Origin of the sequence: Achromobacter xylosoxidans A8 (assembly GCF_000165835.1) — a bacterium.
Classification (GTDB): Bacteria; Pseudomonadota; Gammaproteobacteria; order Burkholderiales; family Burkholderiaceae_B; genus Achromobacter; species Achromobacter xylosoxidans_B.
In genome coordinates, this window is the sequence record NC_014640.1 from 1,012,224 (window position 1) to 1,068,969 (window position 56,746).

General features: G+C 67.2%; 48 protein-coding genes (2 of these 48 only partly in view). 22 read left to right on the forward strand and 26 right to left on the reverse strand.

Features of this window, described 5'->3' with window-relative positions:
* Both AXYL_RS04695 and uvrA read right to left on the reverse strand, forming a co-directional pair.
* On the reverse strand, window positions 1-141 hold the 5' end (the start) of the coding sequence (locus AXYL_RS04695) for an aminodeoxychorismate synthase component I (protein WP_013391678.1). Its footprint begins 996 nt before the window's first position; the window shows 141 of its 1,137 coding nt (coding positions 1-141); its start codon is at window positions 139-141; its stop codon lies beyond the left edge, outside the window.
* A gap of 5 nt (window positions 142-146) precedes the next feature.
* The gene (uvrA, locus tag AXYL_RS04700) at window positions 147-5,909 is read right to left on the reverse strand and encodes an excinuclease ABC subunit UvrA (RefSeq protein ID WP_013391679.1); all 5,763 of its coding nucleotides are present in this window, start codon (window positions 5,907-5,909) and stop codon (window positions 147-149) included.
* Between the two features lie 242 nt (window positions 5,910-6,151).
* Here uvrA and AXYL_RS04705 point away from each other — a divergent pair, with 242 nt between their 5' ends.
* The 4 genes from AXYL_RS04705 (at window position 6,152) to AXYL_RS35405 (ending at window position 8,889) form a co-directional block, all read left to right on the forward strand.
* The gene (locus tag AXYL_RS04705; protein ID WP_013391680.1) at window positions 6,152-6,937 is read left to right on the forward strand and encodes an IclR family transcriptional regulator; all 786 of its coding nucleotides are present in this window, start codon (window positions 6,152-6,154) and stop codon (window positions 6,935-6,937) included.
* A 22-nt stretch (window positions 6,938-6,959) separates the two neighbouring features.
* A complete protein-coding gene (locus AXYL_RS04710; RefSeq protein ID WP_013391681.1) occupies window positions 6,960-7,610 on the forward strand; it encodes a bifunctional 4-hydroxy-2-oxoglutarate aldolase/2-dehydro-3-deoxy-phosphogluconate aldolase in 651 nt (216 codons plus the stop codon).
* On the forward strand, window positions 7,603-8,535 hold the full coding sequence (locus AXYL_RS04715) for a sugar kinase (RefSeq protein WP_013391682.1): 933 nt from the start codon (window positions 7,603-7,605) through the stop codon (window positions 8,533-8,535). The genes AXYL_RS04710 and AXYL_RS04715 overlap by 8 nt, the downstream gene beginning before the upstream one ends.
* Window positions 8,536-8,760: 225 nt before the next feature.
* The gene (locus tag AXYL_RS35405; RefSeq protein ID WP_006226408.1) at window positions 8,761-8,889 is read left to right on the forward strand and encodes a hypothetical protein; all 129 of its coding nucleotides are present in this window, start codon (window positions 8,761-8,763) and stop codon (window positions 8,887-8,889) included.
* 122 nt (window positions 8,890-9,011) lie between these two features.
* On the opposite strand, the gene AXYL_RS04720 is transcribed toward AXYL_RS35405, so the two are convergent.
* Window positions 9,012-9,980, reverse strand: coding sequence for a LysR family transcriptional regulator (locus AXYL_RS04720; protein ID WP_013391683.1), 969 nt, complete (start codon window positions 9,978-9,980; stop codon window positions 9,012-9,014).
* A 223-nt stretch (window positions 9,981-10,203) separates the two neighbouring features.
* Here AXYL_RS04720 and AXYL_RS04725 point away from each other — a divergent pair, with 223 nt between their 5' ends.
* Window positions 10,204-11,139 (forward strand): glycosyltransferase family 2 protein, encoded by a 936-nt coding sequence (locus tag AXYL_RS04725; protein WP_013391684.1) that lies wholly within the window; start codon window positions 10,204-10,206, stop codon window positions 11,137-11,139.
* Window positions 11,140-11,175: 36 nt separating this feature from the next.
* On the opposite strand, the gene AXYL_RS04730 is transcribed toward AXYL_RS04725, so the two are convergent.
* From AXYL_RS04730 to AXYL_RS04795, 14 genes are all read right to left on the reverse strand, one after another.
* Window positions 11,176-11,925 (reverse strand): ABC transporter ATP-binding protein, encoded by a 750-nt coding sequence (locus AXYL_RS04730; protein WP_013391685.1) that lies wholly within the window; start codon window positions 11,923-11,925, stop codon window positions 11,176-11,178.
* Window positions 11,925-13,718, reverse strand: coding sequence for an ABC transporter permease subunit (locus AXYL_RS04735; RefSeq protein ID WP_013391686.1), 1,794 nt, complete (start codon window positions 13,716-13,718; stop codon window positions 11,925-11,927). Before AXYL_RS04735 ends, AXYL_RS04730 begins: the two co-directional genes overlap by 1 nt.
* Entirely contained in the window at window positions 13,715-14,755 is a 1,041-nt protein-coding gene (locus tag AXYL_RS04740; RefSeq protein WP_013391687.1) for a branched-chain amino acid ABC transporter permease, read from the reverse strand. Before AXYL_RS04740 ends, AXYL_RS04735 begins: the two co-directional genes overlap by 4 nt.
* 253 nt (window positions 14,756-15,008) lie before the next feature.
* Entirely contained in the window at window positions 15,009-16,160 is a 1,152-nt protein-coding gene (locus tag AXYL_RS04745; RefSeq protein ID WP_013391688.1) for an ABC transporter substrate-binding protein, read from the reverse strand.
* 176 nt (window positions 16,161-16,336) lie between these two features.
* Entirely contained in the window at window positions 16,337-17,065 is a 729-nt protein-coding gene (locus tag AXYL_RS04750; protein ID WP_013391689.1) for an SDR family NAD(P)-dependent oxidoreductase, read from the reverse strand.
* A gap of 50 nt (window positions 17,066-17,115) precedes the next feature.
* A complete protein-coding gene (locus AXYL_RS04755; protein ID WP_013391690.1) occupies window positions 17,116-17,901 on the reverse strand; it encodes a cyclase family protein in 786 nt (261 codons plus the stop codon).
* 45 nt (window positions 17,902-17,946) lie between these two features.
* A complete protein-coding gene (locus AXYL_RS04760) occupies window positions 17,947-19,188 on the reverse strand; it encodes an SDR family NAD(P)-dependent oxidoreductase (protein ID WP_013391691.1) in 1,242 nt (413 codons plus the stop codon).
* Window positions 19,185-20,354 (reverse strand): thiolase family protein, encoded by a 1,170-nt coding sequence (locus AXYL_RS04765; RefSeq protein ID WP_013391692.1) that lies wholly within the window; start codon window positions 20,352-20,354, stop codon window positions 19,185-19,187. The genes AXYL_RS04760 and AXYL_RS04765 overlap by 4 nt, the downstream gene beginning before the upstream one ends.
* Window positions 20,351-21,985, reverse strand: a complete 1,635-nt coding sequence (locus AXYL_RS04770) for an AMP-binding protein (protein ID WP_013391693.1) — start codon at window positions 21,983-21,985, stop codon at window positions 20,351-20,353. The genes AXYL_RS04765 and AXYL_RS04770 overlap by 4 nt, the downstream gene beginning before the upstream one ends.
* A gap of 9 nt (window positions 21,986-21,994) precedes the next feature.
* Window positions 21,995-22,486, reverse strand: a complete 492-nt coding sequence (locus AXYL_RS04775; protein WP_013391694.1) for an aromatic-ring-hydroxylating dioxygenase subunit beta — start codon at window positions 22,484-22,486, stop codon at window positions 21,995-21,997.
* Window positions 22,483-23,802, reverse strand: coding sequence for an aromatic ring-hydroxylating dioxygenase subunit alpha (locus AXYL_RS04780; protein WP_013391695.1), 1,320 nt, complete (start codon window positions 23,800-23,802; stop codon window positions 22,483-22,485). The genes AXYL_RS04775 and AXYL_RS04780 overlap by 4 nt, the downstream gene beginning before the upstream one ends.
* A 22-nt stretch (window positions 23,803-23,824) precedes the next feature.
* Window positions 23,825-24,802, reverse strand: a complete 978-nt coding sequence (locus tag AXYL_RS04785; RefSeq protein ID WP_013391696.1) for a PDR/VanB family oxidoreductase — start codon at window positions 24,800-24,802, stop codon at window positions 23,825-23,827.
* Between the two features lie 26 nt (window positions 24,803-24,828).
* Complete coding sequence (locus tag AXYL_RS04790) at window positions 24,829-26,373, reverse strand: indolepyruvate oxidoreductase subunit beta family protein (protein ID WP_013391697.1); 1,545 nt, start codon at window positions 26,371-26,373, stop codon at window positions 24,829-24,831.
* Window positions 26,374-26,386: 13 nt separating this feature from the next.
* Window positions 26,387-28,609 (reverse strand): indolepyruvate ferredoxin oxidoreductase subunit alpha, encoded by a 2,223-nt coding sequence (locus tag AXYL_RS04795; protein ID WP_013391698.1) that lies wholly within the window; start codon window positions 28,607-28,609, stop codon window positions 26,387-26,389.
* 370 nt (window positions 28,610-28,979) lie between these two features.
* Between AXYL_RS04795 and AXYL_RS04800 the strand changes: the two genes are divergently transcribed.
* From AXYL_RS04800 to AXYL_RS04825, 6 genes are all read left to right on the forward strand, one after another.
* Complete coding sequence (locus AXYL_RS04800; RefSeq protein ID WP_041652321.1) at window positions 28,980-29,477, forward strand: MarR family winged helix-turn-helix transcriptional regulator; 498 nt, start codon at window positions 28,980-28,982, stop codon at window positions 29,475-29,477.
* Between the two features lie 188 nt (window positions 29,478-29,665).
* Window positions 29,666-31,237 carry an ABC transporter substrate-binding protein gene (locus tag AXYL_RS04805; protein WP_013391700.1) on the forward strand — a complete coding sequence of 524 codons (1,572 nt, stop codon included), beginning with the start codon at window positions 29,666-29,668 and terminating at the stop codon, window positions 31,235-31,237.
* Window positions 31,238-31,321: 84 nt separating this feature from the next.
* Entirely contained in the window at window positions 31,322-32,311 is a 990-nt protein-coding gene (locus AXYL_RS04810; protein WP_013391701.1) for an ABC transporter permease, read from the forward strand.
* Complete coding sequence (locus tag AXYL_RS04815) at window positions 32,311-33,225, forward strand: ABC transporter permease (RefSeq protein WP_013391702.1); 915 nt, start codon at window positions 32,311-32,313, stop codon at window positions 33,223-33,225. The genes AXYL_RS04810 and AXYL_RS04815 overlap by 1 nt, the downstream gene beginning before the upstream one ends.
* Window positions 33,226-33,232: 7 nt before the next feature.
* Entirely contained in the window at window positions 33,233-34,213 is a 981-nt protein-coding gene (locus AXYL_RS04820; RefSeq protein WP_013391703.1) for an ABC transporter ATP-binding protein, read from the forward strand.
* A complete protein-coding gene (locus AXYL_RS04825) occupies window positions 34,210-35,205 on the forward strand; it encodes an ABC transporter ATP-binding protein (RefSeq protein ID WP_013391704.1) in 996 nt (331 codons plus the stop codon). The genes AXYL_RS04820 and AXYL_RS04825 overlap by 4 nt, the downstream gene beginning before the upstream one ends.
* Before the next feature lie 60 nt (window positions 35,206-35,265).
* On the opposite strand, the gene AXYL_RS04830 is transcribed toward AXYL_RS04825, so the two are convergent.
* Both AXYL_RS04830 and AXYL_RS04835 read right to left on the reverse strand, forming a co-directional pair.
* Window positions 35,266-35,799 carry a hypothetical protein gene (locus AXYL_RS04830; RefSeq protein WP_013391705.1) on the reverse strand — a complete coding sequence of 178 codons (534 nt, stop codon included), beginning with the start codon at window positions 35,797-35,799 and terminating at the stop codon, window positions 35,266-35,268.
* A 137-nt stretch (window positions 35,800-35,936) separates the two neighbouring features.
* Window positions 35,937-36,734, reverse strand: a complete 798-nt coding sequence (locus AXYL_RS04835; RefSeq protein WP_013391706.1) for an AraC family transcriptional regulator — start codon at window positions 36,732-36,734, stop codon at window positions 35,937-35,939.
* A 99-nt stretch (window positions 36,735-36,833) separates the two neighbouring features.
* On the opposite strand from AXYL_RS04835, the gene AXYL_RS04840 reads away from it, so the two are divergent.
* The 4 genes from AXYL_RS04840 to AXYL_RS04855 all read left to right on the forward strand — a co-directional run bounded on the left by AXYL_RS04840 (window position 36,834) and on the right by AXYL_RS04855 (window position 40,570).
* A complete protein-coding gene (locus tag AXYL_RS04840) occupies window positions 36,834-37,754 on the forward strand; it encodes a DMT family transporter (RefSeq protein WP_013391707.1) in 921 nt (306 codons plus the stop codon).
* Window positions 37,755-37,860: 106 nt separating this feature from the next.
* Complete coding sequence (ettA, locus tag AXYL_RS04845) at window positions 37,861-39,534, forward strand: energy-dependent translational throttle protein EttA (protein ID WP_013391708.1); 1,674 nt, start codon at window positions 37,861-37,863, stop codon at window positions 39,532-39,534.
* 86 nt (window positions 39,535-39,620) lie between these two features.
* Window positions 39,621-40,154, forward strand: a complete 534-nt coding sequence (locus AXYL_RS04850) for an isochorismatase family protein (RefSeq protein WP_013391709.1) — start codon at window positions 39,621-39,623, stop codon at window positions 40,152-40,154.
* A 191-nt stretch (window positions 40,155-40,345) separates the two neighbouring features.
* Window positions 40,346-40,570: a glycine zipper 2TM domain-containing protein gene (locus AXYL_RS04855; protein ID WP_013391710.1), complete on the forward strand. Its 225-nt coding sequence runs from the start codon at window positions 40,346-40,348 to the stop codon at window positions 40,568-40,570.
* 87 nt (window positions 40,571-40,657) lie between these two features.
* On the opposite strand, the gene minE is transcribed toward AXYL_RS04855, so the two are convergent.
* The 4 genes from minE to AXYL_RS04875 all read right to left on the reverse strand — a co-directional run bounded on the left by minE (window position 40,658) and on the right by AXYL_RS04875 (window position 44,669).
* The gene (gene minE / locus AXYL_RS04860; RefSeq protein ID WP_006217654.1) at window positions 40,658-40,915 is read right to left on the reverse strand and encodes a cell division topological specificity factor MinE; all 258 of its coding nucleotides are present in this window, start codon (window positions 40,913-40,915) and stop codon (window positions 40,658-40,660) included.
* A gap of 3 nt (window positions 40,916-40,918) precedes the next feature.
* Entirely contained in the window at window positions 40,919-41,734 is an 816-nt protein-coding gene (gene minD / locus AXYL_RS04865) for a septum site-determining protein MinD (protein ID WP_041652327.1), read from the reverse strand.
* A 141-nt stretch (window positions 41,735-41,875) separates the two neighbouring features.
* Entirely contained in the window at window positions 41,876-42,742 is an 867-nt protein-coding gene (gene minC, locus AXYL_RS04870; protein WP_013391712.1) for a septum site-determining protein MinC, read from the reverse strand.
* Window positions 42,743-42,902: 160 nt separating this feature from the next.
* Complete coding sequence (locus AXYL_RS04875) at window positions 42,903-44,669, reverse strand: glutamine--tRNA ligase/YqeY domain fusion protein (RefSeq protein ID WP_013391713.1); 1,767 nt, start codon at window positions 44,667-44,669, stop codon at window positions 42,903-42,905.
* Window positions 44,670-44,805: 136 nt separating this feature from the next.
* Here AXYL_RS04875 and AXYL_RS04880 point away from each other — a divergent pair, with 136 nt between their 5' ends.
* Window positions 44,806-46,149, forward strand: a complete 1,344-nt coding sequence (locus AXYL_RS04880; protein ID WP_013391714.1) for a cytochrome ubiquinol oxidase subunit I — start codon at window positions 44,806-44,808, stop codon at window positions 46,147-46,149.
* The gene (locus tag AXYL_RS04885) at window positions 46,146-47,198 is read left to right on the forward strand and encodes a cytochrome d ubiquinol oxidase subunit II (protein ID WP_013391715.1); all 1,053 of its coding nucleotides are present in this window, start codon (window positions 46,146-46,148) and stop codon (window positions 47,196-47,198) included. The genes AXYL_RS04880 and AXYL_RS04885 overlap by 4 nt, the downstream gene beginning before the upstream one ends.
* Window positions 47,199-47,242: 44 nt before the next feature.
* Here AXYL_RS04885 and recQ read toward each other — a convergent pair whose 3' ends face one another.
* On the reverse strand, window positions 47,243-49,072 hold the full coding sequence (gene recQ, locus AXYL_RS04890) for a DNA helicase RecQ (RefSeq protein WP_013391716.1): 1,830 nt from the start codon (window positions 49,070-49,072) through the stop codon (window positions 47,243-47,245).
* A gap of 93 nt (window positions 49,073-49,165) precedes the next feature.
* Complete coding sequence (locus tag AXYL_RS04895; RefSeq protein ID WP_013391717.1) at window positions 49,166-50,470, reverse strand: hypothetical protein; 1,305 nt, start codon at window positions 50,468-50,470, stop codon at window positions 49,166-49,168.
* A gap of 216 nt (window positions 50,471-50,686) precedes the next feature.
* On the opposite strand from AXYL_RS04895, the gene AXYL_RS04900 reads away from it, so the two are divergent.
* The 5 genes from AXYL_RS04900 to AXYL_RS04920 all read left to right on the forward strand — a co-directional run bounded on the left by AXYL_RS04900 (window position 50,687) and on the right by AXYL_RS04920 (window position 56,208).
* Window positions 50,687-51,388: a response regulator gene (locus AXYL_RS04900; RefSeq protein ID WP_041652336.1), complete on the forward strand. Its 702-nt coding sequence runs from the start codon at window positions 50,687-50,689 to the stop codon at window positions 51,386-51,388.
* A complete protein-coding gene (locus AXYL_RS04905; protein WP_013391719.1) occupies window positions 51,388-52,947 on the forward strand; it encodes an ATP-binding protein in 1,560 nt (519 codons plus the stop codon). Before AXYL_RS04900 ends, AXYL_RS04905 begins: the two co-directional genes overlap by 1 nt.
* 87 nt (window positions 52,948-53,034) lie before the next feature.
* Complete coding sequence (gene ruvB / locus AXYL_RS04910; protein ID WP_013391720.1) at window positions 53,035-54,108, forward strand: Holliday junction branch migration DNA helicase RuvB; 1,074 nt, start codon at window positions 53,035-53,037, stop codon at window positions 54,106-54,108.
* A 123-nt stretch (window positions 54,109-54,231) separates the two neighbouring features.
* A complete protein-coding gene (locus AXYL_RS04915) occupies window positions 54,232-55,197 on the forward strand; it encodes a threo-3-hydroxy-L-aspartate ammonia-lyase (RefSeq protein ID WP_013391721.1) in 966 nt (321 codons plus the stop codon).
* A 102-nt stretch (window positions 55,198-55,299) separates the two neighbouring features.
* Window positions 55,300-56,208, forward strand: a complete 909-nt coding sequence (locus AXYL_RS04920; RefSeq protein WP_013391722.1) for a complex I NDUFA9 subunit family protein — start codon at window positions 55,300-55,302, stop codon at window positions 56,206-56,208.
* Between the two features lie 7 nt (window positions 56,209-56,215).
* On the opposite strand, the gene ruvA is transcribed toward AXYL_RS04920, so the two are convergent.
* Window positions 56,216-56,746, reverse strand: the 3' portion of a protein-coding gene (ruvA, locus tag AXYL_RS04925) for a Holliday junction branch migration protein RuvA (protein ID WP_013391723.1). Its footprint extends 42 nt past the window's final position; the window shows 531 of its 573 coding nt (coding positions 43-573); its start codon lies beyond the right edge, outside the window — the gene reads right to left on this strand; it ends in the stop codon at window positions 56,216-56,218.

Sequence of the window (56,746 nt, forward strand, 5' to 3'; positions counted from 1 at the left end):
CCAGCGGCCCTGCCGCCGCTGCGCCTCGATGGCGGCCAGGGCGGGGGCGACCTCGGCGGCGCAGCGCGCCTCGATCCGCGAGCACAAGCCCTCGAACCGCAGCGCGCGGCCGGCCAGCCGGTCTTCAAAACGACATTGCATGCTTCTTACTGCTGTTGATGTGCCAGGAATTCCTTCAGGACCCGTCCGGTATGGGAGTGGTCGCTCAGGGTCATGACGTGTTCGGGCGAGCCTTCGCCCACCAGCTTGCCGCCGCCCGTGCCGCCTTCGGGGCCCAGGTCCAGCAGCCAGTCGGCCTCGGCGATCACGTCCAGGTTGTGCTCGATCACCACCACGGTATTGCCGGCTTCCACCAGGCGGTGCAGCACGTGGATCAGCTTCTCCACGTCGGCCATCGACAGGCCCACGGTGGGCTCGTCCAGCACGTAGAGCGTGTGCGGGATGCGCGAGGCGCGGCCGGTCTTGATCAGGCCGTCGGTCAGGCGGGCCTTGGACAGCTCGGTCACCAGCTTGATGCGCTGCGCTTCGCCGCCCGACAGCGTGGGCGAGGGCTGTCCCAGCGTCAGGTAGCCCAGGCCCACGTCCTGCATCAGCTGCAGCGGGCGGTGGATCTTGGGATGCGCCGCGAAGTAGCCGATGGCGTCGTCCACTTCCATGGACAGCAGCTCGCCGGCATTCTTGCCGCGCATCTGTGTGCTGAGCGTGTCGTGGTTGAAGCGCGCGCCGTTGCAGGCGTCGCAAGGCACCTTCACGTCCGGCAGGAAGTTCATCTCGATGGTGCGCATGCCCTGGCCTTCGCAGATCGGGCAGCGGCCGTCGCCGGTGTTGAACGAGAAGCGCGCCGCCGTCCAGCCGCGCATGCGCGCTTCACGGGTGTCGGCGAACTGCTTGCGCACGTCGTCCCAGAAGCCCACGTAGGTGGCCGGGCAGGAGCGTGGCGTCTTGCCGATGGGCGTCTGGTCCACTTCCAGCACACGGTCGATGGCTTCCCAGCCCTTGATGCTGTCGCAGCCCGCCCAGCCCGGCGACTTGCCTTGCGAGACGGCCTGCATCAAGTTGTCCAGCAGCACTTCGCGCGCCAGCGTGGACTTGCCCGAGCCCGACACGCCGGTCACCACGCTCAGGCGGCCCACTGGAATCTTCGCGTCCACGCTGCGCAGATTGTGCAGGCGGGCGCCCTTGATCTCGATCATGGGCGTGTCGGCCTCGACCGGCCGGCGGCCTTGCAGCGGATGCTGCAAGGGTTTGGCCAGATAGCGGCCGGTGACCGATTCGGGCGCGTCGATCAGATCCTGCGCGCTGCCCTGGGCCACTACGCGGCCGCCGCGGATGCCCGCACCCGGGCCGATGTCGATGATGTGCGAGGCGCGGCGGATGGTGTCGTCGTCGTGTTCCACCACCACCAGCGTATTGCCGTTGCCTTCCAGGCGCGCCAGCGCGTCCAGCAGGATGCGGTTGTCGCGCGGGTGCAGGCCGATGGTGGGCTCGTCCAGCACGTAGCAGACGCCCTGCAGATTGGAGCCCAGCTGCGCGGCCAGGCGGATGCGCTGAGCCTCGCCGCCGGACAGCGTGGGCGCGGCCCGGTCCAGCGCCAGGTAGTTCAGCCCCACTTCTTGCATGAAGTTCAGGCGTCCGCGGATTTCCGTGAGGATGTCGCGGGCGATCTCGCCTTCGCGGCCGCGCGCGACCAACCCCGTGAAGAAGGTATGCGCGTCCGACACCGGCAGCGAGGCCAGTTCGGCGATGGACTTGTCGCGCCAGCGCACGGCGCGGGCCACCCGGTTCAGGCGCTCTCCGTCGCATTGCGTGCAGGCTTTGGCCTCGCCTTCGTACCAGGCGTTCCAGGCGGTTTCCTCGCCGGTCTGCTCTTCGTCGAAGCCTTGCAGTTGCAGGCCCGTGCCGAAGCAGCCGGTGCACCAGCCATGCTTGGAGTTGTACGAGAACAGGCGCGGATCCGGCTCGGGGAAGCTGGTGCCGCAGGACGGGCAGGCGCGCTTGACCGAGAAGTGTTGCTGCTGCAGGTCGCTGTCCAGCGCCTCGTGCAGCTTGTTCACCGGCCAGACCACCGACATGACGCCTTGGCCGTTCTCAAGTGCGCTCTTGACCGCGGCGCGCAGCTCGGCCTCATTGGCGGGGTCCACCACCACGTCTGCTACCGGCAGTTCGATGGTGTGTTCCTTGTAGCGGTCCAGGCGCGGCCAGGGGGTAACGGGAATGAACTCGCCGTCCACGCGCAAGTGCGAGTGGCCCTTGGATCCGGCCCATTTGGCCAGGTCCGTGTAGTAGCCCTTGCGGGCCGTGACCAGCGGCGCCAGCAGGCCGATGTGCACGCCCCTGTGCTCGCGCAGCAGGCGCGCCACGATCTGGTCCGTGTTCTGCGGTTCCACCGCCACGTTGCAGTCGGGGCAGTACTGCGTGCCCAGCTTGACGTACAGCAGGCGCAGGAAGTGATGGATTTCGGTCATCGTGGCCACGGTGGACTTGCGTCCGCCGCGGCTGGTGCGCTGTTCGATGGCGACCGTGGGCGGGATGCCGAAGATGGCGTCCACGTCCGGCTTGCCGGCCGGCTGCACGATGGCGCGGGCATAGGCGTTGAGCGATTCCAGATAGCGGCGCTGCCCTTCGTTGAACAGGATGTCGAAGGCCAGCGTGGACTTGCCGGAACCGGACACGCCGGTGATGACGGTGAACTTGTCGCGCGGAATCTCCACGCTGACGTTCTTCAGGTTGTGCTCGCGGGCGTTGCGGATCTCGATCGCCATATTGGCTTGGCGGCGTTCGCGCATGAGGGACTGCAGCGGGCGGCCCACGTCCGCGGCGTAGGCTTCGCCCGGCTCGGCGATGCGGGCCGTCAGCCCGGCCTGTTCGACCTCCTGCGCATCGGCGTCGCTGCTCACGACCACGTCGGCCGGCAGGATGCTGACCTCGTAGTCGCGCAGGGCGGCGCCGGTGTGCGACTTGGGGTTGTCCATCAGGTCCTGCGGCGTGCCGGTGCCGATGACCAGGCCGCCGGCGTCGCCGCCTTCGGGGCCCAGGTCGATCAGCCAGTCGGCCGCGCGGATCACGTCCAGGTTGTGCTCGATTACCAGCAAGGTGTGGCCGGCGGCCAGCAGCTTGCGGAAGGCGCGCATCAGCCGCGCCACGTCGTCGAAGTGCAGGCCGGTGGTGGGTTCGTCGAACAGGAACAGGCTGCCCTTCTTGGCGACCTTGGCGGTCGAGATGCCGCTGCGCGCCGCTTCGGCCAGGTGGCCGGCCAGCTTCAGGCGCTGCGCCTCGCCGCCAGACAGGGTGGGCACGGGCTGGCCCAGCCGCACGTATTCCAGGCCCACGTCGGCCAGCGGCGCAAGACCGGTCTGCACGTCGCGCAGGCCCTTGAAGAAGTCCAGCGCCTCGCTGACGGTCATCTCCAGCACTTCGTCGATCGACGCGCTCTTGCCCAGGTGTTCGACGCGCACCTCCAGCACTTCGGGGCGGAAGCGCTTGCCGTCGCAGTCCGGGCAGCGCAGGTACACGTCGGACAGGAACTGCATCTCCACGTGCTCGAAGCCGGTGCCGCCGCAAGTGGGGCAGCGGCCGTCGCCGCCGTTGAAGCTGAAGGTGCCTGCGGTGTAGGCGCGCTCGCGTGCCAGCGGGGCTTGGGCGAACAGCTTGCGGATCGCGTCGAACGCGCCCACGTAGCTGGCGGGGTTGGAGCGGGCCGTCTTGCCGATGGGGGTCTGGTCCACCATGACCACGTCGGCGATCTGCTCCGCGCCCAGCAGGCGGTCGAAGGCGCCGGGCGCTTCCGAGGGCTTGCCTTTCTGCTTCAGCAGGGCGGGGTAGAGCACGTCCTGCACCAGCGTGGACTTGCCCGAACCGGACACGCCGGTCACGCACACCAGGCGGCCCAGCGGCAGTTCGACCGAGACGTTCTTCAGGTTGTGCGCGCTGACGCCTTCCAGCAGCAGGCGCGGCGTGTTCGCCGCCACCGGCATGGGCCGCGGCGCTTCCACGCGCTGGCGGCCGCCCAGGTAGTCGCCTGTCAGCGTGCGCGCCGCGCGCAGCTGGGCCGGCGTGCCGTCGAAGACGATCTGGCCGCCGCGTTCGCCGGGGCCGGGTCCGATGTCGATGATGCGGTCCGCGGCCACCATGACCTGCGGATCGTGCTCGACCACCACCAGCGTGTTGCCGGCGTTGCGCAGGCGGTGCATGACTTCGACGACGCGGTGCATGTCGCGCGGGTGCAGGCCGATGGACGGCTCGTCCAGCACGAACAGCGTGTTCACCAGCGAGGTGCCCAGCGCCGTGGTCAGGTTGATGCGCTGCACTTCGCCGCCCGACAGCGTGCGGCTCTGGCGGTCCAGCGTCAGATAGCCCAGGCCCACGTCGCACAGGAACTTGAGCCGCGCGCGCACTTCGGTCATGAGCAGGTCGGTGGCGGCGTCCAGCGCGCCCGAGAACGACAGCGTGTCGAAGAAGATCCGCACGCGTTCGATGGGCAGCAGCATCACGTCATGGATGGACAGGCCGCCCAGGCCTTCGAGCTGCTCGCGGCTCCAGTTGGCGCCCACGGGCATGAAACGCTTGTAGCGGCCGTCTGCCGGCGGCAGCACGGTGTCGGCTTCTTCCTTGGTGCCCAGGCGCCAGAGCAGCGCATCGGGCTTGAGCCGCGCGCCGTTGCAGGTGGGGCAGGGCGTGTAGCTGCGGTACTTCGACAGCAGCACGCGCACGTGCATCTTGTAGGCCTTGGTTTCCAGCCAGTCGAAAAAGCGCTGCACGCCGTACCACTGGTGCTTCCAGGCGTCGTTGCCGCCCTTCCAGTCGGGCGTGCCGTAGAGCACCCAGCGCTTGTGCTCCTCGCTCATGCTCTTCCATGGCACGCCTAGCGGGATGCCGGCCTTGGGCGCGTACTTTTGCAGTTCGTCCTGGCATTCCTTGTACGACGGCGTGGTCCAGGGCTTGATGGCGCCTTCCAGCAGGGTCTTGTTTTCATCCGGGATGACCAGGCCGAAGTCGATGCCGATCACGCGGCCGAAGCCGCGGCAGGCTTCGCACGCGCCCAGGGGCGAGTTGAACGAGAAGCTGCTGGGCAGGGGATCGGTGTATTCGATGTCGCAATCGGCGCAATGCAGGCGGTCGCTGTACTTCCAGATGTGGGCGTTGCCGCCTTCGGCGTCCATCACATAGACCGCGAGGTGGCCGGCGCCCATGCGCAGCGCGGTGTCCAGCGCTTCCATCACGCGTTCGCGCTCGGTGCCGGCGAAGCGGAAGCGGTCCTGGATCACGTGCAGGATGCGGCGCGATTCGGTGCTGCCCTTCGCGGCCTTGGACTTCTTGGCGCCCTTGGCCGGGGCGGCCGCGCGCGGCGCCGCGGTTTCCTCGGCGTGCACGCGGGTGTAGCCCTGTTGCTCCAGGAAGCCGCGCACCTCTTCTTCGGTGAAGTTGGAGGGGACGGCGATGGGGAATGTCACCACCAGCCGCGGGTCGCCCGCGGCGGCGGCGCGCTCGGCCAGCGAGTGGTAGACGGAATCCGGCGTGTCGCGCCGCACCACCTTGCCGCAGCCGCGGCAATACAGCTTGGCGCCGCGCGCGAACAGCAGCTTCAGATGGTCGTTCAGTTCCGTCATCGTGCCGACCGTGCTGCGCGAACTGCGCACCGGGTTGGTCTGGTCGATGGCGATGGCGGGCAGGATGCCCTCGATGCGGTCCACCTGCGGCTTGTCCATGCGGTCCAGGAACTGGCGCGCATAGGGCGAAAAGGTTTCCACATAACGCCGCTGGCCCTCGGCGTACAGAGTGTCAAAGGCCAGCGAACTTTTGCCGGACCCCGACACGCCGGTCACGACGACCAGTTCGCCGGTGGCGATGGTCAGGTCCAGGTTCTTGAGATTGTTCTGGCGGGCGCCAACGATGCGAATTTGGGAGCTCATGGACGGTATCGTAGCCTGAGGGGAGAGGCCTGCCCGAGCGACAACCCATCGCTGGTTCCGAGCGCGGCGATATGGAATAATTGACTATATTGTGAGTCATGTGTCCAACATATGGACAGCCTTGGTGCTCACTAGCTGTACAAATAAACAGTATCGCAGATTCGTCTGACATTCGCGCTGTTCGGCTTGCACATTCTGCTGATTCATTGCTAAAGGCTTGCCGCCCTTAGTTGGAGACATACTTGCTGGAAACCAAGGTCCCGGGCGCCGCGGCGTTCGCCAAGTTCATGACGGTGCTGCAGGCGGTGGCGGATGCGCCCCAACCGCCCACGGCCGCGTCGCTGGCGCGCAGCTGCGGCTATCCCCGGCCCACGGTTTACCGCATCGTCGCCGCCCTGGCCGAGCAGGGCATGGTGGCCGAAACTGGCGGCGCCTACCGCCTGGGGCCGCGCCTGATGTCGCTGGCCAGCCGGGCCTGGTCGCAGTTCGACCTGCGCGCGGCGCTGGCGCCCGACCTGCAGGCGCTGCGCGACGAAACCGGCGAAACCGTGCACCTGGCCGTGCCTGCCGGGCTGGAAATGACCTATATCGACAAGCTGGAAAGCCCCGGCCCGGTGCGTATGGCCTCGCGCGTCGGGGCCTCCGTGGCGCTGCACTCCAGCGCCGTCGGCAAGGCCTACCTGGCGGCGCTGGACGCCGCCGCGCGCGAGCGCCTGCTGCACGATCTGCCCCTGACCGCCCGCATGCCCGGCACCGTGACCAGCCTGCCCGAACTCCGCGCCCTGCTGGACCTGGCCGCCACGCGCGGCTACGCCACCGACGACGAGGAAAACGAGCCCGGCATCGTCTGCTATGGCGTGGCCTTGTGCGACGCGGCCGGGCGGCCCGTCGCCGGCGTCAGCGTCAGCACCTTGTTGTTCCGGCGGCGCGACGACCCGCAAGCCGCCTATATCGAACCCTTGCTGCGGCTGCGCGATGCCGCCGCGGCCAAACTCGCCGTCCTGCCGGTATCGCCCGGCGGCGCCTGACCGTCTGCCTCCAAGGAATGCCATGACCGCAACCGCAGCCCCTCTCGCCTCCAAGCTCTCCACCCTGTTGGCCGCCCGGGTCGTCCCCGTGCTGCGCTACACGGACGCCGCCACCGCCGCCTATGCGGCCGAAGTCGCCGTGGCCGCCGGCTGCACCACGCTGGAGCTGACCTGGACCATCCCCGGCGTCACCGATCTGCTGCGGGCGCTGCGCGACAAGCACGGCAGCGCGCTGCTGTTGGGCGTGGGCACGGTGCTGGACGAGCAGCAGGCGCGCGAGGCCCTGGTCGCGGGCGCGGACTTCCTGGTGTCGCCGGCGCTGGCCACCGACATCGTCGACCTGGCGCACGCGGCCGACGCGCTCTGCCTGCTGGGCGCCTTCACGCCCACCGAAGTGCTGGCGGCGCGCCGCGCCGGCGTGGACGTGGTGAAGATCTTCCCCGCGGATACGGGCGGCCCCAAGCACCTGGCGGCGCTGAAGTCCGTCTACCCGGACACCATCTTCTGCCCCACGGGCGGCGTCACCCAGGACAACATGGGCGCGTACTTCGCCGCCGGCGCCGCCATCGTCGGCATCGGCAGCAACCTCTATGACAAGGCGGCCTTCGCCGCCCGCGACACCGCCGCGCTGGTGGCGCAGATCGGCCGTACCCGGGAGGCCGCCCATGGCTGATTTCGATATCGTCGCGCTGGGCGAGCCGCTGGTCGAACTGAACCAGACACACCAGGACCAGCGGCAATACCTGCAGGGCTTCGGCGGCGACACCTCCAACGCCGTGATCGCCGCGGCGCGGCAGGGCGCAAGCTGCGCCTATCTGACGCGTGTCGGCAACGACGCCTTCGGCCAGCAGTTCCTGGACTTGTGGCGGGCCGAGGGCGTGGACACCTCGGGCGTGCAGGTGGACGAGCAGGCGCATACCGGCCTGTATTTCGTGCAGCACGGCCCGGACGGCCATGCCTTCAGTTATTTGCGCCGCGGTTCGGCTGCGAGCCTGATGACGCCGGCCAGCCTGGACTCGGGCCTGATCGAACGCGCCCGCTACCTGCACGTGTCGGGCATCAGCCTGGCGATCAGCACCAGCGCCTGCGACACTGTCTTCGCCGCCATCGAGCGCGCGCATGCGGCCGGGGTCCAGGTCAGCCTGGATTCGAACCTGCGGCTGCGCTTGTGGCCGGTGGACCGCGCCCGCGCCGTGCTGCGCGAGACCATGCGCACGGCCGACCTGTTCCTGCCCAGCATGGACGACATGCAGCACCTGACCGGCAACGACGACCCGGAACGCACGCTGGACTGGATCCGTGACGCCGGCGCCACTGGCGTGGTGGTGCTGAAGCTGGGCAAGGACGGGTCCATCATCGACGACGGCCGCCAGCGTATCCCGGTGGCGGCCTTGCGCGTGGAAGCGGTGGACGCGACCGGTGCGGGCGACTGCTTTGCGGGCAGCCTGCTGGCGCGCCGCTGCCAGGGCGATTCCTGGGAGGATGCGGTGCGTTATGCCAACGCGGCTGCGGCCCTGTCCACCCTGGGATACGGCGCGGTGGATCCGCTGCCGCGCAAGGAGCAGGTCCTGGAACGGCTGAAGAGCATTTCGGGCTGACCAGGATGCGGTCTGGGCAGGGCTGCTGCTTGCCCAGGGCGGTAGGGGGGAGATGCGCCCCTTATTTCATCGCGCGGGGCGGAAGCGTGGCGGAAACGCTGCATTTTCGCGCCATTGGCGCGGCCCGCGCATTTCAGGCTAAAATGCCAAGTTACCCGAATTTTCCGCCAGCCCAGTATCCGGTTGTGCGGGCTTCACTACCGCAAATTCAACAGGAGAATCAACATGGCTGAACGCAAACGCGTGCGTCGCAACACCCTGGAACGTCGTTGCCTGGGCAAGGCTTTCAAGCGCTTGTTCGTCAAGTCGCCCAAGGGTGTGTTCAAGATGCTGGAAAAGATCAAGCGCGTCTAATCGACGTGTCCGGCCGGGGCCAGCCCCGGCCCGATCGAAAAAACCCGCCGGTGCGCCGCGCGGGTTTTTTTTCGTCTTGCTCCCGGTTCTGGCCCGGGGCTTGCCGCAAGCGCCGATCCTGCTTATTTCTTGTCCTGCGGCGGACCGAGCTTGGGCCGGATGAAATCCATGAAGGCCCGGGTCTTGGCAGGCTGGATGCTGGAAGGGTAGACCACGAAGATCGAGATTGGATCCACCGACCAGCCCGGCAGCACCCGCTTGAGCGAATTGCGCTCGATGATGGGTTCCAGCGCCAGGCAGTGCGGCATGCGCGTAATGGCCAGGTCCAGGCCGGCCAGCGTGCCCGCGATGCTCATATTGTTGGCCGCCAGATGGCCGCTGACCGGCACGCGTTCGCTGACCGCGCCGCGCCGCAGAGTCCAGTGCGAATGCGCCTCGTCGATGGTGGTGCGCAGGCATTGGTGCTGGGTCAGATCGGCCGGGGTCTTGGGTTCGCCATGGCGTTCCAGGTAGCGGTCAGAGGCATACAGGAAGTTGTCCAGGGAGACCAGTTCCTGCACCACCGCCCCGCCATGCAGGCCGCGGTTGCCGTTGAGGTCGGCCGCGCCAGCCGTCGCCAGCGGATAGTCGGCGTTGCTGCCGAAGCGCAGCACGATGTCGAACGGCGTGCCCTGCGCGTCGGAGGCCGTCATCATGCTCAGATCGAACTCGCACTCCACTTCGGGATAGCGATCCGTGAAGTCATTGATGGTTTCCGGCAACAGCCAGATCGCCAGGCTGTAAGGCATGGATACCCGCAGGTTGCCGGACGGACCGCCGGACAGCGATTGCAGTTGCTCATGCGCCAGGCGGGCCTCGTCGATCAGGCCCTGGCAGCGCCGCATATAGGCGGCGCCGGCTTCCGTGAGATCCAGGCGGCGCGTGTTGCGGTTGATCAGACGCAAGCCGATGGCGCGTTCCAACTCATTGATCCGACGCGACAAAGTCGAGGTCGGCATATTCAGCGCGCGCGCAGCCAGACTGAAGCTTTTACGCTTGGCAACCTCGACGAACAAGGCGATGTCATTGAGCTGGACGGTCGACGCTTCCATGGGCATTCCGGTTTTGGCCGCCCGAGTGTACGCCACTACGGAACGCGTTCCCAAGATTGGCGCGGCTCCCGATGTTGTACGAATCTCGGTTTTGTCAGATTTGATTGCAAATTTGAGCGTCTCGGGGCCGGTTCGCGCGGGCATATCCCCTAAACTTCAGGCGAAAACACCAAAACCAAGACCGCAGCGCTTGCATGACGCATCGCAAAGGGGCTCAGTGGGCATGACCGACACACCAACTTTTTTCACTGTTTTAACGCCCACCTACAACCGGGCGGGCACGCTCCATCGGGTATATGAATCCCTTTCCCGGCAGACGTTCCGGGATTTCGAATGGGTGGTGGTGGACGACGGTTCCACCGACAATACCCACGAGTCCATCCTGGAGTGGCAGGCGCGCGCCGATTTTCCGATCCGTTATTTCTGGCAGAACAACCGCCACAAGAAAACCGCCTTCAACCGCGGCGTGCGCGAGGCGCACGGCGAACTCATCGTCGGCCTGGACAGCGACGACGAAATGCCGCCCGACGCCCTGGCCACGTTCAAGGCGGCCTGGGACAGCATTCCGCCGGCACGGCGCGAATCCTACGTGGCCGTGACCGGCCTGTGCGCGCGTCCTGACGGCAGCATCGTCGGCGACCGCTACCCGCAGGACGTGTTCGACAGCACGGCCGTGGACGTCTATTTCCGCTATCGCATCAAGGGCGAGAAGTTCGGCTGTATGCGCACCGACATTCTCAGGAAATATCCCTTCCCCGAGGATGTCGCCGGCTTCGTGCCCGAAAGCCTGGTGTGGTGGGCAATCGCGCGAGCGGGTTATCTCAGCCGCTTCATCAACCGCGTGGTGCGTACCTACCACGACACGCCTGGCGGCCTGAGCCAGGGCGCGGTCTCGGTGGGCAACAATGCCCAGGGCCTGTACCTGCTGGCCTGGGACATGCTGCAGCACCATCTGGAATTCTTCCGCTACCGGCCGCGCGAGTTCATCATGGCCGCAGCGCGCTATACCCGCTTCCGGCTGCATCTGAAGCACTCCGGGGTGGCGACGGCGGTGCAGGCCTACAAGCTGACCAACCCTGCGGCGAAGTTCATGGTGGCGGCCATGTGGCCGCTGGGTTACGCCCTGTACCGTCGCGACCGGCGCCGCGGCGTCGCCTAGGGGCCGCCGCGCAGGCAAGCCCCCGCAGGCGTTGCATTACGCAGGCGCCGCGGCGGACGCCCCATGCCCCAGTCCCAGATACACCTCGACCACGCGCGGATCCTCCGCCACCTGGGCGGCCGGGCCTTCCAGCGTGACGGCGCCGGTTTCCAGTACATAGGCGTAATCGGCCACCTGTAGCGCGGCGCGGGCGTTCTGTTCGATCAGCAAGATCGACACGCCCATTTCGCGCAGGCGCGCGACGATGCGGAACACTTCGCGCACGATGCGCGGCGCCAGGCCCAGGCTGGGCTCGTCCAGCATCAGCAGCTTGGGCTTGGCCATCAGCGCGCGGCCCACCGCCAGCATCTGGCGTTCGCCGCCGGACAGCGTGCCTGACAGCTGGGCGCGGCGTTCCTTCAAGCGCGGAAACAGCTCATAGACTTCGGCCAGCGTCTGGTCCTGGTCGCGCAAGCCGCAGCGGAAACGATGGAACGCGCCCAGCATCAGGTTGTCTTCCACCGTCATCTCGGCAAACAGTTCGCGCTTTTCGGGCACCAGGTTCATGCCGGCCGCCACCATTTCCTCGATCTCGGCGTGCTCCTGCGGCTTGCCGCCGAAGACGATCTGGCCGCTGGACGGCAGCACGCCCATGATGGCCGACAGCAGGGTGGTCTTGCCGGCGCCGTTGGGGCCGATCACGGTCACGATCTGGCCCTCGCCCACTGCCAGGCTGACGCCCGATATGGCTTCGATCTTGTCGTAGGCCACGCGCAGGTCGCGCACTTCCAGCAAATTCGCGCTCATCATTCCACTCCGCCCAGATAGGCTTCAAGCACCGCGGGGTTGTTCTGGATCTCGCCGGGCAGGCCCTCGGCGATTTTTTCGCCGAAGTCCATGACCACCACGCGGTCCACCAGCCCCATCACGAAGTCCATGTCGTGCTCAACCAGCAGGATGGCCATGCCCTCGGCGCGCAGCTTCTTCAGCAATTCGGCCAGCTCGCATTTTTCCTGGTAGCGCAGGCCGGCGGCCGGCTCGTCCAGCAACAGGATGCAGGGATCGGACGCCAGCGCGCGGGCGATTTCCAGGATGCGCTGCTGCCCCAGGGCCAGCGAACCGGCCTCATCGTGCAGATGCTTGCCCAGGCCCACGCGCTCGACCTGGCGCGCGGCTTCGGCCAGCAGGCGCGCCTCTTCGGCGCGGTCCAGCCGCCACGCGGCCGGCAGCACGCCGCGGTGGCCGCGCAGGTGCGCGCCGATGGCCACGTTTTCCAGCACGCTCATGCGGCCCAGCAGGCGCACGTGCTGGAAGGTGCGCGACAGGCCCAGCCGCGCGATGCGGCGCGCGCCGGCGCCGGCCACGGAATGGCCCAGCAGCGTCACCGTGCCCGAGGTCGGCGTGTCCACGCCGGAGATCTGGTTGAACATGGTGCTCTTGCCGGCGCCGTTGGGGCCGATCAACGCCAGGATTTCGCCGGCGCGGATTTCCAGGTTCATGGCGTTGTTGGCGACCAGGCCGCCGAACTTGCGGGTCACGTCCACGGCCTTGAGCACCACTTCGCCGCGTGGCGGCATGGGCTTGCGCGGCAGCGGCTCTGCGTTCAGGTCCAGCTTGCGCTGCTGCTTCTTCACTGGCACGCAGCGGGTCAGCACCGGCCACAGCCCGCTGCGGGCGCGATGCAACAGCAGCACCATGCCGAAGCCGAACACGATGACCTCGAAGTTGCCGGTCTGGCCCAGCAGCTTGGGCATCCAGTCCTGCAGCCATTGCTTGAGCACGGTGAACACGCCCGCGCCGACCAGCGCGCCCCAGACCTGTCCCGCGCCGCCGATGACGGTCATGAACAGGTACTCGATGCCCATCTGCAAGCCGAAGGGGTTGGGGTTCACGAAGCGCTGCATGTGCGCATACAGCCAGCCCGAGGCGCAGGCTTGCAGCGCCGCGATGATGAAGATCACCATGCGCGAGCGGGCGGTGTCCACGCCCATGGACTCGGCCATCACGCGGCCGCCCTTGAGCGCGCGGATGGCGCGGCCCTCGCGCGAATCCAGCAGGTTCTGCGTCGACCACACGGCCACCAGCAGGAAGGCCCAGATCAGGTAGTAGATGTTGTCGCCCTGGTTCAGCGTCCAGCCGAACAGGCTGATGGCGGGAATGTCCGGAATGCCGGTATGGCCGCCCAGGCCCTCGACCGAGCCGAAGACGAAGTACAGCGACAGGCCCCAGGCGATCGTGCCCAGCGGCAGGAAATGGCCCGACAGCTTCAGCGTGATCGCGCCCAGCAAGTAGGCAATGACCACGGTCAGCGCCAGTCCGGCCAGCAAGGTCAGCCACGGCGATGCGCCCAGCCAGGCCAGCCAGGACGGCAGCGTGTCCGCGCGGGTGGTCAGCAGTGCGGTGGTGTAGGCGCCCACGCCCACGAAGGCGGCCTGCCCGAAGCTGGTCAGGCCGCCGACGCCGGTCAGCAGCACCAGGCCCAGCGCCACCATGGCGTACAGGCCGATGTAGTTCAGCAGCGTGACGTAGAACGGCGGCAGCGCCAGCGGCGCCAAGGCCAGCAGCGCCAGGAAGGCGAGGAGGATGTGGCGCGGGTTCATTCGTCTTCTTCCTCGACGTGATGGCTTTTCAGTGAACGCCAGAGCAGCACGGGGATGATCAGCGTGAACACGATGATTTCTTTGTAGGCGCTGGCCCAGAACGAGGAGAAGGCTTCGATCAGGCCGACCAGGATGGCGCCGGCCGCAGCCAGCGGATAACTCACCAGGCCGCCGATGATGGCGCCCACGAAGCCTTTCAGGCTGACCATGAAGCCGGAGTCGAAATACATGGTGGTGATGGGGGCGATCAGGATGCCCGAGACCGTGCCGATCAGCGCGGCCAGGAAGAACGTAGCCTTGCCGGCGAAGATCGGCGAGATGCCCATCAGCCGCGCGCCCAGCCGGTTGAAGGCAGCCGCGCGCAGCGCTTTGCCGTACATCGAGCGTTCGAAGAACTGGTAGAGCACGATGATGAGCAGGGCCGACACCGCCACCACCCACAGCGCCTGGCTATTGACGTTCAACGGTCCTAGCGCCAGGCTGGCGTCGCTGAACGGCGCGGTGCGGGCGCCTTCCGCGCCGAAGGCCAGCAGCCCCAGGCCGACCAGCGCCAGGTGCACGGCAATGGAGACGATCAGCAGCACCAGCGTCGAGGCCGACGCGATGGGCTGGTAGAACAAGCGGTATAGCTGGGGGCCCATCGGCACCAGCAACAGCAGCGTCAGCAGTGCCTGCACCGCCATCGGCAGCTGGGCCAGCGGCAGCTTATAGAACAGCGCGGCCAGCACCAGCGGATAGGCCAGCTTGACCGCCATGCGCCAGGCACCGCGGTTGCGGCCGGGCCGCTTGCGCCGCGCCAGCAGATCGGCGCCGACTTCGGCCACTGCGAAGGCGAACAGCAGCCACACCAGCAGCACCGGCTTGCCGGCCTGCAGCGCGGCCATGGTCAGCGCGCCGAACGCGACGAACTCGCCTTGCGGGATGAACAGCACGCGGGTGACGGTAAAGACCAGCAGGATGGACAAGGCCAGCAGCGCATAGATGGCGCCGTTGGTGATGCCGTCCTGCCCGAGTATCAGGGCAATCTGAGCATTCATGCGAAATTCCGGGTAAGACAGACAAGCACGCCAGGCACCTCACCCCCTATCCACGCGCGCCCGCCAGGTTGCTACGGAGCAGACTCTGCGCACCCCATCGGGATGCCGCGGAGCCGGCTCTGCCGGTCCGCAGGCATGCCCCCTTGGGGGGAAGCGCGCAGCGCTTCGGGGGGAGCCCACCTTGCGGAGCCGGCTTTGCCGGTCCGCAGGCATGCCCCCCTGGGGGGGAAGCGCGCAGCGCTTCGGGGGGGAACTACTTCACCAGTGTCCAGGCCCCGTCCTTGACGGTGATGAGTTCGCGGCCGCGGTCGTCGAAGCCGCTGTGGTCGGCGGCCGTCATGTTGTAGACGCCCTGGGTGCCCACCAGCTCCTTGGTCTGTTCCAGCGCATCGCGCAACGCGTTGCGGAACTCCTTGGTGCCCGGCTTGCCAGCCTTCTCGGCGATCGGCACGGCCTTTTCCAGCAGCAGGCCGGCGTCGTAGACGTTGGCGCCGAAGGTGGCCGGCTTGGAGCCGTTGAGCTTCTCGTAGGCCGCGATGTAGTCGGCCGCGACCTTCTTGGACGGATTGCTGTCCGGCATTTCCGGCAGCACCAGCATCAGGCTGGCGGCCAGCACCGTACCTTCGACCTTCTTGCCGCCCAGCTTCAGGAAGTCGGGCAGGGCCGCGCCGTGGGTCTGGTAGAACTTGCCCTTGTAGCCCTGATCGAACAGGGTGGTCTGCGGCAGCACGCTGGCGGCGCCGGGGGCGGCCACCAGCACGGCGTCCGGCTTGGCGGCCAGGATCTTCAGCGCTTGGCCGGTGACCGAGCTGTCGAAGCGCAGGTAACGCTCGTTGGCCGTGATCTTGATGCCCTTTTCAGCGGCCAGGCCCGCGAAGACCTTGGACCAGTTCTCGCCGTAGGGATCGTTCAGGCCGATGAAGCCGACCGTCTTGATGCCGGTCTTGACCATGTGGTCGACCAGCGCGCGCGCGATGATGTCGTCGTTCTGGGTGGTCTTGAAGACCCACTTCTTCTGTTCGTTCATGGGCAGCACGACCGCGGCGGTGCCTACCGGCGCCAGCATCGGCACGCCGGCCTCGGCCGCGAACTGGATCACGCCCATGGCGTTGGGCGAACCCGACGGCCCGATCAGCGCGTCGACGTTCTGCTCCGAGATCAGCTTCTTGAAGGCCGTCACGGAGTTGGTGGAATCGCTGGCGTCATCCAGCGAGATGTATTCCACGGTCAGGTCGCCGATTTTCTTCGGCAGCAGCGGCACGGTGTTCTTCTGCGGAATCCCCACCAGGGCCGTGGGGCCGGTGGACGAGGTGACGACGCCGACCTTGACTTGGGCCAGGGCGGGCAGGGCGAACAGCGCGGCTACCGCGGCGGCAGCGGCCAGGGGGAGTTTCTTCGACAGCATGGCAAAACCTCCGGATAGGGAGCAGGGTGGGGGTGCGGCTGGAAAACGGAGAAAACGGGTGCTTCTGTGCTTGCTTGATTTGCTTTAATACTTGTTGCTTAAACTTTCTGTGCGCAGGCTACGCACTGTAGACCCGGTCCGCAGTGCTTACCTATCCGTCAAAACCCGAAGCGTGTTCAGATGGTGATGGAGCTGACGCTGGCGCCGCCGCAGACGAACAGCGTCTGGCCGGTGACGAAGCTGTTGGCCGGATCCGAGAAGAACATGACGGCGCGCGCGACGTCGTCCGAACGGCCCAGGCGCTTGACCGGGATGCCGGCGGCCAGCTGCTTTTCGCGTTCGCTGCCGGGCTCGATCACTTCGTAGAACATATCGGTCTGGATCGGGCCGGGGGCCACCACGTTGACCGTGATCCCATAAGGCGCCAGCTCCAGCGACCAGGTGCGCGCCATGCCCACCATGCCGGCCTTGGTGGCCGAATACGCCGTGCGGGTCGGCAGGCCCAAAGCGCCGCGCGAGGACATCATCACGATGCGGCCGAACTTGCGTTCCTGCATGCCGGGCAGGGCGGCCTGCACCAGGCTGATGGCCGCGCCCAGGTGGATCTGGGTCAGGCCGTGCAGCTCTTCCTGCGTGACCTGCGGCAGCAGGTTGGGCCAGATGACGCCGGCGTTGTGGATGACGTGGCTGACGGGAAACCTGGCGGCGGCTTCGGCGCCCGCTTGCGCGGTGGCCTCGGCGTCCAGCAGGTCCACCTGCACGTTGTGCAGGCGCGGGTGGCTGAAGTCGGCGGCGCGGCGCGCCATGGAAATCACTTCGTAGCCCGCGTCCAGCATGCTGCGGCAGATTTCGGCGCCGATGCCGGCGCTGCCGCCGGTGACGATGGCGACGTTGGTGTGCGTCATGGATATCCCCCTGTTGTCGTTGTGGTGCGGCCGGCTCAGGTGCGGCCGGCTCAGGCCTTCGGCGCCAGCGCCAGCACGCGCAGCGGGCTGCCCGAGCCGCTGCGGATCTTGAGCGGCGCCGAGAAGATCACCGCGCCGGTGGGCGGCAACTGGTCCAGGTTGGTCATGCATTGCAGGCCGTAGCGGTTGTTGCCGTGCATGTAGTAGTGGCAGGGATAGGGGGGATCCAGGTGTTGCGCCTGGCCCGCGTCGGTGCCGACCGACTCGGTGCCGAAACCGTGCACGTCGCGTTCCTTGATCAGCCAGGGCACCACTTCAGCGTCCGGGCCGGGCGAGTGCGCGCCGTCTTCCTGCAGGTTCAGGTAGTCGGCGGGCTTGGCGCGCTTGGACCAGTCGGTGCGCATCAGCACCCAGGAACGCGCGGGGATGCGGCCGTGCCGCTCTTCCCATTTCTTCACGAAATCTATGGTCAGCAGGAAGTCCGGGTTGTCGCGGGATTCGGCCGAGCAGTCGATGACGCACGCGCTGGCGATGAAGGCCTCGACCGGAATGGTGTCGACGGTGTTGTCAGGCTGGTCTTTGCCCGTGACCCAGTGGGCCGGCGCGTCGAAGTGGGTGCCGGTGTGCTCGGAACACGAGAAGTTGTTCCAGTACCAGGCCGGTCCGCGTTCGTCGTAGCGCGAGATCTCTTCGATGCGGAACGGCCAGGCCTGGCCGAATTCCGGCGGTAGCACGATGGTCGGGAATTCCGGCGTCAGCGTTTCGGTCAGGTCCACCACGCGGATGCGGCCGGACATCAGTTCGGCCATGAATTGGGCAAGAATGTTTTGGCTCATGTGCTGTTCCTCTAGGTTCGTGCGTTGTCGAGGCGGGGCGGGCCGTCAGGCTCCCAGCTCCCGTTCCAGTCCCTTGGGGTTTTCCGCCAGCCGGGCGCGGAATTCCTGCGCGACATCGCCGACATAGACGTCCTCGATGCCTTCCTTCAGTGCGCGCACAATGGCGGCGGCGATCGCCGCAGGCGCCACGCGCGGGGGCGGCGTGCGCTGCTCCCATTCGTGGTCCACCGGCCCGGGGAACACGTTCACTACCCGCACGCCCGCGCCGCGCATCTCGGCGCGCAGGCATTGCGCCAGGGACAGCGCGGCCGCCTTGGACGCCGACCACATGCCGCGCGAGGGCAGGTTCATGTGGGCGTAGATGGACAGTACGTTGACCCAGGCGGTGGCGTTGTTGACGCCGTCCGCGGCGCGGCCGCACAGCGCCGGGCCGAAACTCTGCGCCAGGCGCATCAGCCCCAGCACGTTCACGTCCATGGCGTCGCGCGCCGTGTTCACGTCCTTGCGGTTCAGCAGCCCGCCTTCGCGTTCCAGGTCGGCGGTGTTGACCAGGATCTCGACCTTGCCGCCGATGGAGGCGGCGACCCGCTCGACCGAATCGGTATCGGTCACGTCCAGCACCACCGCCTGCACCCGTGGGTCGGCTACCAGAGCCTCGAAAGCGGCGTCGCGCTTCCAGGCTTGCGGGTCGCCCAGGAACACGCTGGGGCAGCCCGCGTCCAGCAGGGCGCGCGCCACGGCCTGGCCCACCGCCGACTTGCCGTCGGTGACCAGCGCGCGGCGGAATTTCGGATCGCACGAGGTTTCGCGCAGGGTCTTGTCGTCTTCCATGTTCGGCGTGCTCCTTTCAGGCAGGGCGATCATCACGGCCTGGCCGCTGCGGTCCAGCTTCAGCGCCAGGCGCACGCGGGCGCCGTCGGCGCAGTCTTGGTGCACGTGCGCCACCACCGAGGGGCCGGCGGTCATGCGCACCGTGCCCACGCGCCAGGGCAGGCGTTCGCGGAAATACAGGTCGTTGCTGTGATGCAGGGTGGTGCTGACCAGCAGTACGCCGCTCGGATCGGCGGGGCGCCAGGGCAAGCGCTCGGACAGGCAGTGGCCGCAGACCTCGCGCGGCGGGTACTGGACCGCGCCGCAATCGGCGCAGGTCTGCAGATCGAAGCGGCCCTCGGCGGCGGCGGCGGTCAGGCCTAGCGCGCTGCGGCTGCGCCAGCCCGGCGGCAGGGTCGGCTGGCGGGTGCGGGCAATCGGATTCTTGCGGGGCGGCTTGGCCAAGGGTTCGGTCATGCGTCGCTCCTAGCCAGGATGGCCGCGGCGGTGCACAGGCCGCGGTCGTAATTGATCATGCCGAAGCCGCTGACCATGCCGAGGCGGGCATCAGCCACCTGCGTGCCGCCGGCCGTGCCGCTCAGCTGGCGCAGCGCTTCGATCAGCCCCAGATAGCCGCCGGCCGCGCCGGCCTGGCCCACCGACAGCTGGCCGCCATTGGTGTTGAAGGGAAAGCTGCCGTCCACGGTGAAGGTGTTGCTGCGCACGAATTCGGGAGCCGCGCCTTTCTGGCAGAAACCCAGGTCTTCCATCTGCATCAGATTGATGACCGGATAGTCGTCATAGGCTTGCAGGAAATCCATGTCGGCCGGCTGGGCGTTGGCCTGGCCATACAGCTCGTCCAGATCCATGGTCCAGCCGCCGCGGGTCTGGATCGGGTCTTCGATCCAGGCGTTGTGGCGTTCGATGGTGGAGAGGATGCGCGCGTAGGGCAGGTTCAGTGCGCGCGCCCGATCCTCGCTCATGACCAGGAAGCCGTCGGCGCCGGCGCAGGGCATCACGCAATCGAACAGATGGATCGGATCGGTGATGACGCGGGCCTCCAGATACTGGGCCAAGGTCAGCGGCTTTTTCATCAGCGCGTGCGGATAGCGCAGGGCGTTGTCGCGCTGCGCCACGCACAGCTTGCCGAAGTCTTCACGGGTGGCGCCGGTCGTGCGCATGTAGTTGGCGGTCAGCAGCGCGAAGCTGGCATTGGGGCCGCCTGCGCCGTAGGGGTAGACCGCGTCCTGCGCGAAGCGCGAGAACTGGCTGACGGTGTTGCGGAACGAGTCCACGTGGTTGGTGTCGCCCGCGATGCAGGCCACGATGTTCGCGTCGCCGGCCTGCACCGCGCGGGCCGCGCGGCGCAAGGCCGCTACGCCGCTGGCGCCGCCCATGGGGATGTGGTCCAGCCAGCGCGGGCTCATGCCCAGGTGCTGCACTAGGCCGACGGCGGTGTCGGGCGCCAGGGTGAAGCTGGACACGCAGAGCCCGTCGACGTCGGTCTTGGCGATGCCGGCCTGGCGGATCAGCGCGCCCAGCGCGCGTCCCAGCCACCAGTGCGCGGCATGGGTGGAATAGCGTTCGTACGGAATCGTGACGGGCAGGGCCGCCACCACGCCGTCGTAGCCCAGGCGGCTCATCGCGCGGGCTCCTGGCGCTTCTTCATGTGGCCGGTGTCCACGCAGCGGGCCGTGCCGGGCAGGGTGGGCGCCAGGGCTTTCATTTCGCCGCGCTGGATCTTGTTGGTGGTCGTCAGCGGCAGGCTGTCGACGAAGGCCACGTAGCCGGGCGCTTTGTAATAGGCCAGCTGTTCCAGGCTCCATTGCACGATGCTGCGCGCGGCCTCGGCCATTGCGGCGCCCTCGGCCGGCAAGCTCTCGGGCACCACGCAGGCCAGCACTTCGTCGCCGCGCACCGCGTCGGGCACGGCGGCGACCGCCACGGCCTTGACCAGCGGATGCTGCAACAGCACGCTTTCCACCTCCACCGCGGAGATGTTTTCGCCGCTGCGGCGGATGACGTTCTTCTTGCGGTCCACGAAGCGCAGCGCGCCGTCGGCGTCGCGGCGCACGATGTCGCCGGTATGGAACCAGCCGTCTTCCCAGGCCTGGGTAGTGGCTTCCTCGTCCTTCAGATAGCCAGCAAAAAAGCCGTAGCGCGAATCGGCGCCGGCATGGCGCACCAGCAGTTCGCCCGGTTCGCCCGCCGCGGCCTCGGCGCCCGTGTCGGCGACGATGCGCACCAATACGTCATCTTCCTCGCGGCCGAAGCAACTGCTGCCGATGTGGCGCGGTTCGTGGTTGGCGATGATGACCGCGCCCGCGCCGGTCTCGGTCATGGCCCAGGCTTCCAGCAGCGGAAAGCCGAAGCGCTCTTCAAAGGGCTGGTGCAGCTTGCGGTCCACGCCGGCGCCGAAGCCGAAGCGGATGGCGGGCTGCTTGTCCCGTGCGGAGGGTTCGGCCTTCATCAGGATGGCGGGCATGACGCCCAGGTAGTGCAGCACCGTCGCGCCGGAGTCGCGCACGCTGTCCCACCAGGTCTTGGGATGGAAGCGGTCTAGCGGGATCAGGCAGCCGCCGGTCAGCACCATGGCCATGGCCGAATACGCCATGGCGTTCATGTGGACCAGGGGCAGCGGCGTCAGCATGCGTTCCTGGCCGGGGCGCAGTTCGCACAGGCCGCCGATGCGGGCGTACCAGCCGCCGGCGTGCAGGAAATAGCGGTTGGGCAGGATGCAGCCCTTGGGCCGTCCGGTGGTGCCGGACGTGTAGAGCAGGGCGCATTCGGTCAGGACATCGGGTTCTCTGTCCGCCCGCGGCGCCGCGAAGGGCGCGGCGGGCGGCGCATCGTCCGGTCCCATCACGCGCAGTTCGCGGCCGGCGCGTTGCGCGGCGGCCAGCAGGTCGGCATGGCGTTCGGGCAGCGCCACGGCCAGCGCGATTTCGGAGTGCCCCGTCAGGTATTCGAGTTCGGCCGCGCGCAGGTCGGGATTGATGGGCACCACCGACACGCCCAGCGCGTTCAGCGCGAACCAGTGCAGGAAGAAGGCGGGGCGGTTCTCCAGCAGCAGGCCGGCGCGGTGGCCGTGGCCGTAGCCGGCGCGGGCATAGGCCGCGCGCAGCGTTTCGATGGCCTCGTTTGCTTGGGCGTAGCTCAGTTCGCCGGCGGCGATGCCGTAGGCCTGCGCCGTTTCCGGCAGGATGCACAGAAAGGGCTGTGCGCCGTAGCGGGCCGCGGTATCGCGGAAAGCCTGATGGACCGTGGTGCTCACAAGCCGCTCCTACATGAACAATTGGATATTGCCGAAGGCCGAATCGCAGTTGACGAGGTCGACGCGCTTCAAACGGATGCGCAAGACGCCATCCTGTTCCACCAGGTGGTGGGTGGCCCAGCCGGCGTACAGCGTCTGCGTGTCCTGCCGCGTTTCGACGTAATGGAAGGCGGTGCGGACCACGTGGCGGCCTTCGGCGGGGGCGGCGTCGGGATGGCCGTGCTCTACCGTGGGCGCTTGCAGCAGGTGATGGCAGCGGCTCTTGGGCTGCTGCGAGAAGGTGCGCAGGCCGGCCAGGCGCTCCACGCGCACGCGCAGCAGCAGCTTGTCTTCGTACATGAGCGAGGCGTGCAGCTTGGGATCGGTCTGGCCATGGGCCAGCGGCATCCAGTAATAGCCGTCTTCGGTGTACAGGTTCAGCCAGTCCTCGAAGCGCAGCTCGTCCAGCATGCGCGCCTCGGCGTAGACAAAATCGATCAACTCGCGGTCGCTTGCGCTCATACCGACTCCGGTCCGGTCATGTAGCGGCCCCATGCGCGGTACTGGTTGCGCATCTGCCATTCATTGGTGCCATTGGTGGCGACGTTCTTCTGGCCGAGCTCGTCGGGCGAGTACAGCCGGCCCACGTTGACCCAGTCCCGCGCGCGCGATTGCAGGCCGTCCTGGGCGCGCTCGTACATTTCCAGGTCATCGTGTCCGACCACAGACGTCGGGGCGTTGATCAGGCGGTTGTACATGAGTGTGCGTTCCAGCAGCAGGTCGGGCGCGCCCACCAGGCGGAAGGTCCAGGACTCCACCAGGGTGCGATCCGCGGCGATGGGCTTGAAGATGCGCAGCGTCTGGATCGGGCCCTTGACCATGATGTTGGGGAAGTACACGGTGTTGTGGCGCACGTCGCCCAGGATCTGCTTGGCGCGCTCTTCGCCGTAGGCGGCGACCATGGAATCCCAGTAGCCCGGCACGCCCGAGTACGAGGCATGGATGGAATCCGCCACGCCGGTATGGCCGTGGCCGTTCTCCCACACGCGTATGCCCATGTTCTCGAAGAATTCATAGGGCGAGATGAAGGGCGCGAACAGTTCCACCGCCATGGGCTTGGGCGTGCCTTCCGGCGCCTGTTCCCAGACCTTGACGGCCGTGCCTGCGGAAGATTCGTGTGCCACCATCGGGTGGCAGGTGTCGGTCTGGTTGTCGACCAGCATCTTCCAGTTGCAGCGGTGCATGTAGCGCAGCACGCCGCCAGCGACTTCCAGCCGGCCTTCGGGCGAGCGGTCCACCATGTTGTCCAGGGTGGACAGCGATTCGCCGAAGAAGTCCTCGAAGGACTGGCCTTCCGGGTTCAGGCGGCAGAACACGAAGCCGCGATGGTTCTTCACGTCCTTCACGGCGGCCATGCCCTGGCTGGCTTCGCAGTTTTCCAGGCCGGTGTTCTCGTAGCCCTTCTTCAGCGGGATGGACAGCAGGCTGCCGTCGGTCTTGAAAGTCCAGGCGTGATAGGGGCAGCGGAAGAACTTGCCGGTATTGCCGCAGGCATCGCCCGCCACCATGGTGCCCTTGTGCGGGCAGCGGTTGTGCAGCACCCGCACCGAGCGGTCGCTGTGGCGCACCATCACCACCGGCTGGTTGCCGACCGTGGTGGTGACGTAGTCGCCCGGGTTGGGCACCTGGCTGTCGTGGCCGACATAGGCCCAGGTGTTGGCGTACAGGCGTTCCATCTCCAGCTCGAACAGCTCCTGGTCGATGAACAGGTCCTTGTGCACCTCGGTGTCGCGCAGCAGGGCGCGGATGGCGTCGGGATTGTCGCGGTATTTGGCCATGATGGCGCTTCCTTGCGTCGGGCTACAGGTCCAGCACCAGGCGCGCCGATTTCGCGCGCGAGATGCAGATCTGGATGATCTTGCCGCTGGCTTTCTCGGTGTCCGAGAGGTAGTAGTCGCGGTGGTCGGGTTCGCCTTCCAGCACGGTGGCCTGGCAGACGCCGCATTCGCCGCGCTTGCAGTCGTACATCGGGTCGCAGCCTTCTTCTTCCATCACGTCGATGATGGTCTTGTCGGCGGGGATGGTCAGCACCCGGCCGGATTGGCGCAGCTCGACTTCGAAGGGCTGGTCGCCGGCCTGCGGCGCGGCGGTGGCGAAGAGTTCGAAATGGATATGGGCATCGGGCCAGTGGCGCGCGTGGGCGCCCTGGATGACGGCGTCGATCAGGCCCTTGGGGCCGCAGACGTACAGGTGCTGGCGCGGCGACGATGATTCCAGCAGCGCCTGCAGGTCGAAGCGACAGGACGGATCGTCGTCGGCGTGCAGGCTCAGGCTGTCTCCGGCCAGGGCCTGCAGCTCGGGCAGGAAGGCCAGCTGGTCCTTGCTGCGGCCGCAATAGTGCAGATGGAAGGCGCGGCCGGCGGCCTTGAGCGCGGCCGCCATGGACGCCACCGGCGTGATGCCGATGCCGCCCGCGATCAGCACCACCGGCTCGTCGCCGGCGGGCGATTCGTGCAGCGGGAAATCATTCTTTGGACCTTCGACCGTGAGCGTGTCGCCCGCGGCCAGCGCGTGCATGTGGCGCGATCCGCCCTGGCTGGTTTCTTCCAGACGCACGCCGAGCCGGTATTCGGCCGGCTGGGCGAACTTGCCGGCTTCGGGCGCCAGTTGCACCAGCGAATAGCAGCGCGGCTCGCGCAGGCCCGGCACCGTCACCTTCAGATGCGCGCCCGGTCCGAAGGCGGGCAGGGGGCCGGCGTCCTCGCGCGCCAGCCGGAACGAACGGATCAGCGGCGATTCCTGCCGGACTTCCCGGACGATGAGTTTCAGTGTCTGCACGGCGTTTGTCCCTATCTTGACTTGTCTCAGGCCGCCAGCTTGTCAGCCAGCTGGCGTTCCATGGGGCCGCATTTTTCATTGGCCAGCGCGGTTTCGCGCAGCGCGCGCAGCGTTTCGGCGGCGTCGGGCCGGCCGGCCAGCTGTTCCGCCGCGGCGAGCAACTGGCGGTACTTGCCGCCGCCGCGCACGTGCGTGTCGCTATAGCCCTTGACCAGGCGGCGGCAATTCACGGTTTCGACGGCCAGCGCGTAGTCGCGCGGGGCCAGCCTGGCGATCAGGTCCAGCCACTGTTCCAGGCCGGCGGCTTCGGTCTGGTGGCGCAGCGTGCTGCGGCGGAAGCGCCGCATGCCGGCCAGCGTGTACAGCATCAGGAAGCCGCCCAGCGTGCCGCTCTGCATGCGGCGGCCGTGGCCCAGGCGGCGTTCGACGAAGCCGCCGACGGCCTTGGAGTTTTCGAGCCAGCGGCCCAGCCCGGCGGGCAAGGTGCCGCAGATCTCTTCCAGGCGCGGGTGCATGAATTCCGTGGTGTAGACCAGCTGGTCCGGGCGCGCGCCCACTTCCTGGCGCACGCGGTCAAAGCGGGTGGCGCGGGTCTTCAGGTCGGCGACGCGGATCACGTCGTCGTAGGCCATGGCCGTGGCCACGTAGCGCGCGGAGGCACAGGTCAGCGCCCATTGCCGGGCCTCGCCGCCGTGGGCGGCGTCCAGGTCGCGGATGGCCTTCATGCGGCGCAGGTATTCGGTGGCGTAGGCCAGGTCCTGGAATTCGATCTGGCGGCGCACGCCCACGGCCAGCATGGGCTGGGCACAGGCGGGGAAGTCGCGCTTGATCGTGTCCAGCAGGGCTTGCGCCTTGGGGCTGGCGGCGCGTTCGGGCACGGCGGGCACGGGGCGCGCCAGATCGATGGGGGCCGGTTGCGCGGGCGCCTGGTCGGCGGATTCGTAGCCCAGCGCAAAGGCGCGCAAGCTGGCTTCCACTCCCAGTCCGGCACGGCGCACCGTGGCTTCGAAATCGTCGCGCGAAAAGGGCAGGGCGCCGCTGCCGGCCACCGCGCCGAACAGGCTGGCGCTGATGACGCTGCCGGCGCGGTCGGCCAGGTCCTGCAGGTCGAAGCAGAGGAAGCGCTTGGCCGCGGCGCGGCCGGCTTCCAGCACTTTGTTCGGATCGGCGATGCCATTGCCGGGCGCGGATTTTTCGCTGACCGCGTAGCTGCGGTGGGAAGAAGTCAGCAGCACCGTGCGTTCCGGCGTGACCAGTCCGCGCTGGATGGCGCGGCCGCCTTCCATCAGTTCGGCGGCCACCACCAGGTCGACGTCGCCCGGGGTCGGCATCAGCGCCAGGGCGGGTTGCCGTCCGGCGCGTTGCACCTCCGATTCGGGCAGCAGCTCCAGGTAATAGATGGTGGCGCCGGTACGCTGGGCCACGCCCGGCACCGAAGTGGTCTGGGCCCACCAGCCGGCGTGCTCGGCCATGTCGACGATCCAGTCGGCCAGTACGCCGCCGCCCTGACCGCCCATGGCCAGGATGGCGATCTTGATCGGGTTGGCTTGTTGCATAGCGGCCGGGTTCATGGAACGGTTGTCCTCAGAGGGCGTAGTGGGCCAGGCGCGCGGCGCGGCGGCGTTGCAGGAAGCCGATGACGGCGGTGCGCATGCGCGCCAGGAAGCGGTCGCGGCCGGTCGGGTTGTGGACGATGTCGGCGCGGTAGAAGGATGGGCAGAGCACCGCGGCATGGGCGACTTCGCCGCAATTGCCGCAGCCCACGCAGCTGCTTTCCACGTGCGCCACCGGGTCTTCCTTCAAGGGGTCGCCGCTATCCTTGACCGTCAGCGACGGGCAGCCCGACAGGCGGATGCAGGCGTGGTCGCCGGTGCAGACGTCCGGGTCCACGCCGAAGCGTTCCTTCACCACGCGCTTGCCTTCCTTGACTGCCTTGTTGAACAGCGGCTTGATGCGGCGCTGCTTGTTCAGCATGCATTCCGACTGCGCGATGATGACCTTGGGGCCCTTGATGTCGGTGGTCAGCGCTTCCTCGATGGTGGCGCGCACCTTGGCCACGTCATAGGTGCGGTCCAGCGTGCGCACCCATTTCACGCCCACGCCGCGCACGGCCTGGTCGATCGGGTTGTTGGTGGAGCGGTCCGGATTTTCGGCGCGCGAGGACAGGATGTCCTGGCCGCCCGTGGCCGAGGCGTAGAAGTTGTCGACGATGACGATGACGCCGTCGTACTTGTTGAACACCGCGTTGCCGATGCCCGAGGACAGCCCGTTATGCCAGAAGCCGCCGTCGCCCATGATGGAGATGGGACGCTTGGCGGCCGGCACGTTGAAGGCTGCCGCGCTGGACGCGCCCAGGCCGTAGCCCATGGTGGTGGCGCCCAGGTTGAACGGCGGCAGGATGGAGAACAGGTGGCAGCCGATGTCGCAGGAGATGTGGTGCTGGCCCAGTGTCTCCTGCGCCAGCGTCAGGGCCGAGAAGATCGGCCGTTCCGGACAGCCCGTACAGAAGCCGGCGGGGCGCGGCGGCACCACGGCGGCCAGGCCCTCGACGTGCTTGTGGAAGGTGATGGGTTGTTCGGCCGGGCGGGCGGGCTTGGGCCGCGCCACCTCGGTGATCTGGAGCTGGCTGGCGGCAGCTTCGGCGTCGGCCGCGGCGGCGGGATGCGTCTGCAGCGATTCCGGACGCTGACGCTTGAGGAATTCACGCAGGCCGTCGCGCATGACCTGGGTGGTGTATTCGCCCGCCATCGGCAGCACGTCCTTGCCGGACAGCTTGGTGTCGATGCCGGCGCGGCGCAGCACGGCGTGCAGGTTCTGTTCGATGTAGTCGGGCTGGCCTTCTTCCAGCAGCAGCACGGCGCGCTTGCCGCGGCAGAAGGCTATGACCTCGTCCTCGATGACGGGGTAGGTCACGTTCATGACGTACAGCGGGATGCGGCTGTTGCCGAAGTTGTCGGCCAGGCCCAGCAGTTGCAGGGCGCGGATCACGCCGTTGTAGAGGCCGCCTTGCAGGATCAGTCCGATATCGTCCTGGTCGCCGTCGAAGTGCTCGTTGAGCTTGTGTTCCTTGATGTAGCGGATGGCAGCGGGCCAGCGTTCCTTGATCTTTTCCTGCTCGTGCAGGAAGGAGGCGGGCGGCAGCACGATGCGGCTGGTGTCGCGCGCCGGGCTTTCCAGCGCCTGCGCCAGCGAGAAGGCGGGACGCTTGTTTTCCTTGGCGATGAAGCGGCCGTGCACGTGGCAGCCGCGGATGCGCAGTTGCAGCATTACAGGTGTCTTGCTGGCCTCGGACAGCTCGAAGCCGTCTTCCACGGCCTTGACCATGCTTTCCAGATTGGGGCGCGGATCCAGCAGCCAGATCTGCGACTTCATGGCGAACGCGTGCGAGCGTTCCTGCATGATGGACGAGCCTTCGCCGTAGTCCTCGCCCACGATCACGAGCGAGCCGCCCGTGACGCCGCCGGAAGCCAGGTTGGCCAGCGCGTCGGACGCGACGTTGGTGCCCACCGTGGATTTCCAGGTGACGGCGCCGCGAATGGGGTACATGACCGACGCGGCCAGGGTGGCCGCCGCGGTGGCTTCGGAGGCGCTGGCCTCGAAGTGTACGCCCAGTTCCTGGAGGATGTCGTTGGCGTCGGCCAGCACGTCCATCAGGTGCGAGATCGGCGAACCCTGGTAACCCGCGACGTAGCCCACGCCGGATTGCAGCAAGGCCTTGGTGACCGCAAGAATGCCTTCTCCGCGGAACTCTTCGCCCGCGCCGATGCGCAATTGCTGGACTTCTTTTTTGAAAGACCTTTCAGCCATCTGGCACTCCTTCGCGGCCCGGCCTGCGGGTCCTCAATGGTTGCTGCTGCGCAGCATCGTCACGTCAGGAAATTCTCGTCTTAAAAATACTTTAGGAGTCAACGTTTTAGCTGTCAACAAAAAAGATGAAATTTCATGGAAAACAAAAAATATCACGCTAAAACAATGACGTATATACTCGTTGTTCTCTAGTTCGCAGCGCGATTCAGGCGCTGCGATGGTGCAAAAACGGGTTGCGATTCCGGGTATACCCTGTGCTGCGCAACAGCATTGCGGCACATCATGGCGCGTGGTTGCGCCAGCGTGGTGCAATGCGCATTTCGTCGGGCCGGCGCAGGCCCTGGATTCCGGTGCGTGGGAGCAAAGCAACATGCGGTTGGACAAGCAGCGGGACACGGACGCGGCGGCGCACAAGGCCCGCTTCGTCGATGGTTATCTGGCCTATCTGCTGGCGCAGGCCAGCCAGCGCATTTCTGCGGAATTCCATCTGCAGGTGAATTCGGCCGGCCTGTCGGTGACCGAATGGCGGGTACTGGCCAGCCTGCAGGGCAGCCCGGGCGAAACCATAGGCATGCTGGCGGTGCTGGCCATCACCAAGCAGCCGACCTTGAGCAAGGTGGTGCAGCGCATGGAGGCCGAAGGCCTGGTGGCGCGCACCGGCGTGCGCGCCGACCGGCGCCAGACCCGGGTCTGCATCACCGCCAAGGGCAGCAACCTGATCGCCGCGCTGTGCGATCAGGCCTTGCAGCACCAGAAGGCCGTGCTCGCGCCTTTCGGCGAGGAAAAAGCCGCGATGCTGATCGACATGCTCGAGGTACTGATGACGGAGCACGTGCCGCTGGAACTGTCGGTGCCGGACGACGAATAGCTGGGCGGACGCCCCCCGGACATACCCAACGCTGTTTGCTTCGATTATTTTGTTACAAGCTTATGTGTCCCCAATAGGTTTTCCCTCTGTGAAAACCCCCTACGGTACGCATAAACCCTCAATTGACGGAGGTCTTGCGGCTAGGCAATATCGCGCCGGTATTCAGACTACAGTCAGGAGTTGAACCTATGCGCCGCACTTTGATTGCTATCGCGATCGCCGCCGCCGTCGCCTTGCCCACGATCGGGCAGGCCAAGACCTTCCGCTGGGCCGCCCAGGGCGACATCCTCACCTTCGATCCGCACTCGCAGAACGAAGGCATGACGATCGCCGCCAACAGCTATGTCTACGAACCGCTGGTGGACTACGACAAGTCCTTCAAGATCAACCCGCGTCTGGCCACGGAATGGGAGCAGGTGTCGCCCACGCTGTACCGCTTCAAGTTGCGCCCCGGCGTGAAGTTCCATGACGGCGCCGCCTTTACCGCCGACGACGTGGTGTTCTCGATCCACCGCGCCATGGCGCCCACCTCGAACTACAAGGCCTACACCACCGGCATCAAGGAAGCGCGCAAGGTCGACGACCTGACGGTCGAGATCGAAACCTCGGCGCCCAATCCCGTGCTGCTGCGCCAGCTGACCAACGTGTTCATCATGAACAAGGCCTGGTCGGAAAAGAACAACGCCGCCAAGCCGCAGGACTTCGTCAACAAGGAAGAGACCTACGCCGCGCGCAACACCAACGGCACCGGCCCCTACAAGCTGAAGTCGCGCGAAGTGGACGTGCGCACGGTGTTCGAGGAAAACAAGGACTGGTGGAACAAGGCCGGCAAGGTCGGCAACGTGACCGAGGTCGTGTTCACGCCGATCAAGCAGAACGCCACGCGCACCGCGGCGCTGCTGTCGGGCGAAATCGACTTCGTGCTGGATCCGGCGGCCCAGGACCTGGAGCGCCTGCGCCAGTCGGCCAAGGTCGTGGAAGGCAACGAGTACCGCACCATCTACCTGGGCCTGGACCAGAAGCGTCCGGAACTCCAGTACTCCAACATCAAGGGCAAGAACCCGTTCCAGGACATCCGCGTGCGGGAAGCGCTGTACCGCGCCATCGACGTGGACGCGATCAAGCGCGCCGTGATGCGCGGCCTGTCCGCGCCCACCGGCACGATGATCGCGCCGCAGGTGCATGGCTGGGCCCAGTCGCTGCAGGCGCGCGTGCCCTACGATCCGGAAAAGTCGCGCGCCCTGCTGAAGGAAGCCGGCTATGACGGCACGCTGAACTTCACGCTGGACTGCCCGAACAACCGCTACATCAACGACGAAGCCATCTGCCAGGCGGTCGTCGGCATGTGGGCCAAGGTCGGCGTCAAGGCCACCATGAACGCCATGCCGCGCTCCACCTATTTCCCCAAGGTGCAGTCGTTCGACACCAGCGCCTTCCTGTTCGGCTGGGGCGTGCCCACGTTCGACGCCATGTACACGCTGCAGAACCTGATCCGCACCAAGGGTGAGGGCGCGGACGGCATGTACAACCTGGGCAACTACAGCAACAAGGAACTGGACGTCATCATCGACCGGATCAAGACCGAAACCGATCCGGCCAAGCGCGACGCCGACATCATCACCGTGCTGCAAGGGCACGCCAAGGACTTCGGCCACATCCCGCTGCACGACCAGGTCATTCCCTGGGCCATGCGCAAGAACGTCACGGTCGTCCACCGTGCCGACAATCGCCTCGTTGCCGATTGGGTCAAGGTTGACTGATCCAGGCTAATCAAACGGCGCAGCCCGCCGGCCTGTTCATGCTGAACAGGCCGGCGGGCTTTCGCTGTTACGCCTTTTCCGCCTATGTTTGCTTTCATACTGCGTCGCCTGTTGCAGGCCGTAGCGGTGATGCTCACCGTCGCGCTACTGGCCTTTGTGCTTTTTCAATACGTCGGCGACCCTGTCACCATCATGCTGGGACAGGACGCCACCGATGCCGAGCGCATCGAACTGCGTGAGCGCCTGGGGCTGAACGAGCCCGCCATCGTCCAATTCGGCCACTTCGTGGCCAACGCCCTGCAGGGCAATTTCGGCATATCCCTGCGCCAGAGCGAACCGGTTTCCACCTTGCTGAAATCCCGCCTGCCGGCCACGCTGGAACTGTCGATGGTGGCTGCCTTGCTGGCGCTGCTGGTGGGCGTGCCGCTGGGTGTGTACACCGCGCTCAAGCGCAACAGCCTGGTGTCGCAGTTGTTGCTGGCCGGCTCCTTGCTGGGGGTGTCGCTGCCCACCTTCCTGATCGGCATCCTGCTGATCCTGGTGTTCTCTGTGCAACTGGGCTGGCTGCCCAGCTACGGGCGGGGCGACACCGTCAGCGTGGGTTGGTGGTCCTCGGGACTATTCACCGCCACGGGCTGGAAGCACCTGATCCTGCCGTCCATCACCTTGTCGCTGTTCCAGATGACCCTGGTGCTGCGGCTGGTGCGTTCGGAAATGCTGGAGGTGCTGCGTTCGGACTACATCAAGTTCGCTCGCGCCCGCGGGCTGAAGCGCCGCGCCATCCACTTCGGCCATGCGCTGAAGAACACGATGGTGCCAGTCATCACCATCACCGGCCTGCAGCTGGGCGGCATCATCGCTTTCGCCATCGTCACGGAAACCGTGTTCCAGTGGCCGGGCATGGGGTTGCTGTTCATCCAGGCGGTGCAGTTTGCCGATGTGCCGGTCATGGCGGCCTACCTGTGCCTGATCGCGCTGGTATTCGTGGTGATCAACCTGATCGTCGATCTTTTGTATTTTGTCGTGGACCCGCGCCTGCGTTCCGGGCTGACCCGCGGCGGGGGGGCTCACTGATGCGCGCCGTACTCAAACGCTGCTGGGACAGCGACATCGCCTGGGCCTGGCGCCGGGCGCCCGTGGCCATCATCGCCACCGTGATGCTGGCGCTGCTGCTGATCGGCTCCTTCGGGGCCGGCTGGGTGGCGCCGCACAACCCGTTCGACCTGACCAAGGTGGAACTGCTGGACGCGCTGCTGCCGCCGGCATGGGAGGCCAACGGCCTGCCGACCTATCTGCTGGGCACCGACAGCCAGGGCCGCGACCTGTATTCGGCCATCCTGTATGGCACTCGCGTGTCGCTCTTGATCGGCCTGGCCTCGGTGCTGCTGTCCATGCTGATCGGCATCGTGCTGGGGCTGATTTCGGGTTACGCGGGCGGGCGCATCGACGCCTTCATCATGCGTATCGCCGACGTGCAGCTGTCGTTTCCTGCGATCCTGATCGCGTTGCTGATCGACGGCGTGGCGCGGGCGGCTGTGCCGCGCGAGCTGCACGAGCTGATCGCGTTCCCGGTGCTGATCGGCGCGATCGCGTTGGCGGGCTGGCCGCAGTACGCGCGCACGGTGCGCGGCTCTACCCTGGTGGAGAAGAACCGCGAGTACGTGCAGGCGGCGCGCGTGATCGGCGTGGCCTCGCCCGTCATCATGTTCCGCCACGTGCTGCCCAATGTGCTGGGACCGGTGCTGGTGCTGGCCACGGTGCATCTGGCCACGGCCATCATCACCGAAGCCACGCTGTCGTTCCTGGGCGTGGGGGTGCCGCCGACGGCGCCGTCGCTGGGCACGCTGATCCGCATCGGCAACGACTTCCTGTTTTCAGGGGAATGGTGGATCACCATCTTCCCCGGCGCGGCGCTGGTGCTGCTGGTGCTGTCGGTCAACCTGCTGGGCGACTGGCTGCGCGATGCGCTCAACCCGCGTCTGAATTGAGGTTTACATGAGCGCACTTCTAGAAGTCCGCAATCTGCGCGTGGAATTTCCCACGCGCCGCGGCACGCTGCGCGCCCTGGACGACGTGTCCTTTTCCATCCAGGCTGGCGAAGTCCTGGGCGTAGTGGGCGAATCCGGCGCCGGCAAATCCTTGACCGGCGCATCCATCATCGGTCTGCTGGAGCCTCCCGGCCGCATCGCCGCGGGCGAGATCCTCCTGGCGGGCCGCCGTATCGACAACCTGCCCGACGAACAGATGCGCCGCGTGCGCGGCCGCGAAATCGGCGCGGTGTTCCAGGACCCGCTGACCTCGCTGAACCCGCTGTACACGGTAGGCCGGCAATTGGCGGAAACCATCGTGACCCACCTGGACCTGAGCTGGTCCCAGGCGCGCGCGCGCGCGGTGGAGCTGCTGGCATCGACCGGCATCCCGGCCGCGCGCGAGCGCATCGACCACTACCCGCACCAGTTTTCCGGCGGCATGCGGCAGCGCGTGGTGATCGCGCTGGCGCTTGCGGCCGAACCCAAGCTGGTGGTGGCGGACGAACCCACGACCGCGCTGGACGTGTCGATCCAGGCGCAGATCATCGAGCTGCTCAAGCGCCTGTGCCGCGAAAACGGCACGGCGGTGATGCTGATCACGCACGACATGGGTGTGATTGCCGAAACCGCCGACCGCGTGGCGGTGATGTACGCGGGCCGCGTGGCCGAGATCGGCCCGGTGGCGGACGTGATTCACAAGCCGCGCCATCCCTACACGACAGGACTGATGGGATCGATCCCGTCGCTGGAAGGGCATGCTGAAAGACTGGTGCAGATCGACGGCAGCATGCCGCGCCTGAACGCCATTCCGCCGGGCTGTGCCTTCAATCCGCGCTGCGGCCAGCGTCTGCCGCGTTGCGGCGTGGAGCGGCCGGAGCTGATGGCGGCCGGCACCTCGCGCGCGGCCTGTTGGCTGCACGACAACAACGATAAGGTGGCCGCATGACGACGCCCTTGGTAGAAGTAAAGGACGCCGCGCGCTGGTTCGATGTGTCGCCGCCGTGGCTGGAGCGCAAGCTCGCGGGCAAGCCGCGCGTGATGCTGCGCGCCGTGGACGGGGTCTCGTTCGAGATCGCGCGCGGCGAAACGCTGGCGCTGGTGGGCGAATCGGGCTGCGGCAAGTCGACCGTGGCGCGCATGCTGGTGGGCCTGTACGGCCTGACCCGCGGCGACATTCGCTTTGACGGACAGCCCTTGTCGCGCATGTCGGAGCCGGGCGGCCGCGCCCTGCGCAAGCGCCTGCAAATGATTTTCCAGGATCCCTATGCCAGCCTGAATCCGCGCTGGCGCGTGGGCCGCATCATCGCCGAGCCCATGCTGACCCACACCGCCATGACGGCCGACGAGCGCAGCGCGCGCGTCGGCGAACTGCTCAAGCAGGTGGGCCTGGATCCGGCCGACCAGGGCCGCTATCCGCACCAGTTTTCAGGCGGCCAGCGCCAGCGCATTTCGATTGCGCGGGCGCTGGCGGTGAATCCCGAGTTCCTGGTGTGCGACGAGCCGACCTCGGCGCTGGACGTGTCGGTGCAGGCGCAGGTGCTGAACCTGATGAAGGACCTGCAGCGCAACCTGGGGCTGACCTATCTGTTCATTTCCCACAACCTGGCGGTGGTGCACCACGTGGCCGACCGGGTAGGGGTGATGTACCTGGGCCGCATGGTGGAAGTGGCGCCGCGCGACGAGTTGTTCGCGCGACCGCGCCATCCGTACACGCGCATGCTGCTGGAAGCCATTCCCGACATCAACGGCGCGGGCAAGCCGCGCACCGCGGTGGCGGGCGAAGTGCCCAATCCCTTGAACCCGCCTTCGGGCTGCACCTTCCATCCGCGCTGCCCGCATGCGAATGAGCGCTGCAAGGCCGAGGCGCCAGCGGCGATGGCGGCGGGAGTGTCGGTGGTGGCCTGCCACGCCGTGCAGGAAGGGCGGATCTCCGTCTGATCCGTGGACGGCGCGGTTGCCTGGCGCCAGGCCAGCCGCAACGCGCCGTCCGGCGCCGCTTCAGTGGCGGTGGTTGTGGTCGTGAGGGTGATCGTGGTCGTGGCCGTCCGCCTCGTCCTCATCGTCCTCGTCTTCCTCGTCCTCGTCATCCTCCGCGTCCGGATCCTCCGGCACGGGCTCTTCCGTCAGGGCGAACGGCAGCACATCTTCCAGATTGTCGGACCAGGCGGACTCTTCGCCGTCGTGGTCCAGCTTGATGAAGCGCTCGCCTTCGTTCAGCGATATCTCGACGGCCCAGAGGTATAGGCAATCGTAAGTGTCGTCGTCGGACTGGGGCAGGCCGCCGCGATTGCCCAGCAGGCGGGCGCCCGGGCCGCCCAGTTGGACGTGGGTCTGGTCTTCGTCGGGCTTGGCGTTTTCATCCATGGGCACGCCATAGGTCACCCATTCGGTGCCGTCATCGCCCAGCACCACTTCGGCCAGCACGGGCTTGCCCAGATAGGCGCTCAAGGCGTCGGCGGTCTTGGCCAGCATGTCCAGTTCGGCGGTACTGAAATGGGTCAAGGAGGCGGGGGGAGTGGCGGAGGCAGACATGAAGAGGGTTCCTGGGCGCGATGAAGCCGCGACGGCACGGCAAGATACGGGCCCGCTACAGGCCCTGGCTACAGCCGTATTGTCTCGCGATCGGCCGCGCCTTGCATCAGGCGCTTGGATGACGCGGTTTCCCGGGGTCATGGCGCGGGCGCGCCGCCCTGGCTGCGCCTGCGCGCGTTGTCGGGCGATTCACCCGTAAGCCGCTGGAACATGGCGATGAAGGCCGAGGGCGTGCTGTAGCCCAGCTCGCGCGCGACGGCCTGTACCGGCCGGCCCGCGTCCAGCATGCCCAGGGCGCTGACCACGCGCAGCCGCAGGCGCCATTCATTGAATGACATGCCCAGGTGCTGCTGGCAGTGGCGCAGCAGCGTGCGCTCAGTGATGTTCGCGGTGGCGGCCCAGTGCGCGGCGCCGCGCTTGTCGCCCGGGCTGTGCTGCAGCGCCGACAGGATGGGCGCGAGCAGCGGATCGGAGGTGGCGGGCAGGTAACTGGCGTAGGCCCGCGCCTGGCGCGCCTGGTCGATGACGATCTGCGCCATGCGCCGGTCTTCAGGCGTATCCGGATAGCTGATGCCGCGCCGCTCGAAGTCGCCCAGGATGGCGCGCATGACCGGGCTGATCTCCAGCGTGCACGGTTCCTTCGGCAGGCCGGCACAGGCCGCGGCGGGGATGTCGATACAGGCGTAGTGCACCTCGCCCTCGTTCTGGCAGCAATGCTCGACATGCGGCGGTATCCAGATGGCGTACTGCGGCGGCGACAGATAGGTGATGTCGCCTATGCCGATTTCCATGATGCCGGAGATGGCGAGGTTCAGTTCCGCCCAGGGCGAGCTGTGGCGCTTCATGCGCGAGTTCGGCGTGAAATGCAGGATGCGGCAGGCCAGCGGATAGGGCAGGTGGCTGGCCAGGGCGGGCGCGGAATCGGCGGCTGACATGTCGGAACTTCGTCTGGTTTTGTCTGTTTTTCATTATATACATCGAGTCGGACAGAACCTACACTGCTCTCCTCTTCTCCTTGCCTGTGCATTGCCCTTATGACGCGCGTCTCCACCCCGCATATTCCTGCCCGTTATCTGCTGTACCCGCTGCTGGCAGCCCTGATCTGGTCGGTCAACATGATCGTCACCAAGATGGCGGCCAGCGCCATCGCGCCGGCCGCCATCGGCTTCTACCGCTGGGCCCTGGCCGGCGTGGCGCTGACGCCCTTCGTGCTGCCGGGCGTCTGGGCGCAGCGCCGCCAGATCCTGCCCCACCTGCCCAAGCTGGCGGTGCTGGGCGGGCTGGGCATGGCGCTGTACCAGGGCCTGGCCTATGTGGCGGCGGCCAGCACCACGGCCACCAATATGGGCATCATCACCGCGATGATTCCGCTGATGACCATAGCGGTGGTGGCGCTGCTGCTGCGCGAACTGCCCTCGGTCATGGCCATGCTGGGCGGCCTGCTATCGCTGGCGGGCCTGGCCCTGCTGATCGGCGAGGGCGATCCCGCGCGCCTGTTGGAAGTGGGCGCCAACCGTGGCGACCTGCTGATGGGCATAGGCGCGCTGGCCTACGCGCTGTACGGGGTGCTGCTGCGCCGCTGGGCCTTGCCGGTGGGGCCGTGGCAGTCGCTGTATGTGCAGGTGGCTTTCGGCGTGCTGTTCCAGCTGCCGGCCTTCCTGATGGCGCCGCCTTCGCCGCTCAATGGCGACAACCTGCCGCTGGTGCTGTATGCGGCGGTGTTTCCGTCGCTGTTCGCGCCCTTCCTGTGGATGCAGGGCGTGAAGCACCTGGGACCCAACCGCGCCAGCATCTTCCTGAATGTCATGCCGGTGGCCACGGTGGCGATCGCGGCCGTGTTCCTGGACGAAAAGCCGCATCTGTTCCACATCGTCGGCGGGGCGATGGCGCTGGCCGGGGTGATGCTGGCGCAGACGGGTACGGGGGCCAGGGCGGCGCGCCCCAAGGTCGCTTGAAGGCCGGGACAGGCGACGCAGGCCGGGTATCCGGCCACGGACACACGCGGGTCAGGGTTCCGGCCTACAATCAACGGTTCATCAGCTATATCACTCCTACGAGCCCATGGCCCAATACGTCTACACCATGAACCGCGTCGGCAAGATCGTGCCGCCCAAGCGGCAGATCCTGCGCGATATCTCGCTTTCGTTTTTTCCTGGCGCCAAGATCGGCGTGCTGGGCCTGAACGGCTCGGGCAAGTCGACGCTGCTGAAGATCATGGCCGGCGTCGATAAGGAAATCGAGGGCGAAGCCATCCCCATGCCGGGCCTGAATATCGGCTACCTGCCGCAGGAACCGCAGCTCAACCCCGAGCACACGGTGCGCCAGTCGGTGGAAGAGGGCCTGGGCGCCGTCGTCACCGCCAAGAAGCGCCTGGACGAGGTCTATGCCGCCTACGCCGAGCCGGACGCCGATTTCGACGCGCTGGCCGCTGAGCAGGCCGAGCTCGAAGCCATCATCGCCGCCGCAGCCTCCAGCGGCGCGGACGATATCGAACACCAGATGGAAATCGCGGCCGACGCGCTGCGCCTGCCGCCCTGGGACGCCATCGTCGGCAAGCTGTCCGGCGGCGAAAAGCGCCGCGTGGCGCTGTGCCGCCTGCTGCTGTCCAAGCCCGACATGCTGCTGCTGGACGAACCCACCAACCATCTGGACGCCGAAAGCGTGGAATGGCTGGAGCAGTTCCTGCACAAGTTCCCGGGGACCGTGGTGGGCGTGACCCACGACCGCTACTTCCTGGACAACGCGGCCGAATGGATCCTGGAACTGGACCGCGGCTACGGTATTCCCTGGAAGGGCAACTACAGCTCGTGGCTGGAGCAGAAGGAAGACCGCCTGAAGCAGGAAGAGTCGTCCGAATCCGCCCGCCAGAAGACCATCAAGAAGGAATTGGAGTGGGTGCGCCAGAACCCGAAGGGCCGCCAGGCCAAGGCCAAGGCGCGCCTGGCCCGCTTCGAGGAACTGTCGTCCTACGAATACCAGAAGCGCAACGAAACCCAGGAAATCTTCATTCCGGTGGGCGAGCGCCTGGGCAACGAGGTCATCGAATTCAATAACGTCAGCAAGGCCTACGGCGACCGCCTGCTGATCGACAACCTCAGCTTCAAGGTGCCGCCTGGCGCCATCGTCGGCATCATCGGCGCCAACGGCGCCGGTAAGTCGACGCTGTTCCGCATGATCGCGGGCCGCGAGCAGCCCGATTCGGGCGAGGTCAACATCGGCCAGACCGTCAAGCTGGCCTACGTGGACCAGTCGCGCGATGCGCTGGAAGACAAGAAGACCGTGTTCGACGCGGTGGCCGACGGCGCCGACCTGCTCACCGTGGGCAAGTTCGAAATGTCGTCGCGCGCCTATCTGGGCCGCTTCAACTTCAAGGGCGGCGACCAGAACAAGGTCGTGGGCCAGTTGTCCGGCGGTGAACGCGGCCGCCTGCACATGGCCAAGACGCTGATCGCCGGCGGCAACGTGCTGCTGCTGGACGAACCGTCCAACGACCTCGACGTCGAAACGCTGCGCGCGCTGGAAGACGCGCTGCTGGAGTTCCCCGGCAGCGTCATGGTCATCAGCCACGATCGCTGGTTCCTGGACCGCATCGCCACGCACATCCTGGCCTTCGAAGGCGACTCGCAAGTCGTGTTCTTCGACGGCAACTACCAGGAATACGAGGCCGACAAGAAGCGCCGCCTGGGCGAAGAGGGCGCCAAGCCCAAGCGCCTGCGCTACAAGGCGCTGAAGTAATCAGCGCCTGACAAGAATCCCGGCTCCGCGCCGGGATTTTTTTTTGCCGGCGTTATGCTAGAGACTTCTTCCAGGAGTTCCACGCCATGCTGCTGTCCGCTACCGATTCCACCCTGCTGATCGTCGACATGCAGGGCCGCCTGATGCCCGTCATCCATGACCATGAGGCAGTGCTCAACGCCGCCCACAAGCTGGCGCAGGCCGCGCGCTTGCTGGATGTGCCGGTGGCCGCCACCGAGCATCACGCCAAGATGCTGGGCGCGACCGTGGAGCCGCTGCGCGAGCAGATCCAGACCACTTTCCAGAAGATGCATTTCTCGTCGGCGCTGGAGCCGGGCTTCGAGGCCTGGCTGCCGGCCGCGCGCAAGACCATCCTGGTGGCGGGCTGCGAGGCGCATATCTGCGTGCTGCAGACCGTGATCGGTTTGATCGACCTGGGCTATCACGCGGTGCTGGTGTCGGATGCGGCCGGCTCGCGCAAGCCCGCCGATCATCACGCGGCGCTGCGCCGCGCGCGTGCGCATGGCGCTGAAATCGTCACGTCCGAGATGGCGATATTCGAGTGGATGCGTACTTGCGAACACCCGCGCTTTCGCGAGGTGTTACGTCTGGTCAAATAGCGGCAGCGTGCTGCAACAATGTCCCTGGGGCGCGCAAAGATTAACTCGCCCTTTGACACAATTCATGGGCAAACTTCACAGCCAGGGCAAGAATATTTTGCGATCCTGAAGGTTCCAGGCCCATATGGGTACCGCGCGCTCGCATCCAGTTTCATGCGCGGTTCTCGGGTACGAGAATAGGAACCACAAATATGAAAATCGCATCCCTCTCCAAAATCTGTGTTGCGTTGGTAATGACCGCCGCGATGGCTGGCTGCTCTTCCTGGGACGGCATGAGCCATCGCCAGAAGAGCACAGTCGGTGGCGCCGCCTTGGGCGGCGTGGCAGGCGCCGTGATCACCAACGGCGGCATCCTCGGAACGGTGGGCGGAGCGGCGATCGGCGGCGTCATCGGCGACCAGGTCGGCAAACGTTAAGGCTTGCGCTGCTCCAGAAACCAAATGCCCGGCATCGCCGGGCATTTTTTTGACCATGGTGCACGCCAGTGATGGCGCACAGCCGCATCAGGTCTCGTTCTGCGGCATTTCGATCTTTACCTCCAGGACCTCCAGCGTGTCCTGGCGTTCCAGGTGCACCTTGATGTCCTCGGGGTTGATCTTCACGTACTTCGAAATGACGGCGATAAGCTCCTGCTGCAGCTGCGGCAGGTAATCGGGCGAGTCGCCACGGCCCCGCTCGTGGGCCAGGATGATCTGCAACCGTTCCTTGGCGACGGATGCGGAGGTCTTCTTTTGACCAAGCAGAAACGACAGGAAGGACATTGCTTACTTGCCTCCGAACAGGCGTTTCAGGAAACCGGGCTTTTCGTAGTCGGTAAAGCGCAGGGCCTTGTCTTCGCCAAGGTAGCGGGCCACGACGTCTTTGTACGCTTCGGAGACGTCGGTGTCTCGCAGGTGGATGGCCGGCAGGCCTTGATTCGATGCCTGCAGCACCGCTTCCGATTCGGGGATCACGCCGATCAGCTTGATGCGCAGGATGTCCTCGATATCGCCCAGCGACAGCATTTCGCCGTCGACCACGCGCTTGGGGCTGTAGCGCGTCAGCAGCAGGTATTCCTTGACCGGCTCGTCGCCTTCCACGGCGCGCTTGGACTTGGCGGCCAGGATGCCCAGGATGCGGTCGGAGTCGCGCACCGACGAGACTTCCGGGTTGGTCACGACCAGCGCGTCGTCGGCGAAGTAGGCGGCCATCAGCGCGCCCGTTTCGATGCCGGCGGGCGAGTCGCAGACGATGTAGTCAAAGCCCATGCCCTTGAGGTCGTTGATGACCTTTTCCACGCCTTCCTGAGTCAGCGCGTCTTTGTCGCGCGTTTGCGAGGCGGGCAGGATGAACAGGTTTTCGAGCTGCTTGTCCTTGATGAGAGCCTGGTTTAGCGTGGCTTCGCCCTGGATCACGTTGACGAAGTCGTACACGACGCGACGTTCGCAGCCCATGATCAGGTCGAGGTTGCGCAGGCCGACATCGAAGTCGATGACAGCGGTCTTGTGGCCCCGCATCGCGAGTCCTGCAGAAAAACTGGCGCTGGTCGTGGTTTTGCCCACGCCGCCTTTGCCGGAAGTCACCACAACAATGCGTGTCATGACGATCAAACCCTTATGTTCGAATAAATCGCGTTATCGTAAAGCAAAAAGCCCTTGTAAGGCTTCTTACAGGATGTGTTGAAATTTGCGCGGGTGTCTGCGCGAGCGCAGCGGCCGCCGCGGGCGGCCTGGCGCCGGATCTCAGGCCTTGAGGGCTTCGATGCGCAGCGTCTCGCCATCCAGGCGGACCAGCGCGGGCTGGTTGTGCAGGGTGCGGTCCAGCTTGTCCTCGACCACGCGGTACACGCCGGCCACGGCCAGCAGTTCAGCATCCAGGTGGGTCGTGAAGATGCGCGCCGAGGTGTCGCCGCGAGCGCCTGCCATGGCTTTGCCGCGCAACGGGCCGTAGACATGGATGTTGCCGTCGGCGATGACCTCCGCGCCCTGGCTCACCATGCCGATCACCACCAGGTCCGTGTGGCGCGCATAGACGCGCTGGCCGGAACGCAGCGGCTTGGTGATGACCAGCGCCGACGACGAGTGCGGCGCGGCGGGCGTGGGACTGGCGGCGGAGGTAGTGTTGCTGGCCGCGCGCGCCGGCAGCGGTTCGGCCGCGGGTTTGTCGGCGGGCGCTTCCGGCTCGGTGGACACTTCGGTGGGCGCGGGCGCGGTTTCGACCGCGGCGGCGGGCACGGATGGCACCGGGGTGGAGACGTCGTTGGGCGGCGCGGTGTCGATTACCGGCGCGGGCCGGGCCGCGGGCGTGGACAATTCCACCGGGGCCAGGCCCGCGGCGCGCGCGGCTTCCAGGTTGGCGCCTTCGGCCACCACGCCGATGGGGGGCAGGTTGTGGCCGCGCAATGCCGCCACCAGGGCGGTCCAATCGATTTTCTCTTCGACGCGGCTGGCGTCGACGACCACGGGTTCGTTTTCAAAGAAGCTGCCGGCATCGGCCATGCGCTTGGCCAGGGCGGCGTTCAGGCGTTCGGGGTCGGCGCTGTGCAGGACCACCCGGATGGCATAGAGGGTGGCGCTTTTGAAGTCCAGGGCTAGGGATTCAGTGTTCATCTTGATTGTGGCTGGCGGTCCCGGCGCCGGGAAACGGCGCGCTCGACCGGCTGCGGGGTTCGGGGGATGATAACCCGCCCAGGGGCGGCATGCGCAGGGGGTGGACCCAAAGAAAAAGGCGCCTTTCGGCGCCTTTTTCCGGCAATGCGGACGCGGCGCGTCAGCCTTGCGCCCAGGAATCGCGCAGGGTCACGATGCGGTTGAGCACCGGCGCTTCGGCAGTGGATTCCTTGAGGTCGGCCGTGAAGTAGCCCAGGCGCTCGAACTGCCAGGTGGCGCCCGGCGTGGCGACGGTGCCCGGTTCCAGCCAGGCCGTGACGGTCAGCTTGGAGTTGGGGTTCAGGCAGGCCAGGAAGTCCTTGTCGCCGCCGTCGGGACGCGCATCGGCGAACAGTCGGTCGTACAGGTGGATCTGGGCGGGCACCGCGTGGGCCGCGCTGACCCAGGTGATGTTGCCCTTGACCTTGACGCTGTCGGCGCCCGGCGTGCCGCTCCTGGTTTCCGGCAGGTATTCGGCCTGGACCTCGACGACCTCGCCGGCCTCGTTCTTGGTGAAGCCGGTGCAGCGCACCACGTAGCCGTACTTCAGGCGCACGGTGTTGCCGGGGAACAGGCGGAAGTACTTCTTGGGCGCTTCTTCGCGGAAGTCGTCGCGTTCGATCCAGAGTTCGCGTGACAGCGGGAATTCGCGCACGCCGGCTTCGGGATCGTGCGGGTTGCGCGGCGCGGTGCAGATCTCGGTCTGGCCTTCCGGGTAGTTGGTGATGACCAGCTTGAGCGGGTCCAGCACGGCCACCGAGCGCGGCGCGACCGGGTCCAGATCGTCGCGCACCGCCTGCTCGAGCAGGCTGTAGTCGATGCGGGAATCGGACTTGGACACGGCGGTGCGGTCGCAGAACAGGCGGATCGAGGACGGCGTGTAGCCGCGCCGGCGCAGGCCGAAGAGGGTCGGCATGCGCGGATCGTCCCAGCCGTCCACGTGGCCTTCGCGCACCAGCTGCAGCAGCTTGCGCTTGCTGGTGACGACGTAGCTCACGTTCAGGCGCGCGAATTCGTACTGGTGCGGCAGCGGCTGCGCCAGCTTGCCGAGTTCGGCCAGGCGCGCCAGGATCCAGTCGTAGAACGGGCGCTGGTCTTCGAATTCCAGCGTGCAGACGCTGTGCGTGATGCCTTCCAGCGCGTCTTCGACCGGGTGCGCCCAGCTGTACATCGGGTAGATGCACCACTGGTCGCCGGTGCGGTGGTGGTGGGCGTGGCGCACGCGGTACATGACCGGGTCGCGCAGGTTGATGTTGGGCGAAGCCATGTTGATCTTCGCGCGCAGCACCAGGCTGCCGTCCGGATGCTTGCCGTCGCGCATTTCGCGCAGCAGCGTCAGCGACTCGGCGGCCGGGCGGTTGCGCCAGGGCGAGTCGGTGCCGGGTTCGGTCAGCGTGCCGCGGTTGGCGCGGATCTCTTCGGGGCTTTGCTCGTCCACGTAGGCGTGGCCGGCCTCGACCAGCGCCTCGGCGAACTCGTACATATAGCCGAAGTAGTCGCTGGCGAAGTACAGGTTGTCATTGCCGTCGGCCTTCCAGTCGAAGCCCAGCCAGTGCACGGCCTCGATGATGGCGTCGACGTACTCCTGGTCTTCCTTTTCCGGATTGGTGTCGTCGAAGCGCAGATGGCAGACGCCGCCGAAGTCGCGGGCCAGCCCGAAGTTCACGCAGATGCTCTTGGCGTGGCCGAGGTGCAGGTAGCCGTTGGGCTCCGGCGGAAAGCGCGTGCGGATGCGGGCCGAATCCAGTCCGCCCTGCTCTTGCAAGGCCGCCGGGCCAGGCTTGCCCGCCCAACGCTTGCCTGCGAAGCGCTGGGCTTCGAGGTCGTCTTGAACGATGTTGAGCAGGAAATTGGATGCGGCGGGGGTCGGCGTCGTGGCGGAGGTCATTCTTGAAAGAATAGGAAAAAGCAGCGACAAAGAGTCAATTTTGCCACGTTCCGCAGGCGAGGCCTTTTGGCGGCCCGTGCAACCGGTTTCAAACTGTCCCCACGGTCATGTAACTGGCTCTACACTACGGGCCATCATGGACATATCCACGTTATCCCTGGCCCGCGCGCAGTTCGTGGCCAGCCTGAGCTTCCTGGCGTTTTTCCTGGCCTTCTCCCTGGCGCTCGCCTGGGTGCTGCTGTTCTTCAAGATCAGGGCGCGCTGGTCCGGGCAGGGCGGCTGGACGGCCGCCTACCGCTTCTGGGTGCGGATTTTCGCGCTGGCCTTCGTGCTGACCCTGGCGGCCAGCGTGCCGGTGCTGATCCAGCTGGGCAGCCTGTGGGCGGGCCTGATGGACAAGATCGGCAACGTGGCCGGCCCCTTGCTGGGCTACGGCATCCTCTCGGTCTTCATCCTCAAGTCCTGTTTCCTGGGCGTCATGCTGTTCGGCCAGCGCCGCGTGTCGGATGGCGCCCATACGCTGGCCGTGCTGATGGTGGCGGTGGGGCAGCTGGTGGCGGTGTTCTGGGTGCTGGCCCTGCAATCCTGGATGCAGACGCCGGACGGCGCGCTGCTGGTCGACGGCCGCTACCAGGTCTATGACTGGGTGGCCGTGGTGCTGAATCCGTCGGTGGGGTGGCGCATGGCGGTGGTGATGGTGGGCGCGGCCCTGGCCTCGGCCTTCCTGATGATGGGCGTGACCGCGCTGCAAGCCTTGCGGCGCCCGCTGGGCGATGGCGAACGCAATGCGTTCAAGACCGCGCTGGTGGTCGCCGTGGTGGCGGCCTTCATGCAGTTGCCGGTCGCGACCGGCGCCGGGCAGATGATCGCCAAGCTGCAGCCCGCCAAGGCCGCCGCCGCCGCGGGCTACTGGGAAAGCGGCGCGCAGCCGCAGCTGGTGCTGTTCGCCTGGCCCGATGCTCGCTCGCATTCCAATGTGGCCGACCTGACCCTGCACAACATGGGCGGGATGTGGCTGCATCGCAACCAGGACGGCACCTACCGCGGCCTGGACAAGTATTCGGGCATGCTGCCGCCGGTGGCGCTGACCTTCTGGTCGCTGCGCGTGGCGGCCGGACTGGGCCTGTTGATGCTGGTCGTGGCCTGCGTGACCTTCCTGTGGACGTTCCGGCGCGGACTGGATCCGTCCACGCTGCCGCAGTGGTGGCAGCGGGTCCTGTGCGGCATGATGTTTTCCGGCGCCATCGCCGTCGTGGCCGGATGGTGGGTATCCATCCTGGGGCTGCAGCCGTTCGCGGTGAACGGCACCATCACGCAATCCGAGGTGCTGGGCATCGTGGCCTCCAGCACCGTGCTGTATGGCTTGATCGCCTATGGCGTGCTGTACCTGCTGCTGTTCGCGGCCTTTGTCGGCATGCTGTTCCACGCGGCGCGCTACGGCGTCGTGCCTGTGCGCAAACTGGGCGGGGGGACGCCATGATCGCCATGCTGGCTGCCTCTCAAGGCCTGAACCCCGACGATCCTTCGTTCTGGATGCCGCTGGCCTTCATGGCCCTGCTGTTCGTGGTGATCGCCGCGGGCATGGTGCTGGACGGCTTCGACCTGGGCGTGGGCATTCTGCTGCAGCTGGCGCCGGAGCACGAGCGCGGCCGCATGATGAGCCTGCTCAGCCCGTGGCGCGACGCCAATGAATTCTGGCTGCTGCTGGGCATGGGCCTGTTCGCGGCGGCGTTCCCGTTCGCCTGGGGCGCGGTGCTGGGCAAGCTCTACGGGCCGCTCACCTGCATGGTGCTGGGCGTGGTGCTGCGTAGCGTTTCGTTCGAATTCCGCATCCGCGCGCGCAACGACATGAAGCCGCGCTGGATCTTCGGTTTCTGGGCGGGGTCGCTGATCGCAGCCTTCGGCCAGGGCATGCTGCTGGGCCGCATTGCGACCGGCTACCAGTCCGATGCCGGCTATGGCTGGTTCTCCATGTTCGTGGGCCTGTGCGCGGTGGCGGCCTACGTGCTGCTGGGCGCGTCCTGGCTGGTCATGCGGGTGGACGGCGATTTGCAGCGCCGCGCCGCCAACTGGGCCCGCCACGCCATCCGCTGGACGGCGGTGGGCATGGTGGCCATCGCGGTCACGCTGGGCCTGGCCAACGCGGGCATCTTCTACAAGTGGAGCAACATCGCCCACCTGAGCCTGGCGGCCACGGTCTGGGTGCTGATGCTGGCGGGCTTCGTGGCGGCCGAAATGCTGTTGGCGCGGCTGCCCGGCAAGGCCGACCGCTTCAGCTGGCTGCCGTTCGTGCTGTGCGTGGCCCTGTTCCTGCTGATGCTCAGCGGCCTGGCCTACAGCCTGTTCCCCTACCTGATCCTGGACGACATGACACTGTGGGACGGGGCGGGCGCGCTGGGCTCGATGCGCCTGGTGCTGGCCGGCGCGGTGGTAGGCGTGCCGGTGGTGCTGGTGTTCAACATCCTGGCCTACCGTTCGGTGTTCGGCAAGGAGCGCGCGCCGGTGCCGCTGCTGCCGCCGCCGGGCTGATCCGGCCCGGCTGATCCGGCCGGGATGCCCGGCCGGGGCCGGCTTCACAAGACCGGCTTGGCCACGCGCTGCAGGATTTCTTCGCCGTAGGCTTCCAGCTTGCGGGCGCCCACGCCGCTGATGTGACTCAGGTCGTCCATTGATTCGGGCTGGGCCAGCGCGATCTCGCGCAGCGTGGCGTCGTGGAAGATGACGTAGGCCGGCACGCCATGGCTCTTGGCCACTTCGCCGCGCCAGGCGCGCAGGGCCTCGAATACGGGTTGCAGTTCGGCCGGCAGGTCGATGGCCGCCGCCTTGGGGCGGCCGCTGCCGGTCTTGCCCGAACGCGGTTTCTTTTCGGATTCCCGACGCAGCATCAGTTGCCGTTCACCCTTGAGCACGGCCCGGCTGCCTTCGGTCAGGGCCAGGGTGCCGTAGCCTTCGTGGTCCACCGTCAGCAGGCCTTGCGCCAGCAATTGGCGCAGCACGCCGCGCCAGGCGGTGTCGCTCAGGTCCGCGCCCACGCCGAATACGCTCAGCGTTTCGTGGCCGTGCTGCTTGGTGCGGTCGGTGATCTTGCCGCGCAGGATGTCGATGATGTGCCCCGCGCCATAGCGCTGGCCGCGTTCCTTCCATAGTCGGTAGACGGCGGACAGTACCTTTTGCGCCGCGACCGTGCCGTCCCAGGCCTGGGGCGGCTCCAGGCAGACGTCGCAATTGCCGCAGGCCGTGATCTGCTGGCCGAAGTAGGCCAGCAGGCGCACGCGCCGGCATTCCACCGTTTCGCACAGCCCCAGCATGGCGTCCAGCTGCTGGCCCAGGCGCCTGCGGTAGGACTCGTCGCCGGGCGATTCATCGATCATGCGGCGCTGCTGCACCACGTCTTGCAAGCCGTAGGCCAGCCAGGCCGTGGCCGGCAGGCCGTCGCGGCCGGCGCGGCCGGTTTCCTGGTAATAGCCTTCCACGGACTTGGGCAGGTCGATGTGCGCCACGAAGCGCACGTCGGGCTTGTCGATGCCCATGCCGAAGGCGATGGTGGCCACCATGACCACGGCGTCCTCGCGCAGGAAGCGCGACTGGTTGGCGGCGCGCACCTGCGCGCTGAGGCCCGCGTGATAGGGCATCGCGTCGATGCCCTGGTTGCACAGGAACTCAGCGGTTTCTTCGACGCGGGCCCGCGACAGGCAGTAGACCACGCCGGATTCGCCCTCGTGATCGGTCTGGATCATGTCCAGCAACTGCTTGCGCACCTCGTTCTTTTCGATGATGCGGTAGCGGATGTTGGGGCGGTCGAAGCTGGAAACGAAGTGGCGCGCGTCGTCCAGCGACAGGCGCTGGGCGATCTCGCTGCGCGTGTCGGCGGTGGCGGTGGCGGTGAGCGCGATGCGCGGCACGTCGGGCCAGCGCTCGTGCAGCATCGACAGGCCCAGGTATTCGGGACGGAAGTCGTGACCCCATTGGGACACGCAGTGGGCCTCGTCGATGGCGAACAGCGCGATGCGGCCGCGTTCCAGCAGTTGCAGGCAGCGGTCGGTCAGCAGGCGTTCGGGCGCCACGTACAGCAGGTCCAGCTCGCCGGCCAGGAAGGCCTGCTCGACGTCGCGGGCGACCCGCCACTCCTGGGTGGAATTCAGGAAGGCCGCGCGAACGCCCAGTTCGGTCAGGGCGTCGACCTGGTCCTGCATCAGCGCGATCAGCGGCGATACGACAATGCCGGTACCTTCGCGCACCAGCGAGGGAATCTGGTAACAGAGCGACTTGCCGCCGCCGGTAGGCATGAGGACCAGCGCGTCGCCGCCGTCGATCACCTGTTCGACAATGGCTTGCTGGTCGCCGCGGAAGGATTCGTAACCGAAAACGCGCTGCAACACGCCGAGGGCGCGCGCGTCAGACATGGGGGTAGGCCGGGAGCATCATGGCAGGGATTTTAAGCCGCAATTCCGGCGGCCCCTTTCCAGGGGGAGATTTCCGTCCCTGCCGCGGCCAGCCTACCAGCTCAGCCAGGTGCCGCGCATGAAGGTATCCACCGGCATGCTCAGGTTGGCGCGCCATTCGTAGTTGCCGGAAATGATGTCGCGGTCCGCGCCCACCGCCAGCTTGACCTTGGGTGCCACGAACATGCTGTGCGACAGGCCCACGCGCTGTTCGGCCAGCTCGGAGCCTTCGCGCAGCCCCGAATAGGTGCCGCTGAGCACGCCCCAGCCGGTGATGGGGACGCCGGCCGACAGCGTGTTGCGGGTGTGCGCGGCCGAGGCTCCGCCGCCCGCGTAGCTGGACAGGTCGCCATAGCCCGCGCCGACCTGCTCGTTGGAATAGCCCAGGTTGACGGCGTCGGCCACGGCCACGTTGTAGTCGAAGCGGTAGCGCCAGGCGCTGGCCGCGTCGAACGAGCTTTGCGTGGCCCCGGCGCGGAAGGTGCCGTACTCGCCCGCGGCATAGGTGGTGCCCATGCCGCGCGTCGTGAGCGAGGGCGCGCTCTGCACCTGGCCCTCCACGGTCAGCGCAGGCGTGAGCCCGTAGCGCACGCTGCCGCTGCCTACCGTGTCGCCGTAGTCCACCGCGCCGGAATTGGCTGCCGGGTCCATGCGGTTGAGCCGGCCCAGCGATGAGGAATAGCCGAAGCTGCCTTCCGGCGCCGTGGCGCCGGACCCGGCCCAGTTCGATATCTGCAACCCGCCCACCGGCGCGCTGCTGCCCCAGGCGGGCGCCCTGGCGTCGATGTTGCCGACGGCGACGGACGGACCCGAGGTGTTGCGGTAGACCCAGTTGCGGCTGCCGCCGTAGCGCAGGCCGTCCTGGCTGCTGGCGGAGGCGAACCACGGGCGGGAGGCGCGCGACACGCCGGAAATCATGACCACGGGCACGCGCGGCAGATCTCCGTCCTGGAGGACGAAGGAGTAGTCCGGTGCGGGTTCTTCGGGCGTGGCGAGCACGCCGCAGTCCAGGGGGACCGGGGTGGGCTGGGCGTCGCCGGATAGCCCCAGTCCGGTGCCGGGGATCAAGTCCGCGTCGGCCGCTCCGTGCACACTGGTGTCCAGCGCCGGTTCCATGGTCTGCATGTCGCAAGGGGACGGGTCGAGCGGCACCGCGCGCGACTCCAGGGACGCAGCGGGGCGCACGGGGATGGGTTGAACCGTGGATAGCACCCCGATGCCGCGCGCCGAGGGCGGGGCCGGCATATACGGGGACGCAGCAAGCGGATCGCCCAGGGCCGGGGCGATCGGGCAGGCCATGGCGGCCGCGAGCGCGGCGCGCGACAGCCGGTTTCGCCAGATGAATGCAGGGGCGATCATAGATACAGTGTAGAGAGGGGGCCCTGCCTTGCCTGTAAACGATTTTTAGCAAAGCGGACAGAAGGCGGGCCGGATTCCATTTTAGGGCCAGTCCGGACCGCCGCGGCGTCGCGGCGGGAAAGCGCTGGCAAACACGCTCAACATCGTGCAACAGGTATATTTCAGTTGATTTCCCGCCTCTTGCGGCGGGGCCCGCCGGGCCGCACTATGGCATCCATGGACAATCCCCACACCAAGCTGCTGGTCGTCGACGACGATCCTGCCTTACGGCAATTGCTGGCCGATTACCTGAACCGGCACGGCTACGACACCCTGCTGGCGCCGGACGCCACCGACCTGTCATCCCGCATCACCCGCTACGCGCCCGACCTGCTGGTGCTGGACCGCATGCTGCCCGGCGGCGATGGCGCGGACGCCTGCCGCCGCCTGCGCGAGCAGGGCGAGGACATCCCCGTCATCCTGCTGACCGCCCGCGACGAGGCGGTGGACCGCATCATCGGCCTGGAGGCCGGCGCCGACGATTACGTCGGCAAGCCCTTCGACCCGCGCGAACTGCTGGCCCGCATCGAGGCCGTGCTGCGCCGCAAGCGCGGCCCGTCGGCGCTGACCAAGGACGCGCCGGTCTCGTTCGGCCCCTTCGTATTCGATCCTTCCACGCGCCAGTTGTCGCGCGAGGGCACGGTGGTCAAGCTGACCGGTGGCGAGATCAATCTGCTGGAAGCGCTGGTGCGCAACGCCGGCAAGCCGCTGTCGCGCGAACGCCTGCTGGCGCTGGCGCGCGACGACGACGCCGGCGAACGCAACGACCGCGCCATCGACATCGCCATCCTGCGGCTGCGCCGGGTCATCGAAGAAGATCCCAAGCAGCCGCGTTGGATCCAGACCGTCTGGGGCATCGGTTACCGGTTCTCGCCCTGATGCGCTTTGCTCCTGGTTTCCTGGTGCCGCGGTCGCTGCGGGCAAGGCTGATCCTGCTGATCCTGGGTTCGGTCCTGCTGACGCAGGCGGCCACGCTGGTGACGGTGTCGTACTTCCGGCACAAGTTCATGGAAGACGTGGCCATCGGCTACATCGTCACCACCATCCGCACCTTGCGCGCCGCCGTGTCGCAGGTGCCGGCGGAGGAACGCGCCGACTTCGTGCGCACGGCCTCGCAGAACCAGTGGCGGCTATGGTCGCGGGTGCTGCCCGCCGAGGCCAAGCTGCAGCGCTTCAATGGCCGCCGTCCCCCGCCGAAGACCGCTCCGAAGCCGCCACCGCCGCGGCCGCCCGCGGACATGCAGATCCACGGCCCGCCAGCGCCGCCACCCCCGGAAGTGCGCGACGAGGAGCACGGCGATGAACGCGCCAGCGCGCGGGAAGGCGAGCGCGCGCGCGATCGCGAGGAGCACAGCCGCCGCTACCAGCCCGAACCGGACGACATCCGCCGCGACCTGCGGGTGCTGGTGCAACAGCTCAATGAGCGCCTGAACGACGGCACGCGCGTGGCGCTGTCGCGCGGGCCCACGCCGGAAATCTTCATTTCGCTGGCGCCCAATCCCGCCAGCGAGGATGCGCCGCGCCTGCGCGAATGGCTGGTCATTCCGCTGGACCGCCTGGACCCGCCGGTCGCCACGCCCTTCATCGCCGCCTGGCTGGGCGGCCTGGGGCTGCTGCTGTTGCTGGCGGTGGGTTTCTCCTGGCATATCACGCGTCCGATCACCCGACTGGCCGACGCAGCCGACCGGCTGGCGGCGGGGCAGCCGCAGCGGGTCGAGCCCTCGGGCCCGCATGAAACGCGGGTGCTGGGCGTGCGTTTCAACGCCATGCTGGATGCGCTGGCCGAATCCGATTCGGTGCGCCGCACCCTGTTGTCGGGCCTGCCGCACGACTTGAAGGGGCCGCTGTCGCGGATGTGGCTGCGCATCGAACTGGCCGACGACTCCAAGCTGAAAGAGGGGCTGCGCGCGGACTTGCAGGACATGCAGCACATGGTCGACCAGTTCATCGGCTTCGTGCGCGGCACGGATCCGGCCGCCTACCGCTACGCCTCTATGATCCTGTCTGACTGGCTGACCGAGCGCGTGGGTGCCTGGCAGGGTGCCGGCACCGACATCAGCCTGCGGGCCGGCGACGACGTCGCGGCCCTGGTGGTGCAGGCGGACGCGGTGGCGCTGGGCCGCCTGCTGGACAACCTGATCGGCAATGCGCTGAATCATGGCGCGCCGCCGGTCGAGGTCAGCCTGCGGCACGAGGGCCGCCACGCGGTGCTGGACGTGGCCGACCACGGTTCCGGCATCGTGCCGGAGCGGCGCCAGGAAGCATTGCGGCCGTTCAGCCGCCTGGACGATGCGCGCACGCGCACCGGCAGCGTGGGCCTGGGCCTGGCGCTGGCCGAGGCCATCGCGCGCGCCCACGGCGGGTCGTTGGAGCTGTTGCAAGCGGAATCCGGCGGGCTGTGCGTGCGGGTCAGGCTGCCGCTGTCGGAAACGCCTTAGGACCGTCCGGGCAAGGGCGGCCGCCCCCCGGGGCGGGCCGCCCTACGGTACGATGCATCCTGCTCAGTACTTTGTTGTTTCCGCACCATGGCCATCCAGTCCGATTCGCTTTCCTCCCGTCCCGACGCCCCCCGTATCGTGGCGCCGCAGCCGGTGTCGCCCAACGAGGAGTCGATCGAACGCGCCCTGCGGCCCAAGGCGCTGCAGGAGTATGTCGGCCAGCACCGCGCCCGCGAACAGCTAGAGATCTTCATCGCCGCGGCCAAGAAACGCGGCGAAGCCCTGGACCACGTGCTGCTGTTCGGTCCCCCAGGCCTGGGCAAGACCACGCTGGCCCACATCATTGCGCATGAAATGGGCGTGCAGCTGCGCCAGACTTCCGGCCCGGTGCTGGAACGTCCGGGCGACCTGGCGGCACTCTTGACCAACCTGGAAAAGAACGACGTCCTGTTCATCGACGAAATCCACCGCCTGTCGCCCGTGGTCGAGGAAATCCTCTATCCGGCGCTGGAGGATTTCCAGATCGACATCCTGATCGGCGAAGGGCCCGCAGCGCGCAGCGTGAAGCTGGACCTGCAGCCCTTCACCCTGGTCGGCGCCACCACCCGCGCCGGCATGCTGACCAATCCCTTGCGCGACCGCTTCGGCATCGTGTCGCGCCTGGAGTTCTATAACGCCGCCGATCTCGGCCACATCGTCACTCGCAGCGCCGGCCTTTTGAACGCCGCCATCACGCCGGAGGGCGCGGCGGAAGTCGCGCGGCGCGCCCGCGGCACGCCGCGCATCGCCAACCGGCTGCTGCGCCGGGTGCGCGACTACGCCGAGGTCAAGGCCGGCGGCACCATCGACGCCGAGGTCGCCGGCCGCGCGCTGGCCATGCTGGAGGTGGATCCGCAGGGTCTGGACCTGATGGACCGCAAGCTGCTCGAGGCCATCATCCACAAGTTTGACGGTGGCCCGGTCGGCGTCGACAGCCTGGCCGCCGCCATCGGCGAAGAGCGCGACACCATCGAAGACGTGATCGAGCCCTATCTGATCCAGCACGGCTATCTGCAACGCACGCCGCGCGGCCGCACCGCCACGCTGACTACCTGGCGCCATCTGGGGCTGACCCCGCCCGCAGGCACCACGACAGGCTCCGGCGACCTCTTCGGCAAGTAGGCGACGGGCCTCGATCGGACAGGGCGCGCGCGTCGAACGGCGCCCAATCGGCGCCGGGACTGCGCTACGGGTTTATCATCCGAAGGTTTTGATTTCCCTTCGCGATCAAAGGACCCCCATCCCATGCAGCCCGAATTGCCCACCTATGATGATGTCGTGCGCGCCAGCGAGCGCCTGGCCGGCAACGCGCACCGCACGCCCGTACTGACCTCGGCCACCGCCGACGCGATCAGCGGCGCGTCGGTCTTCTTCAAGTGCGAGAACTTCCAGCGCATGGGCGCCTTCAAGTTCCGCGGCGGCTACAACGCCATTGCGCGCCTGACGCCTGAACAGCGCGCCGCGGGCGTGGTGACGTTCTCGTCGGGCAACCATGCGCAGGCCATCGCCCTGGCCTCCAAGTTGCAGGGCGTGCAGGCCACCATCATCATGCCGCTGGATGCGCCGGCCGCCAAGCGCGCGGCCACCGAGGGCTACGGCGGCAAGATCGTCACCTATGACCGATACACCGAGGACCGCGAAGCAATCGCCCGCCGCATCCAGGCGGAAACCGGCGCCGCCCTGATCCCGCCCTACGATCACGAAGACGTGATCGCCGGCCAGGGCACCGCCGCCAAGGAACTGTTCGAGGAAGTGGGCGAGCTGGACTACCTGTTCGTCTGCCTGGGCGGCGGCGGCCTGCTGTCGGGATCGGCGCTGTCCGCCTACGCGCTGAGCCCGCGCTGCCTGGTCTACGGCGTCGAGCCCGAGGCGGGCAACGACGGCCAGCAGTCCTTGCGCAAGGGTGAAATCGTCCGAATTCCTGCGCCCAAGACCCTGGCCGACGGCGCCGCCACGACGCACTTGGGTAACCTGACCTTCCCGCTCATCCAGAAGCATGTGCGCGACATCGTCACGGTGACCGACGAACAGTTGGTCACCACCATGCGTTTCTTCGCCGAACGGATGAAGATGGTGGTCGAACCCACCGGCTGCCTGGGCGCGGCCGCCGTCATGCAGAACGTGGTGCCGGTGCGCGGTGCGCGGGTCGGCGTCATCATCAGCGGCGGCAACGTCGATCTTCCGGTCTACGCCAAGCTGCTGGCGGCCTGATACCGGCGGGCGGTCCCATTCCGGGGCCGCCGATGCGCGCTTGCGGTTGTCGCGTGTGCAAGGCAGAATCGGGACTGAATCCTGACGAACAGGGGCTGCGACATGCGTATCCTTGTCATCGGCGGCACCGGTTTCATCGGCCGTCATCTGGTAGCGCGGCTTTCCGCGGATCAACATCAGATCGTCGTGCCCACCCGGCTCTACAGCCGCGGGCGCGACCTGCAGATTCTCCCCACCGTTACCCTGCTCGAATGCGACGTGCATGACGACGCCACGCTGGACAGCCTGGCGCAAGGTTGCGACGCGGTCGTCAACCTGGTCGGCATTCTGCACGGCAACGCCGGCCGGCCCTATGGCTCGGCCTTTGCGCGGGCGCACGTGCTGCTGCCGCAGCGCATCGCGCAAGCCTGCCGCCGGCAGGGCGTGCGCCGCTTGCTGCACGTCAGCGCGCTGGGCGCCGATTCCAATGGCGACAGCATGTACCAGCGCTCCAAGGGCGACGGTGAAGCCGCCATCAAGCAGGAATTGCAGGGCTGGCAGGACGGCGGCTGGACCATATTCCGGCCTTCGGTGGTCTTCGGCCCCGACGACAAATTCACCAATATGTTCGCCGGCCTGGCGCGCTGGCTGCCGGCGCTGCCGCTGGCGGGCGCGCACGTGCGCATGCAGCCGGTCTATGTGGGCGATGTGGTCGCCGCCATCGTGTCGGCGCTGGGCAATACGCATACCTGCGGCAAGACCTACGAACTGGGCGGCCCCCAGGTCTACACGCTGGGCGAGATCGCCCGGCTGTGCGCCGCCTGGGGCGGCCATCCCCGCCCGGTCGTCAGCATGCCGATGGGCGTGGGCCGCATGCAGGCCCGGCTGTTCGAGTGTCTGCCCGGCACGCCGCTGATGTCGCGCGACAACCTGGATTCCCTGCGCCGCGACAACATCTGTACCGGACCGATAGCGCCCGAACTGCATGTGGTGCCGACCGGCCTGGAAGCCGTGGCGCCGCGCTACCTGTAAGCCTGGCTCAGCGCACCAGCGCCTTCAAGGCCTGCTTGATGCCGTCGGACACGCCCACGCCTTCCGGCAGGGTCTTCAGCGCCGACAGCGATTCCTTCTCTGAGTAGCCCAGCGCCAGCAGCGCGTTCAGGATGTCCGACTGGTTGTCGGGCGCCGCGTGCGGCGACGCACCGATGTCCGCGCCCAGCTTGCCGCGCATTTCCAGCAGCAGGCGTTCGGCGGTCTTCTTGCCGATGCCGGGCACGCGCGTCAGGCGGCCCGATTCCTGCAAGGTGATGGCCTGGGCCAGATCCGCCACCGACAGGCCCGACAGCACCGACAACGCGGTGCGCGCGCCGATGCCGCTGACCTTGATCAGTTCGCGGAATGCGCTGCGCTCGCCGGCCGACGCGAAGCCATACAGGATGTGGGCGTCTTCGCGCACCGTCAGGTGCGTGTAGAGCGTGACGCGGGCGCCGGTGTCGGGCAGCGAATACAGCGTGCTCATGGGCACGTCGATGTCATAGCCCAGACCGCCCACGTCCACACAGATGGTGGG

Coding starts and splice junctions, on each gene's coding strand:
- uvrA (WP_013391679.1), bottom strand. CDS start 5,909: ATGAGCTCCCAAATTCGCATCGTTGGCGCCCGCCAGAACAATCTCAAG.
- AXYL_RS04710 (WP_013391681.1), top strand. CDS start 6,960: ATGACCGCAACCGCAGCCCCTCTCGCCTCCAAGCTCTCCACCCTGTTG.
- AXYL_RS04715 (WP_013391682.1), top strand. CDS start 7,603: ATGGCTGATTTCGATATCGTCGCGCTGGGCGAGCCGCTGGTCGAACTG.
- AXYL_RS35405 (WP_006226408.1), top strand. CDS start 8,761: ATGGCTGAACGCAAACGCGTGCGTCGCAACACCCTGGAACGTCGTTGC.
- AXYL_RS04720 (WP_013391683.1), bottom strand. CDS start 9,980: ATGGAAGCGTCGACCGTCCAGCTCAATGACATCGCCTTGTTCGTCGAG.
- AXYL_RS04725 (WP_013391684.1), top strand. CDS start 10,204: ATGACCGACACACCAACTTTTTTCACTGTTTTAACGCCCACCTACAAC.
- AXYL_RS04730 (WP_013391685.1), bottom strand. CDS start 11,925: ATGAGCGCGAATTTGCTGGAAGTGCGCGACCTGCGCGTGGCCTACGAC.
- AXYL_RS04735 (WP_013391686.1), bottom strand. CDS start 13,718: ATGAACCCGCGCCACATCCTCCTCGCCTTCCTGGCGCTGCTGGCCTTG.
- AXYL_RS04740 (WP_013391687.1), bottom strand. CDS start 14,755: ATGAATGCTCAGATTGCCCTGATACTCGGGCAGGACGGCATCACCAAC.
- AXYL_RS04745 (WP_013391688.1), bottom strand. CDS start 16,160: ATGCTGTCGAAGAAACTCCCCCTGGCCGCTGCCGCCGCGGTAGCCGCG.
- AXYL_RS04750 (WP_013391689.1), bottom strand. CDS start 17,065: ATGACGCACACCAACGTCGCCATCGTCACCGGCGGCAGCGCCGGCATC.
- AXYL_RS04755 (WP_013391690.1), bottom strand. CDS start 17,901: ATGAGCCAAAACATTCTTGCCCAATTCATGGCCGAACTGATGTCCGGC.
- AXYL_RS04760 (WP_013391691.1), bottom strand. CDS start 19,188: ATGACCGAACCCTTGGCCAAGCCGCCCCGCAAGAATCCGATTGCCCGC.
- AXYL_RS04765 (WP_013391692.1), bottom strand. CDS start 20,354: ATGAGCCGCCTGGGCTACGACGGCGTGGTGGCGGCCCTGCCCGTCACG.
- AXYL_RS04775 (WP_013391694.1), bottom strand. CDS start 22,486: ATGAGCGCAAGCGACCGCGAGTTGATCGATTTTGTCTACGCCGAGGCG.
- AXYL_RS04780 (WP_013391695.1), bottom strand. CDS start 23,802: ATGGCCAAATACCGCGACAATCCCGACGCCATCCGCGCCCTGCTGCGC.
- AXYL_RS04790 (WP_013391697.1), bottom strand. CDS start 26,373: ATGAACCCGGCCGCTATGCAACAAGCCAACCCGATCAAGATCGCCATC.
- AXYL_RS04795 (WP_013391698.1), bottom strand. CDS start 28,609: ATGGCTGAAAGGTCTTTCAAAAAAGAAGTCCAGCAATTGCGCATCGGC.
- AXYL_RS04800 (WP_041652321.1), top strand. CDS start 28,980: ATGCGGTTGGACAAGCAGCGGGACACGGACGCGGCGGCGCACAAGGCC.
- AXYL_RS04805 (WP_013391700.1), top strand. CDS start 29,666: ATGCGCCGCACTTTGATTGCTATCGCGATCGCCGCCGCCGTCGCCTTG.
- AXYL_RS04810 (WP_013391701.1), top strand. CDS start 31,322: ATGTTTGCTTTCATACTGCGTCGCCTGTTGCAGGCCGTAGCGGTGATG.
- AXYL_RS04815 (WP_013391702.1), top strand. CDS start 32,311: ATGCGCGCCGTACTCAAACGCTGCTGGGACAGCGACATCGCCTGGGCC.
- AXYL_RS04820 (WP_013391703.1), top strand. CDS start 33,233: ATGAGCGCACTTCTAGAAGTCCGCAATCTGCGCGTGGAATTTCCCACG.
- AXYL_RS04825 (WP_013391704.1), top strand. CDS start 34,210: ATGACGACGCCCTTGGTAGAAGTAAAGGACGCCGCGCGCTGGTTCGAT.
- AXYL_RS04830 (WP_013391705.1), bottom strand. CDS start 35,799: ATGTCTGCCTCCGCCACTCCCCCCGCCTCCTTGACCCATTTCAGTACC.
- AXYL_RS04835 (WP_013391706.1), bottom strand. CDS start 36,734: ATGTCAGCCGCCGATTCCGCGCCCGCCCTGGCCAGCCACCTGCCCTAT.
- AXYL_RS04840 (WP_013391707.1), top strand. CDS start 36,834: ATGACGCGCGTCTCCACCCCGCATATTCCTGCCCGTTATCTGCTGTAC.
- ettA (WP_013391708.1), top strand. CDS start 37,861: ATGGCCCAATACGTCTACACCATGAACCGCGTCGGCAAGATCGTGCCG.
- AXYL_RS04850 (WP_013391709.1), top strand. CDS start 39,621: ATGCTGCTGTCCGCTACCGATTCCACCCTGCTGATCGTCGACATGCAG.
- AXYL_RS04855 (WP_013391710.1), top strand. CDS start 40,346: ATGAAAATCGCATCCCTCTCCAAAATCTGTGTTGCGTTGGTAATGACC.
- minE (WP_006217654.1), bottom strand. CDS start 40,915: ATGTCCTTCCTGTCGTTTCTGCTTGGTCAAAAGAAGACCTCCGCATCC.
- minD (WP_041652327.1), bottom strand. CDS start 41,734: ATGACACGCATTGTTGTGGTGACTTCCGGCAAAGGCGGCGTGGGCAAA.
- minC (WP_013391712.1), bottom strand. CDS start 42,742: ATGAACACTGAATCCCTAGCCCTGGACTTCAAAAGCGCCACCCTCTAT.
- AXYL_RS04875 (WP_013391713.1), bottom strand. CDS start 44,669: ATGACCTCCGCCACGACGCCGACCCCCGCCGCATCCAATTTCCTGCTC.
- AXYL_RS04880 (WP_013391714.1), top strand. CDS start 44,806: ATGGACATATCCACGTTATCCCTGGCCCGCGCGCAGTTCGTGGCCAGC.
- AXYL_RS04885 (WP_013391715.1), top strand. CDS start 46,146: ATGATCGCCATGCTGGCTGCCTCTCAAGGCCTGAACCCCGACGATCCT.
- recQ (WP_013391716.1), bottom strand. CDS start 49,072: ATGTCTGACGCGCGCGCCCTCGGCGTGTTGCAGCGCGTTTTCGGTTAC.
- AXYL_RS04895 (WP_013391717.1), bottom strand. CDS start 50,470: ATGATCGCCCCTGCATTCATCTGGCGAAACCGGCTGTCGCGCGCCGCG.
- AXYL_RS04900 (WP_041652336.1), top strand. CDS start 50,687: ATGGACAATCCCCACACCAAGCTGCTGGTCGTCGACGACGATCCTGCC.
- AXYL_RS04905 (WP_013391719.1), top strand. CDS start 51,388: ATGCGCTTTGCTCCTGGTTTCCTGGTGCCGCGGTCGCTGCGGGCAAGG.
- ruvB (WP_013391720.1), top strand. CDS start 53,035: ATGGCCATCCAGTCCGATTCGCTTTCCTCCCGTCCCGACGCCCCCCGT.
- AXYL_RS04915 (WP_013391721.1), top strand. CDS start 54,232: ATGCAGCCCGAATTGCCCACCTATGATGATGTCGTGCGCGCCAGCGAG.
- AXYL_RS04920 (WP_013391722.1), top strand. CDS start 55,300: ATGCGTATCCTTGTCATCGGCGGCACCGGTTTCATCGGCCGTCATCTG.